This window comes from Tardiphaga sp. GW822-FHT04G09, assembly GCF_058800725.1.
This window is the reverse complement of the sequence record NZ_JBXAMO010000022.1, coordinates 54,585-98,210: the sequence shown is the minus strand read 5'-3', so window position 1 is coordinate 98,210 and position 43,626 is coordinate 54,585. Positions and strand designations below refer to the sequence as shown.

42 protein-coding genes (1 of these 42 cut by a window edge) are annotated in these 43,626 nt (G+C 61.8%); 6 read left to right on the top strand and 36 right to left on the bottom strand.

The window, feature by feature from the left end:
* Nucleotides 1–22 precede the first annotated feature (22 nt).
* The 5 genes from AC1RLZ_RS26590 to lpxA all read right to left on the bottom strand — a co-directional run bounded on the left by AC1RLZ_RS26590 (nt 23) and on the right by lpxA (nt 4,704).
* Nucleotides 23–1,240: an MFS transporter gene (locus AC1RLZ_RS26590; RefSeq protein WP_493191064.1), complete on the bottom strand. Its 1,218-nt coding sequence runs from the start codon at nt 1,238–1,240 to the stop codon at nt 23–25.
* 156 nt (nt 1,241–1,396) lie between these two features.
* Nucleotides 1,397–1,687, bottom strand: coding sequence for a hypothetical protein (locus AC1RLZ_RS26585; protein WP_493191063.1), 291 nt, complete (start codon nt 1,685–1,687; stop codon nt 1,397–1,399).
* 157 nt (nt 1,688–1,844) lie between these two features.
* Nucleotides 1,845–2,999 carry a lipid-A-disaccharide synthase gene (gene lpxB / locus AC1RLZ_RS26580; protein WP_493191062.1) on the bottom strand — a complete coding sequence of 385 codons (1,155 nt, stop codon included), beginning with the start codon at nt 2,997–2,999 and terminating at the stop codon, nt 1,845–1,847.
* Nucleotides 2,996–3,877: an LpxI family protein gene (locus AC1RLZ_RS26575; RefSeq protein ID WP_493191061.1), complete on the bottom strand. Its 882-nt coding sequence runs from the start codon at nt 3,875–3,877 to the stop codon at nt 2,996–2,998. The genes lpxB and AC1RLZ_RS26575 overlap by 4 nt, the downstream gene beginning before the upstream one ends.
* Nucleotides 3,878–3,900: 23 nt before the next feature.
* Nucleotides 3,901–4,704 (bottom strand): acyl-ACP--UDP-N-acetylglucosamine O-acyltransferase, encoded by an 804-nt coding sequence (gene lpxA, locus AC1RLZ_RS26570; RefSeq protein WP_493191060.1) that lies wholly within the window; start codon nt 4,702–4,704, stop codon nt 3,901–3,903.
* A gap of 158 nt (nt 4,705–4,862) precedes the next feature.
* Between lpxA and AC1RLZ_RS26565 the strand changes: the two genes are divergently transcribed.
* The 4 genes from AC1RLZ_RS26565 to AC1RLZ_RS26550 all read left to right on the top strand — a co-directional run bounded on the left by AC1RLZ_RS26565 (nt 4,863) and on the right by AC1RLZ_RS26550 (nt 7,125).
* On the top strand, nt 4,863–5,135 hold the full coding sequence (locus AC1RLZ_RS26565; protein WP_493191059.1) for a response regulator transcription factor: 273 nt from the start codon (nt 4,863–4,865) through the stop codon (nt 5,133–5,135).
* A complete protein-coding gene (locus tag AC1RLZ_RS26560; RefSeq protein WP_493191058.1) occupies nt 5,132–5,374 on the top strand; it encodes a response regulator transcription factor in 243 nt (80 codons plus the stop codon). The genes AC1RLZ_RS26565 and AC1RLZ_RS26560 overlap by 4 nt, the downstream gene beginning before the upstream one ends.
* 119 nt (nt 5,375–5,493) lie before the next feature.
* A complete protein-coding gene (locus AC1RLZ_RS26555; RefSeq protein WP_493191057.1) occupies nt 5,494–6,147 on the top strand; it encodes a hypothetical protein in 654 nt (217 codons plus the stop codon).
* 153 nt (nt 6,148–6,300) lie between these two features.
* On the top strand, nt 6,301–7,125 hold the full coding sequence (locus tag AC1RLZ_RS26550) for a hypothetical protein (RefSeq protein WP_493191056.1): 825 nt from the start codon (nt 6,301–6,303) through the stop codon (nt 7,123–7,125).
* A 29-nt stretch (nt 7,126–7,154) separates the two neighbouring features.
* Here the strand turns inward: AC1RLZ_RS26550 and fabZ are convergent, their stop codons facing one another.
* The 11 genes from fabZ to AC1RLZ_RS26495 form a co-directional block, all read right to left on the bottom strand.
* The gene (fabZ, locus tag AC1RLZ_RS26545) at nt 7,155–7,634 is read right to left on the bottom strand and encodes a 3-hydroxyacyl-ACP dehydratase FabZ (RefSeq protein ID WP_371422723.1); all 480 of its coding nucleotides are present in this window, start codon (nt 7,632–7,634) and stop codon (nt 7,155–7,157) included.
* On the bottom strand, nt 7,631–8,716 hold the full coding sequence (lpxD, locus tag AC1RLZ_RS26540) for a UDP-3-O-(3-hydroxymyristoyl)glucosamine N-acyltransferase (RefSeq protein WP_493191055.1): 1,086 nt from the start codon (nt 8,714–8,716) through the stop codon (nt 7,631–7,633). The genes fabZ and lpxD overlap by 4 nt, the downstream gene beginning before the upstream one ends.
* A 32-nt stretch (nt 8,717–8,748) precedes the next feature.
* On the bottom strand, nt 8,749–11,286 hold the full coding sequence (gene bamA, locus AC1RLZ_RS26535) for an outer membrane protein assembly factor BamA (protein ID WP_493191054.1): 2,538 nt from the start codon (nt 11,284–11,286) through the stop codon (nt 8,749–8,751).
* 173 nt (nt 11,287–11,459) lie between these two features.
* A complete protein-coding gene (gene rseP / locus AC1RLZ_RS26530; protein WP_493191053.1) occupies nt 11,460–12,611 on the bottom strand; it encodes an RIP metalloprotease RseP in 1,152 nt (383 codons plus the stop codon).
* A gap of 43 nt (nt 12,612–12,654) precedes the next feature.
* Nucleotides 12,655–13,878: a 1-deoxy-D-xylulose-5-phosphate reductoisomerase gene (gene dxr / locus AC1RLZ_RS26525; protein ID WP_493191052.1), complete on the bottom strand. Its 1,224-nt coding sequence runs from the start codon at nt 13,876–13,878 to the stop codon at nt 12,655–12,657.
* Between the two features lie 4 nt (nt 13,879–13,882).
* Complete coding sequence (locus AC1RLZ_RS26520) at nt 13,883–14,533, bottom strand: phosphatidate cytidylyltransferase (protein WP_493191066.1); 651 nt, start codon at nt 14,531–14,533, stop codon at nt 13,883–13,885.
* A gap of 77 nt (nt 14,534–14,610) precedes the next feature.
* Complete coding sequence (locus tag AC1RLZ_RS26515) at nt 14,611–15,366, bottom strand: isoprenyl transferase (RefSeq protein WP_371422728.1); 756 nt, start codon at nt 15,364–15,366, stop codon at nt 14,611–14,613.
* A 90-nt stretch (nt 15,367–15,456) separates the two neighbouring features.
* A complete protein-coding gene (gene frr / locus AC1RLZ_RS26510) occupies nt 15,457–16,014 on the bottom strand; it encodes a ribosome recycling factor (RefSeq protein ID WP_371422739.1) in 558 nt (185 codons plus the stop codon).
* Between the two features lie 70 nt (nt 16,015–16,084).
* Nucleotides 16,085–16,801: a UMP kinase gene (gene pyrH, locus AC1RLZ_RS26505; protein ID WP_068730867.1), complete on the bottom strand. Its 717-nt coding sequence runs from the start codon at nt 16,799–16,801 to the stop codon at nt 16,085–16,087.
* A gap of 67 nt (nt 16,802–16,868) precedes the next feature.
* A complete protein-coding gene (gene tsf, locus AC1RLZ_RS26500; RefSeq protein ID WP_493191051.1) occupies nt 16,869–17,792 on the bottom strand; it encodes a translation elongation factor Ts in 924 nt (307 codons plus the stop codon).
* A gap of 200 nt (nt 17,793–17,992) precedes the next feature.
* Nucleotides 17,993–18,985, bottom strand: coding sequence for a 30S ribosomal protein S2 (locus tag AC1RLZ_RS26495; protein WP_371422731.1), 993 nt, complete (start codon nt 18,983–18,985; stop codon nt 17,993–17,995).
* A gap of 548 nt (nt 18,986–19,533) precedes the next feature.
* Between AC1RLZ_RS26495 and AC1RLZ_RS26490 the strand changes: the two genes are divergently transcribed.
* Nucleotides 19,534–19,761 carry a hypothetical protein gene (locus AC1RLZ_RS26490; RefSeq protein WP_493191050.1) on the top strand — a complete coding sequence of 76 codons (228 nt, stop codon included), beginning with the start codon at nt 19,534–19,536 and terminating at the stop codon, nt 19,759–19,761.
* A 10-nt stretch (nt 19,762–19,771) separates the two neighbouring features.
* On the opposite strand, the gene dnaE is transcribed toward AC1RLZ_RS26490, so the two are convergent.
* The gene (dnaE, locus tag AC1RLZ_RS26485) at nt 19,772–23,251 is read right to left on the bottom strand and encodes a DNA polymerase III subunit alpha (protein ID WP_493191049.1); all 3,480 of its coding nucleotides are present in this window, start codon (nt 23,249–23,251) and stop codon (nt 19,772–19,774) included.
* A gap of 633 nt (nt 23,252–23,884) precedes the next feature.
* Here dnaE and AC1RLZ_RS26480 point away from each other — a divergent pair.
* Entirely contained in the window at nt 23,885–24,184 is a 300-nt protein-coding gene (locus tag AC1RLZ_RS26480; protein ID WP_493191048.1) for a DUF3551 domain-containing protein, read from the top strand.
* A 52-nt stretch (nt 24,185–24,236) separates the two neighbouring features.
* Here the strand turns inward: AC1RLZ_RS26480 and AC1RLZ_RS26475 are convergent, their stop codons facing one another.
* From AC1RLZ_RS26475 to nuoE, 19 genes are all read right to left on the bottom strand, one after another.
* Complete coding sequence (locus AC1RLZ_RS26475) at nt 24,237–24,935, bottom strand: ABC transporter ATP-binding protein (RefSeq protein ID WP_371422734.1); 699 nt, start codon at nt 24,933–24,935, stop codon at nt 24,237–24,239.
* A 9-nt stretch (nt 24,936–24,944) separates the two neighbouring features.
* On the bottom strand, nt 24,945–26,225 hold the full coding sequence (locus tag AC1RLZ_RS26470; RefSeq protein ID WP_493191047.1) for a lipoprotein-releasing ABC transporter permease subunit: 1,281 nt from the start codon (nt 26,223–26,225) through the stop codon (nt 24,945–24,947).
* 76 nt (nt 26,226–26,301) lie between these two features.
* On the bottom strand, nt 26,302–27,621 hold the full coding sequence (gene proS, locus AC1RLZ_RS26465; RefSeq protein WP_493191046.1) for a proline--tRNA ligase: 1,320 nt from the start codon (nt 27,619–27,621) through the stop codon (nt 26,302–26,304).
* Between the two features lie 615 nt (nt 27,622–28,236).
* A complete protein-coding gene (locus AC1RLZ_RS26460; RefSeq protein ID WP_493191045.1) occupies nt 28,237–28,617 on the bottom strand; it encodes a hypothetical protein in 381 nt (126 codons plus the stop codon).
* 56 nt (nt 28,618–28,673) lie between these two features.
* Nucleotides 28,674–28,949 carry a DUF1467 family protein gene (locus AC1RLZ_RS26455; protein WP_371423166.1) on the bottom strand — a complete coding sequence of 92 codons (276 nt, stop codon included), beginning with the start codon at nt 28,947–28,949 and terminating at the stop codon, nt 28,674–28,676.
* 7 nt (nt 28,950–28,956) lie between these two features.
* On the bottom strand, nt 28,957–29,361 hold the full coding sequence (mce, locus tag AC1RLZ_RS26450) for a methylmalonyl-CoA epimerase (RefSeq protein WP_315841857.1): 405 nt from the start codon (nt 29,359–29,361) through the stop codon (nt 28,957–28,959).
* A 30-nt stretch (nt 29,362–29,391) separates the two neighbouring features.
* Nucleotides 29,392–31,056: a ribonuclease J gene (locus AC1RLZ_RS26445; protein WP_493191044.1), complete on the bottom strand. Its 1,665-nt coding sequence runs from the start codon at nt 31,054–31,056 to the stop codon at nt 29,392–29,394.
* The gene (locus AC1RLZ_RS26440; protein ID WP_493191043.1) at nt 31,053–31,871 is read right to left on the bottom strand and encodes a biotin--[acetyl-CoA-carboxylase] ligase; all 819 of its coding nucleotides are present in this window, start codon (nt 31,869–31,871) and stop codon (nt 31,053–31,055) included. The genes AC1RLZ_RS26445 and AC1RLZ_RS26440 overlap by 4 nt, the downstream gene beginning before the upstream one ends.
* On the bottom strand, nt 31,872–33,308 hold the full coding sequence (gene nuoN / locus AC1RLZ_RS26435) for an NADH-quinone oxidoreductase subunit NuoN (protein WP_493191042.1): 1,437 nt from the start codon (nt 33,306–33,308) through the stop codon (nt 31,872–31,874). It lies immediately after the preceding gene.
* A gap of 25 nt (nt 33,309–33,333) precedes the next feature.
* Nucleotides 33,334–34,839 (bottom strand): NADH-quinone oxidoreductase subunit M, encoded by a 1,506-nt coding sequence (locus AC1RLZ_RS26430; RefSeq protein ID WP_493191041.1) that lies wholly within the window; start codon nt 34,837–34,839, stop codon nt 33,334–33,336.
* A 14-nt stretch (nt 34,840–34,853) separates the two neighbouring features.
* Nucleotides 34,854–36,938: an NADH-quinone oxidoreductase subunit L gene (nuoL, locus tag AC1RLZ_RS26425; RefSeq protein WP_493191040.1), complete on the bottom strand. Its 2,085-nt coding sequence runs from the start codon at nt 36,936–36,938 to the stop codon at nt 34,854–34,856.
* Nucleotides 36,939–36,945: 7 nt separating this feature from the next.
* Complete coding sequence (gene nuoK / locus AC1RLZ_RS26420) at nt 36,946–37,254, bottom strand: NADH-quinone oxidoreductase subunit NuoK (protein WP_068730883.1); 309 nt, start codon at nt 37,252–37,254, stop codon at nt 36,946–36,948.
* Nucleotides 37,251–37,889, bottom strand: coding sequence for an NADH-quinone oxidoreductase subunit J (locus AC1RLZ_RS26415; protein WP_092142266.1), 639 nt, complete (start codon nt 37,887–37,889; stop codon nt 37,251–37,253). Before AC1RLZ_RS26415 ends, nuoK begins: the two co-directional genes overlap by 4 nt.
* Nucleotides 37,890–37,898: 9 nt before the next feature.
* Nucleotides 37,899–38,387, bottom strand: coding sequence for an NADH-quinone oxidoreductase subunit NuoI (gene nuoI, locus AC1RLZ_RS26410; RefSeq protein ID WP_089264557.1), 489 nt, complete (start codon nt 38,385–38,387; stop codon nt 37,899–37,901).
* 7 nt (nt 38,388–38,394) lie between these two features.
* Nucleotides 38,395–39,420 carry an NADH-quinone oxidoreductase subunit NuoH gene (gene nuoH / locus AC1RLZ_RS26405; protein ID WP_371423047.1) on the bottom strand — a complete coding sequence of 342 codons (1,026 nt, stop codon included), beginning with the start codon at nt 39,418–39,420 and terminating at the stop codon, nt 38,395–38,397.
* A gap of 4 nt (nt 39,421–39,424) precedes the next feature.
* Entirely contained in the window at nt 39,425–41,494 is a 2,070-nt protein-coding gene (nuoG, locus tag AC1RLZ_RS26400) for an NADH-quinone oxidoreductase subunit NuoG (protein WP_493191065.1), read from the bottom strand.
* 11 nt (nt 41,495–41,505) lie between these two features.
* Complete coding sequence (gene nuoF / locus AC1RLZ_RS26395; RefSeq protein WP_493191039.1) at nt 41,506–42,831, bottom strand: NADH-quinone oxidoreductase subunit NuoF; 1,326 nt, start codon at nt 42,829–42,831, stop codon at nt 41,506–41,508.
* A gap of 11 nt (nt 42,832–42,842) precedes the next feature.
* The gene (locus AC1RLZ_RS26390) at nt 42,843–43,058 is read right to left on the bottom strand and encodes a hypothetical protein (RefSeq protein WP_493191038.1); all 216 of its coding nucleotides are present in this window, start codon (nt 43,056–43,058) and stop codon (nt 42,843–42,845) included.
* Nucleotides 43,055–43,626: the 3' portion of an NADH-quinone oxidoreductase subunit NuoE gene (gene nuoE, locus AC1RLZ_RS26385; RefSeq protein WP_493191037.1), read on the bottom strand. 226 nt of this gene lie beyond the right edge of the window; the window shows 572 of its 798 coding nt (coding positions 227–798); the start codon falls outside the window, past its right edge; its stop codon occupies nt 43,055–43,057. Before nuoE ends, AC1RLZ_RS26390 begins: the two co-directional genes overlap by 4 nt.

Here is a 43,626-nt window from a genome sequence, read left to right as displayed (position 1 = left end):
GCTCCGTGCAAATCACGGAACCCTATGAATCAGCGATTGAACCTCTTGGGAATCCTGAATGTCGATCGGCCCTAGACAGCATGGCATTGGTCATCGCGGGTACCGCCAGTCCCATCCCGGCCGGAATCGTCAGAAACGGGACCAGCATGGCAGCATAGGTGCTTTGCGCATCCAACAGCAGCAGCAAGGCAAAGCCGGCGGCACACAGCAGCGCACCCAGCACCATCGGCCTGCGATTGCCGAACTGGCCAGCCATCCAGCCGCTGAACAGATTGGCCAGGATCAGAGTAGCCATCAGCGGCAGGAACGCCAGGCCTGCATCATGCGGTTGGTAGTAATAGACGTTCTGCAGATACAGGCTGAGAATGAAGATCAGGCCATAATAGGTGAAGTTGATGGCGATGCCGAACAACACCGCCGGACTGAAGTTCGGGTTGCCGAAGAAGCCCAAAGGAAGCATCGGATACGGCACCTTGCCTTCGATGTGCACGAACAGCCATGCGCAGACGGCGGCCAATGCCAGTCCGCCGAGTACCCACGGATGAAAAAATCCGAGCGGGCCGGAGTTGATCACCGAACCGACCAGACAGGTCAGCGCCAAAATGGCGCATAGCTGCCCGCCAAGATCGAAATGCTGTTGTGGCTTGCGTGGCGCTTCCGCGATCCTCATCGTTGCGATCATGCCGAACAGGCAAAGCGGCACGCTGACGAAAAAAATGCTGCGCCAGCCCAGCGTGCCGAGCAGAAGCCCGCCGATCACCGGGCCAGAAGCCAATGCAACGCCGGCGGTGGCCGTCCAGATGCCGACAGCGCGGGCCCGCAGCCTGGTATCGTGCATGCAGGCGTGGTTGAGCAGGGCAAGCGAAGGAGGAACCAGAATGGCCGCGCCGGTGCCCTGCATGACGCGGGCGGCAATCAACTGTTCGATCGACTGGACGGCTCCGCAAATGGCGGAAGCGACAGCGAAGACGGCAAGGCCGATGAGATAGGCCCGTCTGACACCCAGCCAGTCGCCAAAGGCGCCGCCCGAGATCAACAGCGCGGCGAATGCCAGGGCATAGGCGTCCGTCACCCACTGCAGATTGGCAACGCTCGCATCGAGCGCGGTGCTCATCCGAGGCAAAGCGACATTGACAATGGAGACGTCCAGTTGCGCCACGGCAAAGCCGATGCTGGTCGCTGCGACGACCAAAGCGACGGACGGGACCGCAGCCGGAGCAGTGTGTTCCGGAACGTTCAATGGCGGAGACTAGTAAACATGTTCAAGGATTCGCTTCATCGCTGCAATCCTCGCGAAGCTGAATGGTTTTGCCGCAGCGTGGTCGATGTTGGCGTCGAGGCACCATAGCTCGCCGGGTCGCATCTGAAGGACGCCGCGGGACGACCATCCCGCCGATCAGATTTCGGCGCGAAGCATGGTTAGGTTGGCCGTGCGGAAGCTTTCCGAAATCAGCCGCTGGAGCTCCGGACAATGCTTCAGGTATTCCGTTGGATATGCGGCTGAAGTATTTTTGTACTGAGTATCCCGGATATCACCCGAGCTGTTGATCAGAGGGATGTTCTTCCAGTAGCCCTGTGCGAACCCATCGTACTCTTGGTCGCTTTTGTGGAGTCCGTTGAGATAGCTGACCTCCGGACCGAGATTGAAACGGGATAAGTCGATCTTGCCAAGCAGCCGCGATGTCATGACCAATCCTCCTTTGTGGTAAATCCATTCATCTAGACAAATGCCAGATGAACAGGATAGCAAACGAGAATATCTGATCTGACGTATCAGAAACGGTGATAGCGGTGGATCTGGCGCGCTGTCGGATAGTGTAGCTCGGCGGTGGCCCGCAGGGCCTTCAACGCTTCCGCATCGTGGCCAGCACGACATTGGCCGCACCGACGCTCGGCGAGGTCCGTCCCACGCCCATGATACTATCCAGTCGCGCCAGCGCACCGACCTGACGGCGTCGCATCGGCGTGTCTGCCAGCACCTCCTGCAACGAAGCCACGAGCTTCTCCGGCGTGCAGTCTTCCTGAATGAATTCCGGGATCACATTCTCGCCGATCACCAGATTGGCGAGGATCACCGACGACGAGGTGATGCGGCGGCGGATGATCCAGGCCTCGACACTGCCAGCCTTGTAGGCGGTGACCATCGGCACGCCTGACAATGCAAGCTCCAGCGTCACCGTGCCGGACTTGGCGAACGCTGCATGCGCGATGCGGAACGCGGCACGCTTCTCTGTTTCGCCCACAACGATCCGCGGCTGCACCGGCCACGTTTTCAGTGCCTCGGTGATCGCCTCCACAAGATGCGGCATGGTTGGCAGGATCAGCTCGACCTGGGTGCCCTGCTTGTGCAGCAGATCCAGCGTCGCGCCAAAGGTCGCCATGTGATGACGAATCTCGCTGCGACGGCTGCCCGGCAGCACCAGCAGCACCGGTGGCTTCGTGTCGCGACGCGCCTGCTCGTCCGCATTGGGACGCAGCGTATCGATCTGTTCGATCAGGGGATGACCGACATAGGTGCATGGTGGACCGCCGAGCCTTCGATGCGCCTCGGGCTCGAATGGCAAGAGCGCCAGCACATGGTCGACATAAGCGCGCATCGCCTTCGCGCGCCCCGGCCGCCATGCCCACACCGTTGGCGACACATAGTTGACCACGGGGATAGAAGGATCGCGCTGGCGCACACGCTTGGCGACGCGCTGGGTGAAGTCCGGACTATCGATGATGATCAGCACATCAGGCCTGGCCCGCAGCACATCCTCGGTCGCGCGCCTGATGAGCTTCAGGATCGACGGCAATTTCCGCACAACCGCGGCAAGACCGATGATCGAAAGCTCTTCGATGGGAAACAGCGACTGCAGTCCTTCGCGCGCCATCGACGAACCGCCGACGCCTTCGAAGCGCACATCGTCGCCGAGGCGCTGGCGCAGCACCTTCATCAGCGCGGAGCCGAGACGGTCGCCGGATTCTTCGGTGGCGATAAGATAGATCGTCCTCGTCACGTCGGAAGTCCCGTCACGAAAAGACCTGCGGCATCGGCAGCGACAATCATTTGCTGCGGTTCGGCGACGATCGTATTGCCTGCCACGATGGCAATGCCGGCGAGCTTCGCGGCCACTGCACGCTCGACGGTGCGTGGCCCCAGTGTCGGCAGATCGAAGCGCAGGTCCTGACCGCTTTTGGGGGCCTTTACCAGCACGCCGCGCCCTGCCTTGGCGCGGATACGCCCCTGCTCGCGCAGAAGCGCGACGCGTGCCAGCAATCCATCGGTACCTTCGATATCCTCGATCCCCACCACATGGCCGTCGATCACCACAGTGGCCTGACCGATATCAAAGGGGCTCAATGCGCGCAGGACTTCGCGCCCGAGCGCAATATCGGCTTCAGCATCCTGATCCGGCATGGCGCGCGTCACGCTGCCCGCCGGCATCAGCACATCCGGCGCAACGTCCTTGATGCCCAGCAGGCGAAAACCTTCGTGCTCGAACAGGCGGCTGACACTCGTCAGCAAGTGATCGTCACCGCCGCGAAACGCGCGAAACACTTTCGGCATCACCCGAAGCGTCGCCCAGTCCAGCCTGATTTCGGAGATCGCGGGCCGTACCAAGGTGCCGATGAAAGTGAGATCCCGGCAGTTCTCGTTACGCATGAGATTCAGCAAACGGCCAAACTGGCCGATGGGAATCCAGTGGTGCTGAAATCGCGTCACCAGCGCCGGATCGCAGAACCCCTTCAGCGCGAACAATACCGGCGTGATGCCGCGCGCCTGCAACGCGTCCGCGACGGCGAAGGGCAATGAGCCGCCTCCGGCAATGATGCCGAACGGCGAACCAATCGGCGGATGCGCTTGCGGGTGCTGCATTTGAGCCTGGTCGGTCATGCTTCGCTCCGCGATACCCGAGCTCAAGAGCTGCTCTTGCTATCCTCGGGCAAGCACAGCGCACGATGTTTGGCGCCAGCGATGAATGTCAGGATTTCTGCAATCGCAGGATCATCATTCGCCAACGGCTGCACGCGCTCAAGCCGCTCGGCAAAGACGCCGGCCCCATGGAAAAGCTTCTGGTAGAACGAGCGCACGGTGGCAACGCGCTCCTTGGTGAACTTGCGGCGCTTCATGCCGATGATATTGAGGCCTTCCAGCGCCGCATACTGGCCGTTGACCAGTCCGAACGGGATGATGTCGCCGCGCACACCGCAGATGCCGCCGACCATGACCTGCGAGCCGATGCGGGTAAACTGGTGCACGGCCGACAGCCCGCCCATGAAGACGAAATCGCCGATCTCGCAATGACCGCCCAGCGTTGCCGAGGTCGCGAAGATCGCGTCATTGCCGACATGGCAGTCATGGCCGACATGGGCGCAGTTCATGAAGTAGCCGCGCTCGCCGACGGACGTGAGACCGCCGCCGGCGACGGTGCCGGCATTCATGGTCACGGACTCACGGATGGTGCAGCCATTGCCGATGGTAAGCTTCGTCAATTCGCCCTTGTAGCTGAGCGACTGCGGCGGCGTGCCCAGCGAGGCGAACGGATAGATTGTGCAATTCTCGCCGATGGTGGTCTGCGCCGTCACGTTGACATGCGAGAGAAGCCTGGTGCCTGCGCCAATCGTGACATGGGGTCCGATAATGCAGAAGGGTCCGATTTCGGCGCCCTCGCCAATGACAGCACCGTCGGCGACGCGGGCGGTTGGATCGATCTTGCTCATCGAGAAGTCCAGTTCCTGCAGATTTCTAGGATTTTCCGCTGGGTAACCCGCGTCACGTGGACTGTCCAGTACTGCGCGGACGAGCGCCACTGGAACCTTGTCCGACCCGAAATGTTCATGCTACGTTCCTATCAATAACAGCATAGGAAAGGCCTTTCATGGCGCGCCTGACCAGTCGGGAGGAGGAAGTATTGTCGCTGGTCGGCCAGTCGATGAGCTGCAAACAGATCGCGGGGTCCCTTGCCATTTCCGAATTCACCGTCCGCAAACATCGCGCGAGCATTCTGCGCAAGATGCGGCTGGGAACCACGGCGCAACTCACCGCCTTCGCCAAAACATCTTTCGCAAAGACATCTTTCGCCAACGCGTCGCATCCTGGCGAGACATCACACCACGCCGATCAGCGGGAAAGACACGACCGGTCTTTTTGACCGGCGACCGGCCCGTCCTCCGACCGCGCGAAATCGACGTCGCGCGGCTCATTGCTATTGGCCTCACCAGCAAGCAGATCGCCCGCAAACTCGGGATCAGCCCCCTTACCGTCCGTAAGCATCGCGAGAATGCGATGCGCAGCCTGAACGTCCACAGCCTTGCCGAGCTGATCGACGCAACGAGGCGCCTTGGTTTCGTCAATACGCCATCGGAGCCATATTCCACAACCACCGGTTGATGCACGCTATGGTTGTTATCCGCGACATCGTCACGACACCACGCAAGCCGCAATGCTTTCTCGCTTCGCAAGGCCGCTTGTTGTCGCCGACCAGTCATCATTCAGCCAGGAGCAGCAACATGGCCAAGTACACGATCAAGGTTCTGAACAACTCGGGGTTCGCGAAGAATTATGTTCTCTTCATGCAACCGCCCGCAGTGACATCGACCGGCGAACTGCCGGTCGTTTACAGTAACGCGTGGGTGACGTTCAACGGCATCCTGCCGGGCGGAACGGATACGGTCGAGTACACCGACGAAACGTTCGCATACTGGGCGACTGCAACCATGCCCGTCGCTCCAGGGACGACTATGGGCCAGAGCGGCGCCGCTGCAGTCGATGTCTCTCTGCAAGACAGCGTCAGCTTCGCCGGAACGATCCCCATCGGGTTCGGCACGGTTACGCCGGGCGGCGCGATGACCGGCTCTTACAGGATTATCGCCAACAACGATTTCACGGCATCCAACGGATACTTGTTCGGTTTGGCGCGTCCCGGCAACGTTCCGAGCATCCCGTCACCAGTCGCGACCTTCATCGCGGAGCCGAACGACACGTTCAACGTGACACCCGTGATCAACTTCTATGTCGCCGACGGTGCATACACGCCCGGCCAGATCATCGACTACACCACGGCCTCGACCAAGGCCGGCAACGTCAACTTCACGGGTCGCGCGCAAACCAGCGCTGTGGTCACGCAGAACCCCGACGGATCCTTCTCGCCTCAGTACTACTGACCGATCGGCGTCGGTGAAGGCCTGCGTCCAGGCACACACCAAATCCTGATCCGGATCTGCACCATGTGCGTCGAGATCGGTGCCGCTGCAGCGGGCAGCGGCACCGCATAACCATCCCCTCCAATTCACATGCTGACATCACAAGAGGTCCACATGGCTGTTGCCTATTCATCTTTTGTCACATCGGCCGGGAATCTCGCACCGGCGATTCACGGCGCCAATTTCGACGCCCCTTTCAACTGTTCCGCCACATTCACCGGCACCTGCTCGGCTGGTGAATATCGCCAATATGTGATGGGTCAGAACACGGCAAACGGCAGCGTCGTCAGCCTCGTGCTATGCGGAGCTGTGGTTCTGCTACCAGCGGCATATCAGGAAGATGGCTGCCCCTCGGGCAGCTGTACGGCGTACGGACATAGAACCTGTCCACAGCACCCGTATGATCGTTATCACCCTGCACGCGCGGACGGATGCCAGTTCTCGATGTATGATGCGCCCGGCTTCAAGAACGTGGTGCGAGGGACCACATACGTCGTCCACTTTTCATTCCAGGGAAAGCTGATCGACACATCAGCCGGCGGCGCCGTCCTGGCAACCAGAGGATGGACGGTGGAAGGAGCGACGACCGTGGCAGAGACTCCTCCAACACCGGCCCTGGTTGGCTTGTCGGCAACCGAGAAACTCATCGGTGCGCATACCGCGCGCAATCTCGAAACCGGCGCTCTTGAATTGCACATCGTGATCACGCGGCCCGCTGGTCTACCGGGCCTCGATGGCTCGTCGATAAGCCTGTCTCTGATCGATCCGACGGGTAAGAGATCACATCCATCTGACGCACCGGCGGTGCACGAGATCGGGACTCAGAGCCAATCGACCGTGAGCATCGTCTATACGCTCCGCCAGGGCACCACCCCACCGAGTTCGGTAGAACTGGCTATATATGGTGGCGTCGCCACGATGCGTGTCCGGCAGCGCTAGACGAATGACGCGGACTGAACGGTCTGGCCTCAGTCCGTCAGCATCGCGCCGACATCGGCCTCGGCAACGGTGACGCCATTCACCTTGGCATCGCCGTGGAACCACCACATGGCCTTCTTCTTGCCGATCAGATGCAGGTGATACTCGATGGTATCGCCTGGCATCACCGGCTTGCGGAATTTGCACTTGTCGATGGTGAGGAAGTACACGGCACGGGGCTTTTCCGTGCCTTCGACAGACGCGATGCCGATCACGCCGGCGGTCTGCGCCATGCCTTCTATCATCAGCACGCCGGGATAGACCGGGCGGTCCGGGAAATGTCCCAGGAAAGCCGGCTCGTTGATGGTAACGTTCTTGATGCCGATGCCGCTGAAATCCTTGCGGATTTTTACGACGCGATCGATCAGGAGAAACGGATAGCGGTGCGGCAGGGTCTTGAGGATGGTGTTGATATCGACCGTTTCAATGACGATCGGTGACTCGCTGTCGCTCGGTGTATCCTGGGTCATTCCCGCCCCTCGTCTTTCGTATCCTGCGTCGCCGCATCCGTCCCCGGCATGCTCTCGCGGGCGAGTTTCTCCACCGCGAGGATCTCGCGGAACCATTGCTTGGTCGGCCGGGCGAAGATGCCGCCCCACCGTCCACGCGGCGGAATGCTGTCCTTCACGCCGGCCATTGCCGCGACCTGCGCGCCATCGCCAATCGTAATGTGATTGTTGAGGCCCACCATGGCGCCCAGCGCGACGTTGTCGCCGATGGTCAGGCTGCCTGCAAGGCCGCATTTGGCGGCGATCACGCAGTGCCGTCCGATCGTCACATTGTGACCGATCTGAACCTGATTGTCGATTTTGGTCCCCTCGCCAATCACCGTATCGCGCAGGCTGCCGCGGTCGATGGTGGTGCCGGCGCCGATCTCGACGTCGTTCTGGATCAGGACACGGCCGGTCTGCGGGACCTTGATGTGCTTGTCCCGGCCAAACACAAAGCCGAAGCCGTCCTGGCCGAACTTGCAGCCGGGATGAACAAGCACGTTGTTGCCGATCAGTGTGAACTGCAGCGTGCTGCCAGCGCCGATATTGCAGTCGCGGCCGATCTTGACCCCGGCAGCGATCACCGCGCCCGAGCCGATAATGGTTCCGGACCCGATCTCGACATCGGGACCTATCACGGCCAGCGGATCCACAGTGACGTCGTCCTCGAGCTGAGCCGAAGGATGAATGACAGCGGAGGCCGCGATGCCCGAAATCTCAAAGCCGGAAGCCGGACGCAACGTGTCCGGATACAGCTCGCGGGCTAGTTCCACGAAGGCTGCAAACGGCCGCTTGGCGCGCAGCACCGTGACACGGGCTGGAATGTCGCCCTTGAAGCTCTCGCTCACCAGGCAGGCACCGGCCTTGGTGTGGGTGAGCTGGTCGATGTAGCGGAGATTTTCGAAGAAGGTCAGGTGATGGGGGCCGGCCTCGTCGAGCGAGGCTACGCCGGTCACGATCTGGTCGGCCCGCGTCGGGTCGACCAGTCGCACCTTCGTTGACGCGGCTATTTCAGCCAGCGTCAACGACGGCGATTGCTTGAAGAATGTCGGCAGAGCCATTCCACCCGTCGCGGTCCGGCCGGAGATCAAACTCAGAACGAAGTTCCGCCGCCGAACTTGAACTGCTGCACGCGATCATAGGCGCCCTTGGTGATCGGCACTGCGTAATCGAAGCGCAGCGGACCAAACGGCGACTGCCAGATCAGGCCCACACCGACCGACGACCGGACGACATTGCCGTCGTCAAAGGTCATGCCGGCGCAGTTGCCCACCGAGGTACGAGACGCAGCCACACAACCGGCGGCATTGACTTCGCCAGTCTGAGCCCAGCTCGTCGGACCTTGATAATCCCAGAGGCCGCCAGCATCGGCATAGACAGCGCCCTTGATGCCAACTTCCTTCGGCAGGAACCAGAATGGCATCTGCAATTCGGCCGAAGCGCCCCAATACTTGGTGCCGCCGAGCGCGTCACCGTAGGATCCAAGCGCAACGTAGCTGATGTCACGCGGACCGATGCCGTTCTGCGCGAAACCACGCACCAGGTTCGGACCCATCTGGAAGTGATCCAGCATGCGGATGTCTTCGCCGACCTTGTTCAGCATACCGCCCTGGACACGCAGCAAACCAACGATGTCGGCCACCAGCGGGGTGTAGTACTTCGCATCGATCGTGGTCTTCAGGTAGGTCACGTCGCCGCCGACGCCAGCGTAGTCCTGCTTGAACTCCAGGAACAGACCGTCGGTGGGGTTCTTGTTGTTGTCGAGGGTGTTGTAGTTCAGCGTATAGCCGAGCGCCGAGGTCAGCGTCTTGCCGCTGGCCAGTTCGCGACGAACCGGCAGCGACGACTCGCCATCGGCGTAACAGCCCCACGTACCGGAATTGGCTGGATTGACGAAACCGGGGCCAAACAATGAATTCAGATAACCGGGCGTGTTGGTTGCCGTCGGGCTGCCTGGAAGGTTGTTACAGTTCGCCAGTGTCGTCGGCAGCGAAATCTCCTGCTGATAGATCGAGTAGCGCAGCTGCAGTGCGAGATCTTCACGCAGCTGGAAACCGAGACGCGGGCTGAAGCCGAGCGTCTTGGTGTTGTACGAGATGTAGCTGTTGGACAGCTGCTCGCGCTGATAGAAATCGAGGCCGAGCGCGACGCGGTAGTCGAGCAGATAGGGCTCAACGAAGGACAGCGAGTAGCCACGGGCATACTGGCCATACTGGACCGATGCCTTCGCGAACAGACCGCGACCGAGGAAGTTACGTTCCGAGACACTGACTTCGCCGAGCGCACCGTCGGTGGTCGAGTAACCGCCCGAGACCGAGAAGTCGCCGGTGGATTTCTCTTCCAGATCGACCACCAGGATCACACGATCGCTGGACGAACCGGGCTCGGTCGTCACCTTCACGCTCTTGAAGAAGTCGAGGTTCTTCAGGCGGCGTTCGGCACGATCGACCAGCGCGCGGTTATAGGCGTCGCCTTCGGCGAGATCGAACTCGCGGCGGATGACATAGTCACGGGTACGCGTGTTGCCGCGCACATTGATGCGCTCGATATAGACACGAGGGCCCTCTTCGACCGCGAAGCCGATGGTAACGGTGTGAGATTCGAAATTGCGATCGCCACGCGGACGCACGACGGCAAATGCGTAGCCGCGGCGGGACATTTCGATCTGCATTTCCTCAACCGACTTCTCCAGCGCTTCCGCGTTGTAGAGCGAGCCGACGCCGACGCGCGAGAAGCTGCGCAGCGAGTTCGGATCGAACTGCGGAATGGTGGACGAGAAATCGACCGACGACACGCGGTACTGCTGGCCTTCTTCGATCTTGAAGGTGACCAGGAAGCCCTTCTGCTGCGGATCGTATTCGGTGAGCGCGGCGACGACCTGAACGTCGGCGAAGCCGTTCTTCAGGTAATAACGACGGATCAGGTCGCGATCGGCTTCGACGCGGTCCGGATCGTAGATATCGCCCGAAGCCAGGAAGCTCAGGAGGTTCGATTCACGGGTCTTGATGACGTCCTTGAGGCGATAGGACGAGTAATAGTTATTGCCGATGAACTGGATCGACTTCACGCCGGTCTTCGCGCCTTCGTTGATCGTGAAGATCAGGTCGACGCGGTTGTTCGGCTGTTCGATGAATTCCGGAACGACGCTGACGTCATAACGGCCGGAACGGCGATAGATTTCGGAGATGCGCTGGGCATCGGCCTGCACCATCGGGCGCGACAGCGTCCCGCGCGGCTTCGACTGCACTTCAGCATTCAGCTGGTCGTCCTTGACCTTCTTGTTGCCTTCGAAGGCGACACGGCCAATGACCGGGTTTTCGATAACGCTGACGACCAGACGGCCACCGGCCTGATTGATCTTCACGTCCTGGAACAGGCCGGTCTCGATGAGCGACTTGAGGCCGTCATCGATGGTGCCCTGATCCAACCGGCCACTCGGGCCGGGCCGGAAATAGGAGCGGATGGTCTCCACATCCACGCGGCGATTGCCTTCAACAACAATCGAAGCGGCGGTCTGGGCCACGGCAGTCGAAGAAACGAGCGCAGCAGTCACCGTAGCGGCGACAGGCATGGCGACCAACAGCGAAGCAGCAAGAAGGCCGCCCCGGAAACCCCGCAAACCAAAAATCATGCGCAAAGCGCCCTTATCATTCCATCGCCAGCCCGCACCCCTACGGTCTGACAGAATCCCTTTACTTGCCCAGCTTGTAGCCAATTTTACCTGACTGGCAAACGACCTTTCGTCCTGCAATTCTAATTTCATTCCAAGACGTTGCCCATCGGCCACGTTGCCCCCAGCCCTGATCATGACGAAGCTAGGTGAAGAATGTCGTTATAGGTCGCAAATACCATCAACATCAGCACCAAACCGAGGCCAATGCGGAAGCCCACCTCCTGCGCGCGCTCCGACAGCGGACGCCCTCGAACGGCCTCGACGGCATAGAACAAAAGATGACCGCCATCGAGCAGCGGCACCGGGAAGAGGTTCAGGAGCCCGATCGAGATCGACAGAACCGCAGCCAGGTGAATCAGGGCAGTCAGACCAATGGTCGCCACCTGCCCCGAGATTTGGGCGATTCGCATCGGGCCGCCGATCTGGTCAGCCGCTTCCCGTCCGGTGAACACGCCGCCGATATAGGCGATTGTGCGGTCCACGACGAACCAGGTCTCCTTGACGCCAAGCACGAAAGCGGTCGCCGGATTGACCCGCTCTGTGGTCGCTTCACCAACCGCGGTCGCGCGGGTAATGCCGAGGACGCCGAGACGATGGACGTTACCAAAGCTGTCTTTGACCTCGCGAAGTTCCGGCGTTCCCTTCAGCTCGACATCAGCTTCGCCTCGCTTGACGCTGAAGGCCAACTGCTCGCCAGCCTTGGTGCCGACGATGCGCTGCATGTCGGAGAAGCTGCCGATCACCTTGCCGTCGATGGCCTTGATGATGTCACCTGACTGGAAGCCGGCCTTCTCGGCCGCGCTGCCGGCCTGCACAGAGTCGACCTTGGCGGTCGTGCTCGGCTTGCCGAAGAACGTGAAGAGACAGGTGAAAATGACGATCGCAAGGACGAAATTGGCGATCGGTCCGGCGGCCACGATGGCAGCGCGCTGACCGACCCGTTTGTGGTGGAAGCTGCCTTTGCGCTCATCCGCCGTCATGCCTTCCAGCGCAGCGCTGGATGGCGTCGAGGCTTCGCTTTCGTCGCCGAAGAATTTGACGTAGCCGCCAAGCGGGATCGCCGAAATCTTCCAGCGCGTGCCGTGGCGATCGTTGAAGCCGACGAGCTCAGGACCGAAGCCAAGCGAGAATGTCAGGACCTTAACGCCGTTCCAGCGGGCTACCAGAAAGTGGCCGAGTTCGTGGAAGAACACCACGATCGTCAGGACAAACAGGAAGGGGATGATGTAGCCAATAAATCCGTGGCTTAACGTACTGAAACTATGTTGGAAAAACTCAAGCATCCCGATCCCCTAACGCGAGGCCAAAGGCCCCGTCCCCAATGCTCTAGGATGCCTTTGCGGCAATTTGAGGCAAGAGGGTGGCAGCCATTTTTCTCGCTTTATGGTCAACAGCGATGGCGTCATCCGCCGATGACAACGGCGCCAGATTCCCCGCCCTCACCCATTCATTCATGGTGGCTTCGACCAGCCGTGAAATGGCGCCAAAGCGGATCTTCTGGGCGATGAAGGCAGCCACAGCGATCTCGTTGGCCGCGTTGTAGACCGTGGTCGCGCCGCTGCCGGTGCGCAGCGCGTCATAGGCCAGCTTCAGACCGGGGAAGCGCGCGTAATCCGGCGCCTCGAAGGTCAGCGACCCGATCTTGGCGAGATCGAGCGGCGCGGCACGGCCCGGGATGCGGTCCGGCCAACCCAGGCAATGCGCGATCGGCGTGCGCATGTCGGGCGAACCGAGCTGCGCCATGACAGAATAATCGCGGAACTCGACCATGCCGTGGATGATCGACTGCGGATGCACCAGCACGTCGATTTCGTCCGGCGCCAGCGCGAAGAGATAGGACGCCTCGATCACTTCGAGGCCCTTGTTCATCATCGAAGCGGAGTCGATGGTAATTTTCTGCCCCATCGACCAGTTCGGATGTTTCAACGCCTGCGCCAGCGTTGCCTGCTCGATATCGGCAGCAGCCCAGGTGCGGAACGGGCCACCCGAGGCTGTAATGATGACGCGGGTCAGTTCCTCGCGGCTGCCGGAGGCCAGCGCCTGGAACAGCGCATTGTGCTCGCTGTCCGCCGGCAGGATGCAGGCGCCCGCCTTGGCGGCGCGATCCATGAAGAAATCGCCGGCGCAAACGAGGCATTCCTTGTTGGCCAGTGCGACGGTTGCACCGCGATCGACGGCAGCGAGCGCGGGCTTCAGGCCGGCGGCGCCTGACACGGCGGCCATCAGCCAGTCCGCCGGACGCTGCGCGGCCTCGACAATGGCGCTATCCCCTGCCCCGCTTGCGATCCCGGTGCCGGCGAGTGCCGCGCGGAGTTCGCCCAGCTTGGATTCATCGGCGACTGCCACGAAGCGCGCGTTGAATTCCTTGGCCAGCTTGACCACGCCTTCGACGTTCCCGTTGGCGGTCAAAGCCTCTATCTGATACCGCTCGGGCGACGCCCGCAGCAGATCCATGGTGCTGTCGCCGATCGAACCGGTCGCACCGAGGACAGTGATGCTGCGCAGACTGGACGCGGCGGGCTTGTTATTTCGCAGGGGAACAGCGCTCATCAAATCACCAAACCATAAGACCGCGGCCGACGCCATCTGCGCCGCCGCGTAAAAGACCGATCACTGCCGCAGCAACCACCGCGAAGACATAGCCATCGAGGCGGTCCAGCAGACCGCCGTGGCCAGGAATGATCTGGCCGGAATCCTTGACGCCGAATTTGCGCTTCACCGCAGACTCGAAGAGGTCGCCGAGTTGCGACAACACCGTCAGCACAGCAGCGATCAGCAGTAGCGGCATCAATTTGCCGAGACCATTCGCGGCAAAACCGCCAGCAACAGCGAGGCTAAGAACAAAGCCGCCGACGGCGCCCGCCCATGTCTTCTTCGGGCTGACGCGTGGCCACAGTTTCGGGCCACCGATGCCGCGTCCGGCGAAATAGCCGCCGATGTCGGTCATCCAGACCACCAACAGAATGAACATCAGCGCCGAGAAGCCCCAAACGGGATCGAGGCGCACGACAACGGACGCAGCAAACGCAGCCAGGGCATAGACGAAACCGAGCCCGATCCAGCCGGCATGATTGCCGACAATGGCCCGCCATTCCAGGAAGAGACCAACCGACACCAGCGTCACGAGGCCGAACCACAGCCAGCCCCCGGTATAGGCTGCAAAAATAGCCACGGGGATCAGCACCAGCGCGGCCAGGACGCGCATCAACAGATTGCGCAGTCCCCGGTCGTCCGCCTGCTTCGGCGTACTGTCGTCAGTCTTGTCACCTTGGGTCACGCCGGTCACGAACCGGTTTTCGCGGCGAGACCGCCGAAGCGCCGCTCGCGGCGGGCATATTCGGCAATGGCGCTTTCCAGCGCAGCCTTGTCGAAATCGGGCCAGTGGATCGGCACGAAGACGAACTCGCTATAGGCGGCCTGCCACATCAGGAAGTTCGACAGCCGTTGTTCGCCCGAGGTGCGAATGATCAGATCGGGATCCGGAATGTCCGGCGCGTCGAGATACTGGCCGAGCGTATCGACATTGATGCTTTCGGGCGTGCGCTTGCCCTCGGCCACTTCGCGCGCGAGGCGCTGCGCTGCCGTGGCGATCTCGTGCCGCGATCCGTAATTGAAGGCGACCACGAGATTGAGCTGCGTATTGTTGCGCGTCAGGTCCTCGGCTTCCTTCAGCAGAGACGAGATGTCCGAATCGAGACCCTCGCGCTCTCCGATTACGCGCACCCGCACGCCATCGCGATGCAGCGTGGCAAGGTCGTTGCGGATAAAGCGACGCAGCAGGCCGAACAGATCGCTGATCTCGGACGCCGGCCGCGACCAGTTCTCCGAGCTGAACGAGAAGATCGTCAGATACTGGATGCCGAGTTCGTTGGACGCCCGCACCACACGACGCAGTGCCTCGACTCCGCGGCGATGACCCTCGGCACGCGGAAGCCCCCGCGCTGCAGCCCAGCGTCCATTGCCGTCCATGATGATCGCGACATGCAAAGGCGTGGATCGGTCCGATCCATCATTTGCGGGCGCGGCGGCATTCGACATCGATTAAAATCCCCAGCCTATGGTCCGGCACATATGTGACCAATTTGCGGACCATACGCTTTTCAACAGCTTAAAAGCGGCTCCTGACGCTTAGACCGTCATGATTTCCTTTTCCTTGGCCGCCAGCAACTGATCGATTTCAGCGATCATGCTGTCCGTGAGCTTCTGCACTTCGGCATCGTGTCGCTTCTGGTCGTCCTCGGAAATCTCGTGGGCCTTCTCGAGCTTCTTGATGATGTCGAGACCGTCGCGGCGTACGTGGCGCACAGCGACCTTGGCCGCCTCGGCATATTTATGCGCGACCTTCACGAGTTCCTTGCGACGCTCGGTGTTCAGCTCGGGAATGCGCAGGCGCAGGATCTGGCCTTCGGTTGCCGGGCTGAGGCCGAGGTTGGAATCGACGATTGCCTTCTCCACCGCCTTGACCATCGATTTGTCCCAGACCTGCACCGACAGCAGGCGCGGCTCGGGAACACTGACGGTCGCAACCTGGTTCAGCGGCATGTGGCTGCCATAGGCTTCCACCTGCACCGGCTCCAGCATCGAAGCCGCGGCACGCCCCGTGCGCAGGCCGCCAAGTTCGTGCTTCAGCGACTGGGTCGAGCCCTGCATACGGCGCTTGAGATCGTTGATGTCGAATGGGGCCATGGCGGCCATGCAGCTCTCCCTTGTATCCTGCTGGTGCGAAGCGGGTAATGGCGCTCCGAACCCGTCTAAATCAGCCCGCGACGATGGTGCCGCGGCCAGTACCGGTCAAAATGGCGCCGATCGAACCCGGTTCGGCGATCGAAAACACGATGATAGGCAGCGAAGTCTCGCGGGCAAGCGCGAAAGCCGTCGCATCCATGACTTTGTAGTTCCCCTCCACCGCCTGCGAATGGCTGAGGCGCTCGAAGCGCGTCGCGTTCGGATCCTTCTTTGGATCGGCGCTGTAGACGCCGTCCACATTGGTCGCCTTGAGCACGGCCGATGCGCCGATCTCGGCAGCGCGCAACACCGCGGTCGTGTCGGTGGTGAAGAACGGATTGCCGGTACCGCCAGCCAGCAGCACGATGCGGCCCTCGGACAGGTACTTATGTGCGGCAGCGCGTGTGAAAAGTTCGCAGACCTGCGGCATCACCATCGCCGACAGCGTACGAGCAGGCACGGCGTGGCGCTCGATCGCAGCTTCCAGTGCCAGGCAGTTCATGACGGTAGCGAGCATGCCCATGCTATCGCCGGTCGGGCGCGACACACCACGGGACGAGACCTCGACGCCGCGGAAGATATTGCCGCCGCCGACGACGACCGCGACTTCGACGCCAAGTTTCTGGGCTGCAATGAGATCGACGGCGATGCGGTCGATAGTCGGCTGATCGATACCGAATGACTGGCCTCCGGCGAAAGACTCACCCGAGACCTTGATCACGACGCGACGATAGAGCGGCTCACCCATGATGCGATCGCTTCCTTTCGAGGCGGCAGCTCCCGGCGTAGATCGCCGGGAGGTCTTCCAGTTCGTCTTACTTCTGGCCGCTGGCGGCGGCAACTTCGGCAGCGAAGTCCGAAGTCTGCTTCTCGATGCCTTCACCGAGCGCGTAGCGCACGAAGCCAGCGAGCTTGATCGGCGCACCGACCTTGCCTTCGGCTTCCTTGACGGCCTGCGCCACCGACTTGCCGGTGTCGTGGATGAAAGCCTGATCCAGCAGGCAGACTTCCTTGTAGTAGGTCTTCAGGCCGTTCTCGACGATCTTCTCGATCATCGCTTCCGGCTTGCCCTGTTGGCGATACTTGTCCGCCATCACTTCCTTCTCGCGAGCAACGACGGCCGGATCGAGGCCGGCCGAGTCCAGCGCCTGCGGATTGGCAGCGGCGACATGCATCGCGATCTGCTTGCCGAGGATCGCCAGCTCATCGGCCTTGCCGGTGGATTCCAGCGCGACGATGATGCCCATCTTGCCGAGGCCATCGATGACGGCGTTGTGAACGTAGCTCGACACCACACCGGCGCTGACTTCCAGCGTGGCAGCGCGGCGCAGCGTCATGTTCTCGCCGATGGTGGCGATGGCTTCGGTGATCGCGGTCTCGACGGTGACGTCGCCGACCTTGTGCGCCTTGATAGCGTCGACATCGGCGCCAACCTTGAGCGCGACCTGGGCGATCATCTTGACCAACCCCTGGAACTGATCGTTGCGCGCCACGAAGTCGGTCTCGGAATTGACTTCGACCACAACGCCCTTGGTGCCGGCGGTAACGAGGCCGATCAGGCCTTCCGCGGCAATGCGGTCAGACTTCTTGGCAGCCTTGGACAGGCCCTTTGCACGCAGCCAGTCGATTGACGCCTGCATGTCGCCGTCATTGGCGGCCAGCGCGTTCTTGCAATCCATCATGCCGACGCCGGTGGTCTCGCGGAGGTCCTTGACCATCGCTGCAGTAATTGTTGCCATCGTTGAACCCTTTGCCTGTCGGGGCGCCTGCGAGCCAGCCGGTGCTGATCAATCGCGTTACGCCGCAGGAACTATCATCAAGTGAAGTGTAGAGATGGAAAGTGCGGCCGGGATGACGGCCGCACAATAGTTTCTTGGCTCTCGCACCGGCATGATCATGTCCGAAACCGGAATACCGGTTTCGGGATCATGCCTGCGCGTTACTCGGCTTCCGCCGTCATCGCCTTGGCCTGGGCGACCCAACCGTCGGCACGGGCCGGAAGACCGACTTCTTCGCCAATCTTGTGGGCGGTGTCGTGATCGAGTTCGGCCAGCTGCCAGTAGTGGAAGATGCCGAGGTCGTTGAACTTCTTCTCGATCGCACCGGACACGCCGGTGAGCTTCTTGAGATCGTCGGCAGTGCCGCGCGGACCGGCCAGGCCCTGGAAGCCAGCTTCCGGAGCCGGAATGGCTTCAGCGATCGGAGCAGCCGAGGCACCGATGTCGAAGCCCGAGTCGCCCTGGGCGCGCGAGATGCCGTCGATGACGGCGCGTGCGATCAAGTCGCAATACAGCGACAATGCACGACCGGCGTCGTCATTGCCCGGGACCACATAGGTGATGCCCTTCGGATCCGAATTGGTGTCGACGATTGCCGCCACCGGGATGCCCAGACGCTGGGCTTCCTGGATCGCGATGTCTTCCTTGTTCGTGTCGATCACGAAGATCAGGTCGGGCAGACCGCCCATGTCCTTGATGCCGCCCAGCGAGCGATCGAGCTTGTCGCGCTCGCGCTGCAGCGTCAGACGCTCTTTCTTCGTATAGGCCGACGCGTCGCCGGAGTTCAGCACTTCGTCGAGGTGACGCAGACGCTTGATCGAGCCGGAGATGGTCTTCCAGTTGGTCAGCGTGCCGCCGAGCCAGCGCGAATTGACGAAGTACATCGCCGAACGCTTCGCAGCTTCAGCAACAACGTCCTGGGCCTGGCGCTTGGTGCCGACGAACAGGATGCGGCCGCCCCTGGCGACGGTGTCGCTGACAGCCTTCAGCGCGTTGTGCAGCAAAGGCACGGTCTGCGCGAGATCGATGATGTGGATGTTGTTGCGTGCGCCGAAGATATAATCCGCCATCTTCGGATTCCATCGGTGCGACTGGTGACCAAAGTGGACGCCAGCTTCGAGCAGTTGACGCATAGAAAATTCAGGTAGTGCCATAGTATCAATTCTCCGGTTGTTTCCTCCGGAAGCGTGTGAGCAAACGAGCGTTCGGGCAGAGGATTCTGCCGTGCAGCCCGGATGCCACCGGACGGCGATTAAGCCATGCTTCCGTGTGAGATGGCGCGGTATATAGCCGGATTCCCGAGATAAGCAAGGCAAAACGGACCATCTGGCAGTCGTTGCGGCTCGTATGACGGGTAGGCAGCCGCATGAGAATAGCCGTAAGGCACCTAGGGTCCTCCGACGTCGACCCGACGGCAACACGACCTTGACGGGCACGCCTGCCAAAAACACTATCTCAGGATGCATTTCGAGATTTTGGGCCAGATTACCGAAATTGAGACGATCGCCGTCGGGTCCGGCATCCGTGAGATAGCCCGGCTTCGCAGGGCGTATGGCCGCGGGCGCTGGCGTAAGCGCAAGGGGATCGGTAGCGTTCGACTGCCCGATGGCCAACTCCGTCTGGCTGAAATACACTGGTACGAGGCGACTGGCCTCGGTCGCAGGGAATATAAGATCAAGCAGCTGCTCTGAGGGCAGGTATCATGGCAAAGACACCATCCAAACAGCTGGTTGTATGCCTCAACAATGACGGCTACGCCGCCTCGCTCGAGCGGCGAAAGATCTACGTTACCCTTCCCGACCCAGAGGCCGAGAAGAACGGCTTGCTCCGGATCATCGACGAATCTGGCGAAGACTATCTCTACCCCAGAGCGTGGTTTCGCCCGATTACGCTTCCAGAAGCGCTCAAAAAGGCTGTGCTTGCAGCCTAGTCACAGCGGATCAAAGCGTTTCGACCATTTCGACGCCGGAAACCGCCTTGATGGCGCCGGCGATCTGCGGAGACACCTGAAAGCGGCCTTCGAGCTTGAATTCGACCTCAGTTTGCAGGTCGAGGCGCAGGATCAGCGAGACGTCGCCTCCGCCGGCGACATTGCTCGGCTGCGGCTGGAGGCGTTTGACCAGCGAATCCAGTGCCTTGGTGTCCTTCATGGTCACCCTGAGGCCTTTTTGCGTCTTGGCGGCGGCGGCGTCCAGAGGCTCGGCATGGAGCACCCGGGCACGGACATCCTCGCCCTGCAGCTCCGCACCGAGCTGCAGCAACACCGCGGTACCCGGTTCCAGCACGTCACGGTACTGGGCGAGTCCCTCCGAGAACAGCACCGCCTCGAAATGCCCGGTCGGGTCGGACAGGCCCATGATGCCCATCTTGTTGCCGGTTTTGGTGCGACGCTCCATGCGTGACACAACAGTAGCCGCAACCCTGCCCGCGGTAGCGCCGGTTTTGACGGCGCGGCAGAACTCGGCCCAGCTTTGCACCCGCAGCCGCTTCAGCGCGGTGGCGTAATCGTCAAGCGGATGGCCGGACAGGAAGAAGCCGATGGCGTCGTATTCGCGGCGCAGCTTGTCGGCCGGCAGCCAGTTATCGATCTGCGGCAGCATGATGGTGGGCGCATCGGCCGCCCCGCCGAACATGTCGTTCTGCCCGACCTTCACTGCTTCATGGGCGCGCTGGCACGCCGCGAGAATGGCATCGGCTCCGCCAAACACGCGCGAGCGATGCGGATCGAGCGTATCGAACGCGCCGGCAGCCGCGAGGCTTTCGATGACGCGCTTGTTGATGGCCTTCGGATTGGCGCGTGAGGCGAAATCCGCCAGCGACGTGAACGGGCCTTTCTTGCGCTCCTCGACGATCAGATCGACGGCACTGGCACCAACGCCCTTGAGGGCTGCAAGCGCATAATAGATCGTGTTGTCCGAGACCTCGAAGGTCGAGCCGGAGCGATTGATGTTCGGCGCCTCGACCTTGATACCGAGGCGCTGCGCTTCGGCGCGGAATTCCGACAGCTTGTCGGTATTGCCCATATCGAGCGTCATCGACGCCGCAATGAACTCCACCGGATAATGCGCCTTCATATAGGCGGTGTGATACGAGACCAGCGCATAGGCCGCGGCATGGCTCTTGTTGAAGCCGTAGTCGGCGAACTTGGCGAGCAGATCGAAGATCGTATCGGCCTGCCCTTTCGGCACGCCATTTTTTACAGAGCCAGCAACGAAGATCTCGCGCTGCTTTTCCATTTCGGCACGGATCTTCTTGCCCATCGCGCGGCGCAGCAGGTCGGCGTCACCGAGCGAATAGCCGGCCATGACCTGCGCGATCTGCATCACCTGTTCCTGATAGATGATGACGCCGAAGGTTTCCTTCAGGATCGGCTCGATGATCGGATGCAGATATTCCGGCTCCTCATCGCCATGCTTGCGCGCGCAGTAAGTCGGGATGTTCGCCATCGGGCCCGGGCGATACAGCGCCACCAGTGCGATGATATCCTCGAAACGGTCGGGGCGCATATCGATCAGCGCGCGCCGCATGCCCTGACTTTCAACCTGGAACACGCCGACCACGTCACCGCGGGCCAACATTTCGTAGCTCTTGGCATCGGTGATTGGCAGCGTCGGAAGATCGACATGGATGTTGCGCTGCTTGAGCAGTTTCACCGCGACGTCGAGCACGGTGAGCGTCTTCAGGCCGAGGAAGTCGAACTTCACGAGACCGGCAGGCTCGACCCACTTCATGTTGAACTGGGTGACCGGCATGTCCGATTTCGGATCGCGATACATCGGGACGAGCTGCGACAGCGGCCGGTCGCCGATCACGATGCCTGCAGCGTGGGTCGAGGCGTGGCGCGTCAGGCCTTCGAGGCGTTGTGCAATATCGAAGGCTTTGGCGACGATCGGATCCTCGTCGCGGAAGGCCTGCAGCTTCGGCTCACTCTCGATCGCTGCAGCCAACGTCACGGGCGCAGCAGGATTTTGCGGCACCAGCTTGGTCAGCTTGTCGACCTGTCCATAGGGCATCTGCAGCACACGGCCGACGTCGCGCAGCACACCCCGCGCCTGCAGCGTACCGAAAGTGATGATCTGCGCGACCTGGTCGCGACCGTAGCGCTGCTGCACATAGGTGATCACCTCGCCGCGGCGATCCTGACAGAAGTCGATGTCGAAGTCGGGCATCGAGACGCGTTCCGGGTTGAGAAAGCGCTCGAACAGCAGGCCGAATTGCAACGGGTCAAGGTCGGTAATGGTCAGCACATAGGCGACCAGCGAACCTGCGCCCGAACCACGGCCCGGTCCGACAGGGATACCCTGAAGCTTGGCCCATTTGATGAAGTCGGACACGATCAGGAAGTAGCCCGCGTAATTCATGCGGGTAATGACGTTGAGCTCGAAATCGAGCCGCTTGTTGTAGTCTTCCGCGCTCAGCCCCTGCGCCATGCCGTGGACCTTGAGCCGCTTGCGCAGCCCCTCCTCGGCCTGCCGGCGCAACTCGTCGGATTCCTCCTGTGCCGCAGCTTCCGCATTGCTGCCGGCGCCCACCGTGAAGCGTGGCAGGATCGGCTTGCGCGTGCGTGGCCGATAGGAACAGCGTTCCGCGATCTCGACGGTTGAGGCCAATGCTTCGGGAATATCGGCGAACAGCACCGCCATTTCAGCGCGGGTCTTGAAGCGATGGTCCGCGGTCAGTTGCTCGCGATCACTCTCGGCAATGATCCTGCCGCCGGCAATGCACAACAGCGCATCATGGGCTTCGTAGTCGTCGGCAGCCGCGAAATACGGCTCGTTGGTCGCGACAAGGGGAATGCCCTTGGCGTAAGCGAGATCGATCAGCCCCGCTTCGGCGCGACGCTCCTTCTCGACGCCGTGGCGCTGCAATTCGATATACAGCCGATCGCCGAACAGCTCGGCCAGCCGGTCGCAACGGGCGGCCGCGAGCGCCGATTGATCCGCGAGCAGCGCCTGGTTCAGCGGGCCATCAGGTCCACCGGTCAGCGCAATCAGGTCCCTGGTCTCGTCCAGCAGCCATTCCAGCTTGATATGCGGCGCCTGGTGCGCCGGCGTTTCCAGAAACGCACGGGAATTGAGCTTCATCAGGCTGTTGTAGCCGCGCTCCTTGGCAGCCAGCAGCACGATTCGCGGCATCACCGCGTTCAGCGCGTTGCGGGCATTGGGATCCTGGTCGCCGAAATCGATGGCGACCTCGCAGCCGGTGATTGGCTGGATGCCGTAGCCCACCAGCTTCTCGGAGAATTCCAGCGCGCCGAACATGTTGTCCGAGTCGGTCAGCGCCAGCGCCGGCTGGTGATCGGCCTTGGCCAGGTCCACCAGTTTCTGGATCTTGATGGAGCCCTTCAGCAGCGAATAGGCCGAATGCACGTGAAGATGCACGAATCCGGCATTGGACGCTGCGGCGGGCTTCTGACTCATGGCGTGGGGCAATCCGGAACTTGGCAATCACTGATGGGGGTCGCGGCGGCCTGTTCAGGCCGACTCGCAGCATCATCGTGATACCTGCTCCGGGAGGAGTCCATGTGAAACCCGCTCAGGTCCGGAAACGTCCCCGCATTCCCAGGAGAATGCTTGTCAGTCCCGGCGCTGGCTTCGCAACCAGCGTCCCGGAACAGGATCACAGCTGGGGGATCAGCTGCGCCCAGACCGCAATCATGCCGACGAACAGAACGATCGATGCCAGTGCAGCAGCTTCTTCAACAAAGGTCTTCAACATGGTGGCCTCCGTGATCTCTGGAACATATGAAGAACATTGTTCTCATTCTGTTCCTGGAGTCAAGCGGGCGATCCGGGCGCATCCTGCTTCGTATTCGGATGGTTAAAACGGCAAGTCGGTACGCTTCGCGCCCGGCCAACCCAGCTCCTTCCCGCGCCGGAGATCATCTGCCCGGTATTGCGTCGCACATGCCGACCAAGCCCTGTTACGGCATGTTTCCGACACCGGATGCGAAGCGGAGTCCGGCTTTGTGAGTTGACGAATACCTCTCAGACCGGCTTTGTGCCGGTCAGAGATCACATGCAGCCGACCATCTGAGTCGGCAGGAGAATTCGATGCGCGCAGCCCTGCTTGCTCTGGTCGCCCTCGGCGCTATTTCGGCCCTCACCGGCATGCCCGCTGCGGCCCAGCCCGTTGATCCCGGCCCGTTCTCGTTCAACACGCCGAGCGGCTATCCGTTCTGCATGCGCTCGCTCTATGACGACGATGACTGCAGCTACCGCACCTATGCGCAGTGCGCCGCGACGGCGTCGGGCATCGGCCTGACCTGCTTCGCCAATCCGGCGCTGGCCTATGCGCAGACCTACGCACCGCAGCAGCCGCGCGTGAAGCGCAAGCGTAACCGCAACCACTGAGCGATGGCGCCGTTCGCGGCGCTTCGCCATCTGTCTCGAACGAAATGGGGGGTCAGTCCAGTTCGACGACCTTGCCATTTTCCAAAGACACCCGGCGGTCCATGCGACCGGCCAGTTCCATGTTATGGGTCGCGATCAACATCGCCACCTTGGTCGCCTTCACCAGCTGCATCAGCGCCTTGAAGACATGATCCGCGGTGTGCGGATCGAGATTTCCCGTCGGCTCATCGGCAAACAACACGCGCGGTGCATTGGCCACCGCACGTGCGATCGCAACGCGCTGCTGCTCGCCGCCTGACAGTTCTGCGGGGCGATGGGTGATGCGCTCACCGAGGCCGAGATAGGCCAGGATTTCCTTGGCGCGCGAGACCGTTTCAGAGCGCTTCAGGCCGCGGATCATCTGCGGCAGCATGACGTTTTCCAGCGCGGTGAATTCCGGCAGCAACCGGTGCGACTGATAGACGAAACCGATATCGGTACGGCGGATCTGGGTACGCTCCGTGTCCGACAGGCCCGAGGTCGCAGTGCCGCCGACATAGACCTCGCCGTCATCCGGGCTCTCAAGCAGGCCCGCAATATGCAGCAACGTGGACTTGCCCGAGCCCGACGGCGCCACCAGCGCGACCGACTGTCCCGCCCACAATGCCAGCTTGGCATTGTCGAGAATGGTCAGAACGCTTTCGCCCTGGGTGTATTGCCGCTTGATGTCGTGGAGATAAACCACCGGTACATCATCTGCCCCTTGCGCCATGTCAGTCACTCACTCGTATCTTAGCGCATCGACGGGATCGAGGCGTGCGGCGCGCCACGACGGATACAGGGTGGCGAGGAACGACAGCGTCAGCGCCATAATGACCACCGCGCTGGTTTCGCCGATATCAACCTCGGCCGGCAGCTTGGACAGGAAATACAGTTCCGGCGAGAACAGCTCCGTGGATGTCATCCACGAGATGAATTGCCGGATCGACTCGATATTGAAGCAGACCAGAAGCCCGACAATGAACCCGACCAGCGTGCCGACCACACCGATCGCAGCCCCCGTGATCAGGAATACCCGCATGATCGAGCCTTGAGAGGCACCCATGGTGCGGAGGATGGCAATGTCGCTACCTTTGTCCTTCACAAGCATGATCAGGCCGGAGACGATGTTCAGCGCCGCTACCAGCACGATCAGCGTCAGGATCAGGAACATAACGTTGCGCTCGACCTGCAGCGCGTTGAAGAAGGTGGAGTTGCGCTGCCGCCAGTCCACCAGGAAGACCGGCCGCCCCGCAGCCTCGGTCACCAGCTTGCGGTACTCGTCGATCCGGTCGGGATTGTTGGTGTAGACCTCGATCGAGGTCACATCGGACGGGCGATTGAAATAGGTCTGTGCCTCGGCCAGCGGCATGAACACGAAGGTCGAGTCATATTCGGACATGCCGATCTCGAACACCGCCGCAACCTTGTAGGGCTTGATGCGCGGCGTCGTGCCCATCGGGGTCACCGCCCCTTTCGGCGAGATCAATGTGATCATGTCGCCGGCATGGATCGACAACTGATCGGCCAGCCTGCGACCGATCGCGACACCCTGGCCGTCATCGAAACCTTCGAGCGTGCCTTGTTTGATGTTCTTGGCGATCGAGGTGAGATTGTTGAGATCGCCGGCACGGATGCCGCGAATGAAGATGCCGGCGGCACCGAATGCCGATGAGCCCAGTCCCTGGCCATCCACCACGGGCGCCGCCAGACGGATACCGTTCACGCCATTGATACGGTCAGCGACGTCCTTCCAGTCGGTCAGCGGGCTTTCAAGCGGCTGCACCAGCAGATGCCCGTTGAGACCCAGAATCTTGTCGAGCAGTTCCTTGCGGAAGCCGTTCATCACGGCCATCACGATGATCAGCGTGGCGACGCCGAGCATGATGCCCAGGAACGAGAAGCCGGCAATGACGGAGATAAAGCCTTCCTTGCGGCGCGCACGGAGATAGCGTCCGGACAGCAGCCATTCGAAGGCGGCGAAGGGTGGGGTTCGAACTGGCTCGCTCATGGCATCATCCATCGCCCGACTCCCATACGAATCGGGCTTATTCTAGCCGCATCGTGTGCGATGCGGCGACCACACAGTGGATAAGTTGTCAGGACGTCAGCTTTGCGACGACCTCGGCGGCACTGATATTCTCACGCGAGCCGTCGTCACGCCGCTTCAACTCGACCTTGCCTTCGGCCAGCCCCTTCGGGCCGACGAGGATCTGCCAGGGTACGCCGATCAGATCGGCGGTGGCGAACTTGCCGCCGGCCCGCTGGTCGGTGTCGTCATAGAGCACATCGACACCCTTGGCCGAGAGCTCCTTGTAGAGCGCCTCGCAGGCCGCATCCGTATCGGCCGAGCCCTGCTTCAGGTTGAGGATCGCGGCACGGAACGGCGCCACTTCCTCGGGCCACTTGATGCCGTTCTCGTCGTGGCAGGCCTCGATGATCGCGCCCAGCAGCCGCGACACGCCGACACCGTAGGAGCCGCCATGGATCGGCGTCTCGGCACCATCGGCACCGGCGACGGTCGCCTTCATCGCGTCTGAATACTTGGTGCCGAAATAGAAGATCTGGCCGACCTCGATGCCGCGGGTGTTGAGCCGGCGCTCCGCCGGCACTTCACGCTCGAACCGCGCGGCGTCGTGGACGTCTTCGGTGGCCGCATAGATCGAGGTCCACTGATCGATGATGCCAGTAAGATCGCCATTGTAATCAACATCGGCCGGCGGCACCGGCAGGTTGAGCACCTCGCTGTCACAGAACACGCCGGACTCGCCAGTCTCCGCGAGCACAATGAATTCGTGGCTGTGATCGCCGCCGATCGGACCAGTCTCGGCCCGCATCGGGATCGCCTTCAGGCCCATCCGCGCAAAGGTGCGCAGATAAGCGACGAACATCTGGTTATAGGAGCGCTTCGCCGCCGCCTCATCGATGTCGAATGAATAGCCATCCTTCATCAGGAATTCGCGGCCGCGCATCACGCCGAAACGCGGACGCTGCTCGTCGCGGAATTTCCACTGGATGTGGTACAGGTTCAGCGGCAGGCTCTTGTAGGACTTCACATAGCCACGGAAGATTTCGGTGATCATTTCCTCGTTGGTCGGCCCGTAGAGAAGCTCCCGCTTGTGCCGGTCCACGATGCGCAGCATCTCCGGCCCATAGGCGTCGTAGCGCCCACTTTCGCGCCAGAGATCGGCGAGTTGCAGTGTCGGCATCAGGAGCTCGATGGCGCCTGCCCTGTTCTGCTCCTCACGGACGATCTGCTCGATCTTCTTCAGCACCCGCAGACCCAGCGGCAGCCAGGCATAGATGCCGGCGGCTTCCTGCCGGATCATGCCGGCACGCAGCATGAGCCGGTGCGAGACGATCTCCGCTTCCTTCGGCGTTTCCTTGAGAATGGGCAGAAAATAACGCGACAATCGCATGGTTAGGCCTGGGAATCGGAGGGACACGGGAGAACGCGAGTGAAACCGGATCGGCCGCCAAAATACAAGGGCAACAGGCCGCCGTCGGGTAGTCCGCGACTTGAAGCCGGCAATCGGGGCTTAATTCCGTTCGCCTGGCGAATTCTCTCCCAGGCTGTCAGATGGCTCCCGTTTCTGGGGGCGGCCAGAGCGAATCCAGGAGGTCCGAAGACGACGTAAAGGGTCCCATTCTACGCTTGCCCGAATTTTGAACACACATTGCTGAAATTGATGACAAACAAAAAAAGTTGAGCTACGAGTCGTAACTCAGGCGGTTCGTAAGGACAGAGTCTGGTGGTCCAAGTCTCGGGAGGAGCCCTGACGCGCTCAAGCAGCGTCAACCCGCTAAGCAAGGATAAAATCCAAAGTTTGGGGTAATAGGGTCGACACAATTTTCCGAGCAGGGCTGCGGCCCTGCTCTTTTTTTTCGACAAATTTCCGAAGAGCAGGTGAGGACTCGTAGGCTGTATAGAGCGCAGGCGCGTTGCGCCGGAGCGAAACCCATCAATGGCACCTGGTGCAAAGTGACGGGTTTCGCGAAGACGTTCTCCCCATCCTTCAATCGGCCATTTCGTACTACAGCGCACTGCCCTTCGGCTTAATGCCCGACAGCCACGAACAGACCAGGCCCTGCACTGCGCCGACGATTCCGAATGTGAGGATCTGACGCAGCGGGATCGACACCGACGTCCAGATCAACATCATGGCGATGCTCACCACATAGCCGGTCAGCGCCGAGGTCAGCACCTTCGGCCACAACCGCATCTTGTCTTCGAGGAACCAGTCCTCGAGCCACATCACCAGCGACGGGATGAGCCCGAACCAGTAGGCAAAGGGCAATCCCATGATGAAGCCGGGAAAGCCGCCGATGATCCTGCCGCTGGCAATTTCACGCAGTTCGAACACTGCGAAGCCGACGGCCGGCCCAAGCAACAGGAACAGAAGAAAGCGCTTCATATGGCTGCTCCGAACGACACAGGACCAAATCAGTACTCGCTCAAAAACAAGTGCACCTAGATCGGCACGCCCATCAGCTTCGAGAGCCGCTCGATGTTGAAGTAGTCCATGCGATACGCATACATGCCGACCGCGAACAGCACCGCCGAAATCAGCGTGGTCCAGATCAGCTTGCGCCCCATCCGCGCCAGCACGGGTGCACCGGGATCGGTGCCGTCAGTGCTCTCCCCGTCCTCATGCTGGCTGCGCACGCCGAATGGCAGCGTCAGGAACAGCGTGATCCACCAGATGACGAAATAGACCGCGAGCGACGTCGAGATCGTGTAGGCCATCGGGTCCTCAGGACTGTTCGATTTCGACGAGCGCGCCCGAGAAATCCTTGGGATGCAGGAACAGCACAGGCTTGCCGTGGGCGCCGATCTTCGGCTGGCCGTCGCCAAGCACGCGCGCGCCTTCCTTGATCAGGTTATCGCGCGCAGCGATGATGTCCGGCACCTCATAGCAGATGTGATGAATGCCGCCGTCGGGATTGCGCTCGACGAATTTGGCGATCGGCGAATCCGCACCGAGCGGCTGGATGAACTCGATCTTGGTGTTCGGCAGCGTCGCGAACACGGTGATCACGCCATGTTCCGGCAACGGCACGGTCGCGGAAATCTCGGCGCCGAAGGCGGTGCCATAGATCTTCGCAGCTTTCTCCGCATCCGCGACGGCAATCGCCACATGATTGAGCCGGCCCAGCATGGTGTCCTCCGTATTCTTGTTTCTTCGTTTTTAGTCTTCGACCTGCAGGATGTGAACGTAGCACATCGTCTTCTTGCCCCATTGATCGGCGAGTGACGAGCGGACAGCGCGTCGCACCGACTCCGCCATCGCATCCGGATCGCGCTTGCGCGCCTTGGGCAGGTTCTCGACGATGTTGACGACGATGTCGAACACGACATCCTCCATCACCTCGCCCTTGAGGTTCTTTTCGGGAATGCCGATCAGATCGACCGCAGGATCATCGACGAGTTCGCCCTTCATGGTCACGGCCAATGCCACGAACGCGCAGCCGGCAAAGGACAGCCGGCGCCGTTCGGTCACGGCACGGGACTTGGAGTCCTCGAGAATGAGGCCGTCCTTGAACATCCGGCCCGACGGCAACTCATCGATTACAGCGGGATCGCCGGGAGCCAGACGCACCAGGTCGCCGTTCTTGACGATCATGGTCCGCGGCACGCCGCAGGCGCGCGCCAGCTTGGCATGCTCGTGCAGATGCAGCGCTTCGCCATGGACAGGGATCAGCAGTTGCGGACGCACCCAGGAAATCATGTCGCGCAGTTCGTCCTGCCGCGGATGGCCGGAGACATGCACCAGCGCATTGCGGTCGGTGATCACCTCGATGCCCTGCGTGACCAGACCATTGATGATGGTGCCGACGGCCTTCTCATTGCCGGGAATGGTACGCGACGAGAAGATCACCGTGTCGCCCCTGTTGAGCGTCACCATCGGATGATCGTTGTTGGCGATGCGCGCCAGTGCGGCCCGCGGCTCGCCCTGGCTGCCGGTGCAGAGCGCGATCACCTTGTCCGGCGGGAAATGGCCGTAATAATCTGCGTTGCGAAACGGCTGCACGCCATCGAGGAAACCGGTCTCGCGTGCTACCTGCACGACGCGCTCCATGGCGCGGCCCACCACCACGACTTCGCGGCCCGAGGCCAGCGCAGCATCGGCGACAGCACGCAGACGCGCCACGTTGGAGGCGAAGGTCGTCACCGCGACGCGGCCCTTGGCGGCCTTCACCAGTTCGGTGATGGTCTTGCCGACTTCCATTTCCGACGGAGAGCGCCCTTCCCGCACGGCATTGGTGGAGTCGCCGATGATGGCCAGCACGCCCTGATCGCCGAGTTCGCGCAGGCGCCGTTCATCCGTGGGCTTGCCGATGATCGGCGTCGGATCGATCTTCCAGTCGCCGGTATGCAGCACGGTGCCGAGCGGCGTGTGCAGCGCGATTGCATGGGATTCCGGAATCGAATGTGCGACCGGAATGAACTCGATATCGAACGGGCCAAGATTAATCCGGCCGCCCGACGGGACCACGGTGACGGGAATCTTCGGCGGATTGCGCTCGCTGGCGCATTTGGCCTCGAACAGCGCGGCGCTGAACTGCGTCGCATAGATCGGACATTTCAGCTTGGGCCACAGGTCGATGATGGCGCCAAAATGGTCCTCATGGGCATGGGTGAGGACGAGACCGACGAGATTCTTCTTTTCCTTTTCCAGGAAGCGCACGTCGGGCATGACGAGATCAATGCCGGGCAGATGTTCCTCGTCGCCGAAGTAAACACCAAGATCGATCGCCAGCCACTTTCCTGCGAGGCCATAGATCGACAGGTTCATGCCAATCTGGCCGACGCCTCCCAGTGGTGCGAAGGTCAATTCATTGGGTCGCGTCATTTGTATTCTGTCCTTGTCGACGCGGCCGATCCGAAATGAACATCGCCGGCGGTAATAGGGATTCGCCGGCGATCCGCTGTCGCGACAATCATACAGCCGGCCTCATCAATGGTGTCGAAAATTCCCGAAATCGTCTGCGCGCCATTGTCCACGGACACCGGCTGACCGATCCCCGCTGCACGCTCCAGCCACTGCCGCCGAATCTCGGCAAACCCGCGGCCCAAATCCCAGATGCCGCGCATCTCGTGCCAGGTGTCCGAAAGCGCCGAAAACAGGTCTTCGGCGCTGGCGCCAACGCCCATCGCATGCAGACAAGCAACCGGATAAGGCATGTTGTCAGGCGCTGCCACCACATTGGTGCCGATCCCGACGACAACGGCAAGCTGGCCGTTCGGCGCTGCTTCCGCTTCCAGATTCATGCCGACCAGCTTATGGCCGCCCGCCAGAACGTCGTTCGGCCATTTCAGCCGATAATCATTCGCGGCCGACTGAGGCGCCCGTATCGCGGCTTCGACGCTGATCTGCCGGAGTGCCTTCTCAACAGCGACGCCGGCCGCGAAGCCCAGCGTGGCTGCGACCGACGGCGTCACATCAAGAACTTCAAGCACCGAACTGGCGAGGTTCCCGCGGGGCGCGACCCATGGCCGATGGCGGCGGCCGCGGCCGGCCGTCTGTTCAGTGGTGACAAACCACATCGGACCGCGCCCGCCTGCGCGCGCGCGGTCCATGGCTTCAGTGTTGGTCGAACCGGTGCTGTCGAATGCGGCGAGCTTCGTGCCCGCCGCGAGGGCTCGGGGACCGAGCGAAAATGCCATCTAGAACAGCGACTTCGCTGCGAATGCTGCCGCGCTGACCAGAGGCGCCGGATAGACGAAGAACAGCACGTTGAAGATGCCTGCCACAGCCAGCACCGTGCGCAGCTCGACGCGCATCGGATCGAGCTTTCCGACCGGCTCGTCGAAATACATCAGCTTCACGATCGACAGGTAGTAGAACGCGCCCACCACGCTGGCCAGCACGCCGACCACGGCCAGCACGAACAGGCCCGACTTGATGGCCGCCATGAAGACGTAGAACTTGCCGAAGAAGCCGGCCAGCGGCGGCACGCCCGCCAGCGAGAACAGGAACATCGCGAAGAAGAAGGCGATGATCGGATTGGTACGCGACAGGCCGGCGAAATCCTTGATCGTCTCAACGGGCTGGCCGCCCCGCTTCATGGTCAGAATGATGGCGAAGGTACCGAGGGTCATCGCCACATAGATCGCGATATAGACCAGCACGCCCTGCGCGCCCTCCTGGGTGCCGGCGGCAAGGCCGACCAGCGCGAAGCCCATATGGCCAATCGACGAATAGGCCATCAGGCGCTTGATGTTGGTCTGGCCGATGGCGGCGAACGAGCCCAGCACCATCGAGGCCAGTGACACGAACACCACGACCTGCTGCCACTGCACGACAATGCCCGGGAACGCGGTCAGCGCAACACGGGTGAACACCGCCAGCGCGGCGACCTTCGGGGCCGAGGCGAAGAAAGCGGTGACGGGCGTCGGCGCGCCTTCATAGACATCGGGCGTCCACATATGGAACGGCACGGCCGAGACCTTGAAGCAGAGGCCCGCAAGCAGGAACACGAGGCCGAATACGAGGCCGATACTGCCCGTCTTGGCTTCGGCGGCAATGCCGGCGAAGGACACCGTGCCGGTGAAGCCGTAGACCATGGAAGCGCCGTAGAGCAGCATGCCGGACGACAGCGCGCCCAGCACGAAATACTTCAGGCCGGCCTCGGTCGACTTTGCATTGTCGCGGTTGGAAGCTGCGACGACATAGAGCGACAGGCTCATCAGTTCGAGGCCGAGATACAGCATGATCAGATCGCCGGCCGAGATCAGCACCATCATGCCGAGCGTCGAGAGCAGCACCAGGATGGCGTATTCGAAGATGCGACGGGACTGGTCCGCGAGGAATTCGCGCGACAGGATCAGCGTCACGGCCGATGCGATGATCGCCAGCACCTTCAGGAAGCGCGCATAATCATCGACGATGAAGCTGCCGGCAAAGGTGACATGCTTGCCGGCGGGCAGCATGATTTCAGCCGCGCCCACCACCACCAGCAGGCAGACGGCCAGTGTGGTGACGAGGCCCGTGATCTTCGGTCCGTTGAAGGCACCGATCATCAGCAGCGCCATGGCGCCAACCGCGAGCATCAGCTCCGGCAGTACGGGCAGCAGGGAATATCCGGCGGTCGTAATCGTCATTGCGCGTTATCCTGATCTGCTGCGGTCATTGCAGCAGCGCGGCTGCCTTCACGGCAGACGTTGCAGCAGCGTAATTGTTAACGAGGAGCTGGATCGAAGCCGCCGACATGTCGAGCACCGGCTTCGGATAGACTCCGAACAGAATGGTGAGAATGACCAGCGGCACCAGCACCAGGCCTTCCCGGAACGTGATATCCTTGATGCCCTGCAGCGCCGGCTTGGTCAGTTCACCGAACACGACCTTGCGGTACAGCCACAGCGCATAGGCCGCCGACAGGATGACGCCCGCGCAGGCGAAGGTCGCCGTCGCGATCGAGACCTTGAAGGTGCCGATCAGCGTCAGGAATTCACCGACGAAGCCGGAGGTGCCGGGCAGACCGACATTGGCCATGGTGAAGACCATGAACAGCGCCGCATAAATCGGCATCCGGTTGACGAGGCCGCCATAGGCCGCAATCTCGCGGGTATGCAGGCGGTCGTAGACGACGCCGACGCAGAGGAACAGCGCGCCCGACACGATGCCATGCGATACCATCTGGAACACCGCGCCGGAGACGCCCTGCGTCGTGCCGGCGAAGATGCCCATCGTCACATAGCCCATATGCGCGACCGATGAGTAGGCGATCAGCTTCTTGATGTCTTCCTGCATCAAGGCGACGAGCGACGTATAGACGATCGCGATCACGGAGAGCGTCCAGACCATCGGCGCGAAATAGACCGAGGCATCCGGGAACATCGGCAGCGAGAAGCGCAGGAAGCCGTAGCCGCCCATCTTCAGCAGGATCGCAGCCAGCACGACCGAACCGGCCGTCGGCGCTTCGACGTGCGCGTCAGGCAGCCAGGTGTGCACCGGCCACATCGGCATCTTCACCGCGAACGACGCGAAGAACGCCAGCCACGCCCAAGTCTGCAGACTGCGCGGCACGGCGGTGTGCATCAGCGTCGGAATGTCGGTCGTGCCGGCATTCCAGTACAGCGCCATGATGGCCAGCAGCATCAGCACCGAGCCGAGGAACGTGTAGAGGAAGAACTTGAACGCGGCATAGACGCGGCGCGGGCCGCCCCAGATGCCGATGATCAGGAACATCGGGATCAGGCCGCCTTCGAAGAACAGATAGAACAGCACCAGATCCAGCGCCGAGAAGGTGCCGATCATCAGCGTTTCCAGGAACAGGAACGCGATCATGTATTCGCGGACACGCTTGGTGACCGACTTCCAACTGCACAGGATGCAGAACGGCATCAGGGCGGTGGTCAGGATCACGAAGGGCAGCGAAATGCCGTCCACGCCCATGTGGTAGTTGATGGTGGCGGCCAGCCACGGTGCCTTTTCGACGAACTGGAAGTCGCCATTCGACGGATCGAAGCGCATCACCAGGATCAGCGACACCGCGAAGGTGATCAGCGTGGTCCAGAGCGCGATCCAGCGCGCATTGCCCTGCGCGGCCTCATCGTCGCCGCGGCTGAGATAAATCAGGATCGCGCCGACGACCGGCAGGAAGGTGACGACCGAAAGAACCGGCCATGTCATGACGGACGCCATTGTTACTGGCCCCCCAGGCCGAAGATAAACCAGGTGATCAACCCCGCGACGCCGATCAGCATCGCGAAGGCATAGTGATAGAGGTAACCGGTCTGCAGCTTGACTGCGCCGCGCGTGATATCGAGCACGCGGGCCGCGACACCGTCAGGCCCAAGGCCGTCGATGACCATGCCGTCGCCCTTCTTCCACAGGAAGCGGCCGATCCACTTGGCCGGGCGAACGAAGATGATCTCGTAGAGCTCGTCGAAGTACCACTTGTTGAGCAGGAACTTGTAGAGCAGCGGATGCTGGTTCGCGAGTTCGACAGGCAGATACGGCTTGCGAACATAGAACAGATACGAAATCAGGAAACCGAGCACCATCATCACGGTCGGCACATAGGGGACCCAGCCGGGAATGTGGTGCATCTCCTCGATGATGTGCGGGTTCATCTTCAGCGATTCCCGGAAGAACTCACCGACGTGATGGCCTGCGAACAGTTCCTTGAACGGGAAGCCGGCGGCGAACGATCCGATGCCCAGCACGGCCAGCGGGACCAGCATCCACAGCGGCGCTTCATGGGCCGCATCGTAATGCTTCTTGTCGTGCGGCTCGCCATGGAACGTCTTGAACACCAGACGCCATGAATAGAACGAGGTCAGCAGCGCCGCGACCACGGTCATCAGGAAGCCGTAGAAGGCGAACTGGGTGTGCGAGGCGTAAGCCGCTTCGATGATCGCGTCCTTCGAGAAATAGCCGGCGGTGAACGGGAAACCGGTCAGCGCCAGCGTGCCGATGGTCATCATCGCATAGGTGAACGGGATCTTGTTCCACAAGCCACCCATCTTCCGGATGTCCTGCTCGTGATGCATCGCGTAGATCACCGAGCCCGAGCCCAGGAACAACAGCGCCTTGAAGAAAGCGTGCGTGAACAGGTGGAACATGGCGACCGAGTAAGCCCCCGTCCCCAGCGCCACAAACATGTAGCCGAGCTGCGAACAGGTCGAGTAAGCGACGATGCGCTTGATGTCGTTCTGCACCAGACCAATGGTCGCGGCGAAGAATGCAGTGGTCGCGCCGACCAGCATCACGACGGCCTGCGCATTCGGCGCGAGCTCGAACAGCGGCGACATGCGGGCGACCATGAAGACGCCAGCGGTGACCATGGTCGCCGCGTGGATCAGCGCCGACACGGGCGTCGGGCCTTCCATGGCGTCCGGCAGCCAGGTGTGCAGCAGGAACTGGGCTGACTTGCCCATCGCGCCGACGAACAGCAGCAGACAGGTCAATGTCAGCGCATCAGCGTGCCAGCCGAAGAAGTTGATCGTCTTGCCGGCCAGACCAGGCGCGCTAGCGAAGATGGTGTCCAGATCGGTCGAGCCGACCAGCATGAACAGCGCGAAGATGCCGAGCAGGAAGCCGAAGTCGCCGACGCGGTTGACCACGAAGGCCTTGATCGCCGCCGCATTGGCCGAGGGCTTCTTGAACCAGAAACCGATCAGCAGGTAGCTGGCAAGACCCACACCTTCCCAGCCGAAGAACAGCTGCAGCAGGTTGTCGGCCGTCACCAGCATCAGCATCATGAAGGTGAACAGCGACAGATACGCCATGAAGCGCGGCCGGTTCGGATCGTCTTCCATATAGCCGAGCGAATAGATGTGCACGAGCGACGACACCGTGGTGACGACGACGAGCATCACGGCGGTCAGCGTATCGACGCGCAGCGTCCAGGACAGTTGCAGGTCGCCCGAATTGATCCAGTTCAGCAGCACGATACGGGCATCGTGATGCATGAAGGCTACATCAACGAAGGTCATCCAGGACAGCACCGCCGACACCACCAGCAGACCGGCGGTGATCAGCTCGGCTGCGCGCGAGCCGGCCGCGGCCGGCTCGGCAACGTGGTGATGGTCGTCGTGATCATCGTGACCGTGATCGTCATGCCCATGCGCAGCATGTGCATGCGCGCCGGCATCGCCGTGACCGTGGTCGTCATGCGCGTGGTCCATCTCGTCGCCGCTCGGGTTACGCCCATGCGCACCCAGAATGGCGATAAAGCCGGCGATCAGCGCGCCGATCAGCGGCAGGAATACGAGAGCCTGGATCATAACTGGCTCAGCCCTTCATCAGATTGACGTCTTCAACCGCGATCGAGCCGCGGTTGCGGAAATAGACCACCAGCACGGCGAGACCGATCGCTGCTTCCGCAGCAGCCACGGTCAGCACCAGCAGCGCGAACACCTGGCCGACGATGTCGCCAAGGAAGGTCGAGAACGCCACCATGTTGATGTTGACGGCGAGCAGGATCAGCTCGATCGACATCAGGATGACGATGATGTTCTTGCGGTTCAGGAAGATGCCGAGGATGCCCAGCGTGAACAGGATCGCTGCGACCGCCAGATAGTGTCCGAGACCGATCGTCATTTGACCCAGCTCCCCGCGTCGGCGTCCTGCAGGCCCTGCCCGGTCGCGACCTTGCGCACTTCCATGGCCAGTTCCGGATTACGCGCGTTCTGAACATTGATGTCCTGGCGCCGCACTTTGACCTTGTGGCGCAGCGTCAGCACGATCGCGCCGATCATCGCCACCAGCAGCACCATGCCGGCCAGCTGGAAGTAATGAATGTACTTCGTATAGAGCACGAGGCCGAGCGCCTCGGTATTGCTCACATTGGTCGGGATGGCCGCCGTGATCGACTTGGTGACGTTCGGGTTCATCACCCAGCCGCCTGCGACCAGCAGCAATTCGGCAAGGAAGATCGCCCCGATCACCAGGCCGAACGGCAGATACTGGATGAAGCCTTCGCGCAGCTGCGTGAAGTCGACGTCGAGCATCATGATGACGAACAGGAACAGCACCGCGACGGCGCCGACATAGACGACGATCAGCAGCATTGCCAGGAATTCGGCGCCCATCAGCACGAACAGGCCCGAGGCGTTGACGAAGGCCAGGATCAGGAACAGCACCGAATGCACGGGATTGCGCGAGGCAATCACCATGACCGCGGAAGCCACGCAGACGCTGGCGAACAGATAGAAGAACAGTGCGGGAAGGATCATCTGGTCACCTTACCGGTACGGCGCGTCGAGTTCGATTGACTTCGCAATCTCGCGCTCCCAGCGGTCGCCGTTGGCGAGCAATTTCGCCTTGTCATAATAGAGTTCCTCACGCGTCTCGGTGGCGAACTCGAAGTTCGGTCCCTCGACGATCGCATCCACCGGACAGGCCTCCTGGCACAGTCCGCAATAGATGCATTTCACCATGTCGATGTCGTAGCGCACGGTGCGGCGCGTCCCGTCGTTGCGGCGCGGGCCGGCTTCGATGGTGATCGCCTGTGCCGGACACACCGCCTCGCAGAGCTTGCAGGCGATGCAGCGCTCTTCACCGTTCGGATAGCGGCGCAGCGCGTGCTCGCCACGGAAACGCGGCGAGATCGGCCCCTTCTCGAACGGATAGTTCAGCGTCGGCTTCGGCTTGAAGAAATACCGCATGGCGAGGACGAACGCCGAAACGAACTCCGCCAGCAGAAGCGAGTGAGCTGTTGCCCTGATATTCATAGTGACCTCATTTCGGAGCAAGGCCCCCGAATTGCAGCACGGCAGCGACGATGATGACGTACGCCAACGACAGCGGCAGAAACACCTTCCAGCCCAGACGCATCAGCTGGTCGTAGCGGTAGCGCGGCACGATCGCCTTCGCCATCGCAATCAGGAAGAACATGAACATCACCTTGATGGCGAACCAGATGATGCCTGGCACCCAGGTGAACGGCGCGAACGGGATCGGCGACAGCCAGCCGCCGAGGAACAGGATCGTAGCCAGCGCGCACATGGTGACGATGGCGACGTATTCGCCGAGCATGAACAGCAGATACGGGGTCGAGCCATATTCGGTCATGAAGCCCGCGACCAGTTCCGATTCCGCTTCGACGAGGTCGAAGGGCGGACGGTTGGTTTCAGCCAGCGCCGAGACGTAGAAGATCACGAACATCGGGAACAGCGGGATCCAGTACCAGCCGAGGATGCCCCACTTCGAATCCTGCGCGGCGACGATGGCCGTCAGGTTCAGCGAACCGACGCAGAGCAAGACGGTGATGATGACGAAGCCGATCGAGACTTCGTAGGACACCATCTGCGCGGCGGCGCGCAGTGCCGACAGGAATGGATACTTCGAGTTCGACGACCAGCCGGCCATGATGATGCCGTAGACCGACAGCGACGAGATCGCGAAGATATAGAGCACGCCGACATTGATGTCGGAGATCACCCAGCCGAGATCCATCGGGATCACCGCCCAGGCCGCCAGCGCCAGCACGCAGGACACCAGCGGCGCCAGCAGGAACACGCCCTTGTTGGAACTGGACGGGATCACCGGCTCCTTCAGCACGAATTTCAGCAAGTCCGCGAAGGATTGCAGCAGGCCGAATGGCCCGACCACGTTGGGGCCACGGCGGATCTGTACCGCCGCCCAGATCTTGCGGTCAGCCAGCAGGATGTAGGCAATCGCAATCAAGAGCACCACGAGCACAAGGAGGCTCTGCGCGACCATGATGATCAGCGGCCACAGGGTGCTTGTCCAGAATTCAGCCATCGGTTTACTCCGCCGCCGTCAGCATCTGGCCGGAGGCCAGGCGGGAGCATTCCGCCATGATGGCTGACGCACGCGCGATCGGGTTGGTCAGGTAGAAGTCCTCAACGGAGGCCTTGAACGGTGTCTTGTCGACGGTGCCGCCCTTGGCCGCAAGGGTCTTGATCGCACCGGCATCGCCGGCCTCGATCTGATCGATGCGCATCAGGTGCGGAGCGGTCTTGAAGATCGCCTGCCGCAGCGCAGCCAGCGAGTCGTAAGGCAGCTTGTGGCCGAGCACGTCGGACAATGCGCGGATCACCGCCCAGTCCTCGCGGGCATCGCCCGGCGGGAACCCGGCGCGCTCCGCCATCTGCACGCGGCCTTCGGTGTTGACGAAGATGCCGGACTTCTCGGTATAGGCCGCACCTGGCAGGATCACGTCGGCGCGATGCGCACCGCGGTCACCATGGGTACCGATATAGACCACGAAGGTACCGTCGGCGACCTTCACGTCATCAGCACCGAGCGAGAAAAGCACGTCGAGCGAACCGGCAGCGGTCATTTGCGCGAGGCTCAGGCTGCCCGAGGTCGGCGCGAAGCCGATATCGAGCGCACCGACCGTCGAGGCCGCCGTCTGCAGAACCGCGAAGCCGTTCCAGCCGTCCTTGATCACGCCGAAGTCCGAGGCGAGCTTGGCAGCCGCCGCGAGTACCGCAGCACCATCGGCACGTGCCGCCACACCGGCGCCAACCAGCACGATCGGACGCTTGGCGTTCTTCAGCACGTCGGCGAAGGCGTTCTTGCCAGCGGCGAGTTCGGCCAGCGAGTCCGTGCCTGCGCCGAGATAATCGTAGCGATAGGTCAGATCGGCTTTCTCGCCGATCACGCCGATCTTCAGCGCACCGGTGCGCCACGTCTTGCGGATGCGCGCGTTGAGAACGGCGGCTTCCTTGCGCGGATTGGCCCCCACGATGAGCAGCGCATCGGCCTGCTCGATGCCGGCGATGGTCGGGTTGAAAATGTAGGATGCCCGGCCAGCGGCTGCATCGAAAGCGCCCGCGCTCTGCGTCGCCAGATTGGCCGAGCCCATGCCTGCGAGCAGTTGCTTCAGCGCGAACATTTCCTCGACGGCGGCGAGATCGCCCGCGATGGCGCCGATCTTCTTGCTGCCGGCCACCTTGGCAGCGATGGCGCTGAACGCTTCAGCCCAGGTCGCGGCGCGCAGCTTGCCGTTGTCGCGGATATAGGGGCGATCGAGACGCTGCGTGCGCAGGCCGTCGACGATGTGGCGGGTCTTGTCGGAGATCCATTCCTCGTTCACCGCTTCGTTGACGCGCGGCAGGATGCGCATCACTTCGCGGCCACGGGTATCGACGCGGATTGCCGAACCGACGGCGTCCATGACGTCGATGGACTGGGTCTTGCCGAGCTCCCACGGACGCGCCGCGAAAGCATAAGGCTTCGAGGTCAGCGCGCCGACCGGGCAGATATCGACGAGGTTGCCCTGCAATTCCGAGGTCAGCGCGGTCTCGAGATAGGAGGTGATCTCCATGTCCTCGCCGCGGCCGGTCGCGCCCATCTCGGGGACGCCGCAGACTTCAGCGGCGAAGCGAACACAGCGCGTGCACTGAATGCAGCGGTTCATCGAGGTCTTCACCAGCGCGCCGAGATACTTGTCCTCGACCGCGCGCTTGTTTTCGGCAAAGCGCGAGGTGTCGACGCCGTAACCCATCGCCTGGTCCTGCAGGTCGCACTCGCCGCCCTGATCGCAGATCGGGCAATCCAACGGATGGTTGATCAGCAGGAATTCCATCACGCCTTCGCGTGCCTTCCTGACCATCGGCGAACGGGTCGAGATTTCCGGCGGCTCGCCCTTCGGGCCCGGGCGGCAATCGCGCACGCCCCAGGCGCAGCTCGCGACCGGCTTCGGTCCGCCCTTCACTTCCACCAGACACATGCGGCAGTTGCCGGCGATCGACAGCCGCTCGTGGTAACAGAAGCGCGGGATTTCGGCGCCGGCGGCTTCACACGCCTGCAGCAGCGTGTATTCCGCGGGGACCTCGATCTCTTTGCCGTCGATGATCAGTTTCGTCATAGCCATGCGCCCTACTCCGCCGCGACCAGATGCGCGGGATCGAGGATGCCCTGATCGTCGAGCGTGGCCTTGCGGCTGAACTCTTCGATGCGGCGTTCGATCTCCGGGCGGAAGGCGCGGATCAGGCCCTGCACCGGCCACGCAGCGGCATCGCCGAGTGCGCAGATGGTGTGGCCTTCAACCTGCTTGGTGACTTCGAGCAGCATATCGATCTCGCGCTTGTGGGCGCGGCCCTCGACCATGCGGCTCAGCACGCGCCACATCCAGCCGGTGCCTTCGCGGCACGGCGTGCACTGGCCGCAGCTCTCATGCTTGAAGAAGTAGCTGATGCGGGCGATCGCGGCGACCACGTCGGTGGACTTGTCCATGACGATGACGCCGGCGGTGCCGAATGACGACTTCACCGCGCGGGTGCCGTCGAAATCCATGATGAGGTCTTCGCAATCCGCAGCCGGGATGAGCGGGCACGATGCGCCGCCCGGGATGATCGCGAGCAGATTGTCCCAGCCGCCGCGAATGCCGCCGCCGTGCTTCTCGATCAGCTCACGGAACGGAATGCTCATCGCGTCCTCGACGACGCAGGGCGTGTTGACGTGGCCGGAGATGCCGTAAAGCTTGGTGCCGACATTGTTCGGACGGCCGATCGAGGCGAACCATGCCGCGCCGCGGCGCAGGATGTCCGGCGCGACTGCGATCGACTCCACATTGTTCACCGTGGTCGGGCAACCATAGAGACCGACATTGGCCGGGAATGGCGGCTTCAGGCGCGGCTGGCCCTTCTTGCCTTCAAGGCTTTCGAGCAGCGCAGTCTCTTCGCCGCAGATATAGGCGCCGGCACCGTGGGCGACATAGAGGTCGAACGGGAAACCGTGGATGTTGTTCTTGCCGATCAGATTGGCCTCATAGGCCTGATCGATCGCCGCCTGCAGATGCTCGCGCTCGCGGATGAATTCGCCGCGGACATAGATGTAACCGACATGAGCGCCCATGGCGCAGCCGGCGATCAGGCAGCCTTCGACCAGCGTATGCGGATCGTGCCGCATGATCTCGCGGTCCTTGCACGTGCCGGGCTCGGACTCGTCGGCATTGACGACGAGATAGCTCGGACGACCGTCGGCATTGTCCTTGGGCATGAAGGACCACTTCATGCCGGTCGGGAAGCCTGCACCGCCACGGCCACGAAGGCCGGACGCCTTCATTTCGGTGACGATCCAGTCGCGGCCCTTGTCGATGATGGCCTTGGTGCCATCCCAGCCGCCGCGACGGCGCGCGCCAGCGAGACCCCAGTCGTCAAGGCCGTAGAGATTGCGGAAGATGCGGTCGTTGTCGTCGAGCATGGCTTCCTCGATCAGCGATTGGTTTGCTTGTAGGCGAGCATCGCGGCGCAACCGCCGAACACAGCCGCCCACAACAGACTTGATTCAAGCGTGGCATTCAAAAAGAAGCGCTGCAGCGAGAAAATGAACGCAGCCGCCACCATCGTATGCAATGCGATGTAGAGCCACTTGTTCATTGCCGCGTCCCCCGACAGCGTTGCAAATTTCATCGACAGCGCGCGCGTCATTTCTTCGGCTCCTTGGCATCCTTCGGAGCGCCGCCTTTCGGCGGATTGTCCTTGGTCGCGTCGGCAGCCGGCGGCTTCGGCGCCGGGCGCTCCTGCACATTGGCCGACTCGGTCTGCTTCTTCGGCTCGGCATCCGCAAGCACGGGTTCCTTCGGCATATCCAGAACCTTGGTGTAAGTGGCGGCGCCACCGCTGGTCATCACGCGCGCACCACCTTCGGGCGCTGCGAACTGACGGCCGATCTGCGAACCCGGCTTCGGCGGCGTGCCGGCAGCGAAGCCGTCGATCAGCTTGTTCATGCTCTCTTTGGTGAGGTCCTCGTAGGTGTCGCTCCAGATCATCGCCATCGGGGCGTTGACGCAGGCGCCGAGGCACTCGACCTCTTCCCACGAGAAGTCGCCATCTGCAGACAGATGGAACGGGTCGTGATGGATGCGGTGCTGACAGACCTCGATCAGGTCACCGGCGCCGCGCAACATGCAGGGCGTGGTGCCGCAGACCTGAATATGCGCCTTCTTGCCGACCGGCTGCAGCTGGAACTGGGTGTAGAAGGTCGCCACCTCAAGCA

Bases quoted from the DNA above. Each gene is read 5' to 3' on its own strand.
- AC1RLZ_RS26415 (WP_092142266.1), bottom strand. From the start codon at position 37,889: ATGATCCTTCCCGCACTGTTCTTCTATCTGTTCGCCAGCGTCTGCGTG.
- AC1RLZ_RS26490 (WP_493191050.1), top strand. From the start codon at position 19,534: ATGGCAAAGACACCATCCAAACAGCTGGTTGTATGCCTCAACAATGAC.
- fabZ (WP_371422723.1), bottom strand. From the start codon at position 7,634: ATGACCCAGGATACACCGAGCGACAGCGAGTCACCGATCGTCATTGAA.
- rseP (WP_493191053.1), bottom strand. From the start codon at position 12,611: ATGCTTGAGTTTTTCCAACATAGTTTCAGTACGTTAAGCCACGGATTT.
- AC1RLZ_RS26495 (WP_371422731.1), bottom strand. From the start codon at position 18,985: ATGGCACTACCTGAATTTTCTATGCGTCAACTGCTCGAAGCTGGCGTC.
- bamA (WP_493191054.1), bottom strand. From the start codon at position 11,286: ATGATTTTTGGTTTGCGGGGTTTCCGGGGCGGCCTTCTTGCTGCTTCG.
- mce (WP_315841857.1), bottom strand. From the start codon at position 29,361: ATGCTGGGCCGGCTCAATCATGTGGCGATTGCCGTCGCGGATGCGGAG.
- nuoK (WP_068730883.1), bottom strand. From the start codon at position 37,254: ATGACGATCGGTCTCGGACACTATCTGGCGGTCGCAGCGATCCTGTTC.
- AC1RLZ_RS26475 (WP_371422734.1), bottom strand. From the start codon at position 24,935: ATGGCGCAAGGGGCAGATGATGTACCGGTGGTTTATCTCCACGACATC.
- AC1RLZ_RS26550 (WP_493191056.1), top strand. From the start codon at position 6,301: ATGGCTGTTGCCTATTCATCTTTTGTCACATCGGCCGGGAATCTCGCA.
- AC1RLZ_RS26445 (WP_493191044.1), bottom strand. From the start codon at position 31,056: ATGACGCGACCCAATGAATTGACCTTCGCACCACTGGGAGGCGTCGGC.
- AC1RLZ_RS26555 (WP_493191057.1), top strand. From the start codon at position 5,494: ATGGCCAAGTACACGATCAAGGTTCTGAACAACTCGGGGTTCGCGAAG.
- AC1RLZ_RS26515 (WP_371422728.1), bottom strand. From the start codon at position 15,366: ATGTCGAATGCCGCCGCGCCCGCAAATGATGGATCGGACCGATCCACG.
- AC1RLZ_RS26565 (WP_493191059.1), top strand. From the start codon at position 4,863: ATGGCGCGCCTGACCAGTCGGGAGGAGGAAGTATTGTCGCTGGTCGGC.
- AC1RLZ_RS26440 (WP_493191043.1), bottom strand. From the start codon at position 31,871: ATGGCATTTTCGCTCGGTCCCCGAGCCCTCGCGGCGGGCACGAAGCTC.
- nuoN (WP_493191042.1), bottom strand. From the start codon at position 33,308: ATGACGATTACGACCGCCGGATATTCCCTGCTGCCCGTACTGCCGGAG.
- AC1RLZ_RS26455 (WP_371423166.1), bottom strand. From the start codon at position 28,949: ATGGCCTACACGATCTCGACGTCGCTCGCGGTCTATTTCGTCATCTGG.
- AC1RLZ_RS26430 (WP_493191041.1), bottom strand. From the start codon at position 34,839: ATGACATGGCCGGTTCTTTCGGTCGTCACCTTCCTGCCGGTCGTCGGC.
- nuoF (WP_493191039.1), bottom strand. From the start codon at position 42,831: ATGCTCGACGACAACGACCGCATCTTCCGCAATCTCTACGGCCTTGAC.
- proS (WP_493191046.1), bottom strand. From the start codon at position 27,621: ATGCGATTGTCGCGTTATTTTCTGCCCATTCTCAAGGAAACGCCGAAG.
- AC1RLZ_RS26470 (WP_493191047.1), bottom strand. From the start codon at position 26,225: ATGGATGATGCCATGAGCGAGCCAGTTCGAACCCCACCCTTCGCCGCC.
- frr (WP_371422739.1), bottom strand. From the start codon at position 16,014: ATGGCCCCATTCGACATCAACGATCTCAAGCGCCGTATGCAGGGCTCG.
- nuoG (WP_493191065.1), bottom strand. From the start codon at position 41,494: ATGACGAAACTGATCATCGACGGCAAAGAGATCGAGGTCCCCGCGGAA.
- pyrH (WP_068730867.1), bottom strand. From the start codon at position 16,801: ATGGGTGAGCCGCTCTATCGTCGCGTCGTGATCAAGGTCTCGGGTGAG.
- AC1RLZ_RS26585 (WP_493191063.1), bottom strand. From the start codon at position 1,687: ATGACATCGCGGCTGCTTGGCAAGATCGACTTATCCCGTTTCAATCTC.
- nuoL (WP_493191040.1), bottom strand. From the start codon at position 36,938: ATGATCCAGGCTCTCGTATTCCTGCCGCTGATCGGCGCGCTGATCGCC.
- AC1RLZ_RS26480 (WP_493191048.1), top strand. From the start codon at position 23,885: ATGCGCGCAGCCCTGCTTGCTCTGGTCGCCCTCGGCGCTATTTCGGCC.
- nuoI (WP_089264557.1), bottom strand. From the start codon at position 38,387: ATGAATATCAGGGCAACAGCTCACTCGCTTCTGCTGGCGGAGTTCGTT.
- dxr (WP_493191052.1), bottom strand. From the start codon at position 13,878: ATGAGCGCTGTTCCCCTGCGAAATAACAAGCCCGCCGCGTCCAGTCTG.
- lpxA (WP_493191060.1), bottom strand. From the start codon at position 4,704: ATGAGCAAGATCGATCCAACCGCCCGCGTCGCCGACGGTGCTGTCATT.
- AC1RLZ_RS26520 (WP_493191066.1), bottom strand. From the start codon at position 14,533: ATGCGCGTCCTGGCCGCGCTGGTGCTGATCCCCGTGGCTATTTTTGCA.
- AC1RLZ_RS26575 (WP_493191061.1), bottom strand. From the start codon at position 3,877: ATGACCGACCAGGCTCAAATGCAGCACCCGCAAGCGCATCCGCCGATT.
- dnaE (WP_493191049.1), bottom strand. From the start codon at position 23,251: ATGAGTCAGAAGCCCGCCGCAGCGTCCAATGCCGGATTCGTGCATCTT.
- AC1RLZ_RS26460 (WP_493191045.1), bottom strand. From the start codon at position 28,617: ATGAAGCGCTTTCTTCTGTTCCTGTTGCTTGGGCCGGCCGTCGGCTTC.
- AC1RLZ_RS26390 (WP_493191038.1), bottom strand. From the start codon at position 43,058: ATGACGCGCGCGCTGTCGATGAAATTTGCAACGCTGTCGGGGGACGCG.
- nuoH (WP_371423047.1), bottom strand. From the start codon at position 39,420: ATGGCTGAATTCTGGACAAGCACCCTGTGGCCGCTGATCATCATGGTC.
- lpxD (WP_493191055.1), bottom strand. From the start codon at position 8,716: ATGGCTCTGCCGACATTCTTCAAGCAATCGCCGTCGTTGACGCTGGCT.
- tsf (WP_493191051.1), bottom strand. From the start codon at position 17,792: ATGGCAACAATTACTGCAGCGATGGTCAAGGACCTCCGCGAGACCACC.